Origin of the sequence: Extensimonas perlucida, from assembly GCF_007655255.1 — a bacterium.
Lineage (GTDB): Bacteria > Pseudomonadota > Gammaproteobacteria > Burkholderiales > Burkholderiaceae_C > Extensimonas > Extensimonas perlucida.
This window is the reverse complement of sequence record NZ_VMYE01000004.1, coordinates 1-55,329: the sequence shown is the minus strand read 5'-3', so window position 1 is coordinate 55,329 and position 55,329 is coordinate 1. Positions and strand designations below refer to the sequence as shown.

The 55,329-nt window shown below is 66.8% G+C and carries 50 protein-coding genes and 1 tRNA gene (1 of these 51 only partly in view); 23 read left to right on the top strand and 28 right to left on the bottom strand.

The features are described from left to right. Both FK527_RS05390 and FK527_RS05385 read left to right on the top strand, forming a co-directional pair. Positions 1-140 carry the end of an acyl-CoA dehydrogenase family protein gene (locus FK527_RS05390; RefSeq protein WP_144730830.1) on the top strand. The gene continues 1,093 nt to the left of window position 1, outside the view, so the window shows 140 of its 1,233 coding nt (coding positions 1,094-1,233); its start codon lies off the left edge, out of view; the stop codon is at positions 138-140. 38 nt (positions 141-178) lie between these two features. Beyond that, positions 179-958: an alpha/beta fold hydrolase gene (locus tag FK527_RS05385; protein WP_186298390.1), complete on the top strand. Its 780-nt coding sequence runs from the start codon at positions 179-181 to the stop codon at positions 956-958. Between the two features lie 70 nt (positions 959-1,028). Here the strand turns inward: FK527_RS05385 and FK527_RS05380 are convergent, their stop codons facing one another. After that, positions 1,029-2,447, bottom strand: a complete 1,419-nt coding sequence (locus FK527_RS05380) for an MmgE/PrpD family protein (protein WP_144730828.1) — start codon at positions 2,445-2,447, stop codon at positions 1,029-1,031. A 1-nt stretch (position 2,448) separates the two neighbouring features. Continuing rightward, the gene (locus FK527_RS05375) at positions 2,449-3,213 is read right to left on the bottom strand and encodes an enoyl-CoA hydratase-related protein (protein ID WP_144730827.1); all 765 of its coding nucleotides are present in this window, start codon (positions 3,211-3,213) and stop codon (positions 2,449-2,451) included. A gap of 154 nt (positions 3,214-3,367) precedes the next feature. On the opposite strand from FK527_RS05375, the gene FK527_RS05370 reads away from it, so the two are divergent. The 4 genes from FK527_RS05370 (at position 3,368) to FK527_RS05355 (ending at position 7,178) form a co-directional block, all read left to right on the top strand. Further along, on the top strand, positions 3,368-4,633 hold the full coding sequence (locus FK527_RS05370; RefSeq protein ID WP_144730826.1) for a CaiB/BaiF CoA transferase family protein: 1,266 nt from the start codon (positions 3,368-3,370) through the stop codon (positions 4,631-4,633). Positions 4,634-4,652: 19 nt separating this feature from the next. Further along, entirely contained in the window at positions 4,653-5,495 is an 843-nt protein-coding gene (locus FK527_RS05365; protein WP_144730825.1) for a TauD/TfdA dioxygenase family protein, read from the top strand. A 166-nt stretch (positions 5,496-5,661) separates the two neighbouring features. Then, the gene (locus FK527_RS05360) at positions 5,662-6,528 is read left to right on the top strand and encodes a 3',5'-nucleoside bisphosphate phosphatase (protein ID WP_144730824.1); all 867 of its coding nucleotides are present in this window, start codon (positions 5,662-5,664) and stop codon (positions 6,526-6,528) included. A gap of 14 nt (positions 6,529-6,542) precedes the next feature. Continuing rightward, positions 6,543-7,178, top strand: coding sequence for an L-threonylcarbamoyladenylate synthase (locus tag FK527_RS05355; RefSeq protein ID WP_144730823.1), 636 nt, complete (start codon positions 6,543-6,545; stop codon positions 7,176-7,178). Between the two features lie 73 nt (positions 7,179-7,251). Here the strand turns inward: FK527_RS05355 and tal are convergent, their stop codons facing one another. Beyond that, positions 7,252-8,202, bottom strand: coding sequence for a transaldolase (gene tal / locus FK527_RS05350; protein WP_144730822.1), 951 nt, complete (start codon positions 8,200-8,202; stop codon positions 7,252-7,254). A 216-nt stretch (positions 8,203-8,418) separates the two neighbouring features. Here tal and FK527_RS05345 point away from each other — a divergent pair, with 216 nt between their 5' ends. Genes FK527_RS05345 through FK527_RS05330 form a run of 4 tightly spaced genes read left to right on the top strand, consistent with a single transcriptional unit; the run spans position 8,419 to position 11,633 of the window. Continuing rightward, positions 8,419-8,943, top strand: coding sequence for a gamma carbonic anhydrase family protein (locus FK527_RS05345; protein WP_144731100.1), 525 nt, complete (start codon positions 8,419-8,421; stop codon positions 8,941-8,943). Between the two features lie 56 nt (positions 8,944-8,999). Further along, entirely contained in the window at positions 9,000-10,007 is a 1,008-nt protein-coding gene (gene hslO / locus FK527_RS05340; RefSeq protein ID WP_144730821.1) for an Hsp33 family molecular chaperone HslO, read from the top strand. A 34-nt stretch (positions 10,008-10,041) separates the two neighbouring features. After that, on the top strand, positions 10,042-11,220 hold the full coding sequence (locus tag FK527_RS05335; protein ID WP_144730819.1) for a thiolase C-terminal domain-containing protein: 1,179 nt from the start codon (positions 10,042-10,044) through the stop codon (positions 11,218-11,220). Further along, positions 11,217-11,633, top strand: coding sequence for a Zn-ribbon domain-containing OB-fold protein (locus FK527_RS05330; protein WP_144730817.1), 417 nt, complete (start codon positions 11,217-11,219; stop codon positions 11,631-11,633). Before FK527_RS05335 ends, FK527_RS05330 begins: the two co-directional genes overlap by 4 nt. Positions 11,634-11,707: 74 nt before the next feature. Here the strand turns inward: FK527_RS05330 and FK527_RS05325 are convergent, their stop codons facing one another. After that, a complete protein-coding gene (locus tag FK527_RS05325) occupies positions 11,708-12,622 on the bottom strand; it encodes an SDR family oxidoreductase (protein WP_144730815.1) in 915 nt (304 codons plus the stop codon). Between the two features lie 371 nt (positions 12,623-12,993). On the opposite strand from FK527_RS05325, the gene FK527_RS05320 reads away from it, so the two are divergent. Together FK527_RS05320 and FK527_RS05315 are read left to right on the top strand one after the other, a co-directional pair. Further along, the gene (locus FK527_RS05320; protein ID WP_144730813.1) at positions 12,994-14,160 is read left to right on the top strand and encodes a thiolase domain-containing protein; all 1,167 of its coding nucleotides are present in this window, start codon (positions 12,994-12,996) and stop codon (positions 14,158-14,160) included. Between the two features lie 4 nt (positions 14,161-14,164). After that, the gene (locus tag FK527_RS05315; protein WP_144730811.1) at positions 14,165-14,563 is read left to right on the top strand and encodes a Zn-ribbon domain-containing OB-fold protein; all 399 of its coding nucleotides are present in this window, start codon (positions 14,165-14,167) and stop codon (positions 14,561-14,563) included. A 70-nt stretch (positions 14,564-14,633) separates the two neighbouring features. Here the strand turns inward: FK527_RS05315 and FK527_RS05310 are convergent, their stop codons facing one another. From FK527_RS05310 to FK527_RS05290, 5 genes are all read right to left on the bottom strand, one after another. Next, a complete protein-coding gene (locus FK527_RS05310; protein ID WP_144730809.1) occupies positions 14,634-14,912 on the bottom strand; it encodes a septum formation initiator family protein in 279 nt (92 codons plus the stop codon). A gap of 46 nt (positions 14,913-14,958) precedes the next feature. Next, positions 14,959-16,245 (bottom strand): phosphopyruvate hydratase, encoded by a 1,287-nt coding sequence (gene eno / locus FK527_RS05305; protein ID WP_144730807.1) that lies wholly within the window; start codon positions 16,243-16,245, stop codon positions 14,959-14,961. Positions 16,246-16,345: 100 nt separating this feature from the next. After that, complete coding sequence (locus FK527_RS05300) at positions 16,346-16,636, bottom strand: DUF1330 domain-containing protein (RefSeq protein WP_144730805.1); 291 nt, start codon at positions 16,634-16,636, stop codon at positions 16,346-16,348. A 47-nt stretch (positions 16,637-16,683) separates the two neighbouring features. Further along, the gene (gene kdsA, locus FK527_RS05295) at positions 16,684-17,541 is read right to left on the bottom strand and encodes a 3-deoxy-8-phosphooctulonate synthase (protein WP_144730803.1); all 858 of its coding nucleotides are present in this window, start codon (positions 17,539-17,541) and stop codon (positions 16,684-16,686) included. 17 nt (positions 17,542-17,558) lie between these two features. After that, positions 17,559-19,286 carry a CTP synthase gene (locus FK527_RS05290; RefSeq protein WP_144730801.1) on the bottom strand — a complete coding sequence of 576 codons (1,728 nt, stop codon included), beginning with the start codon at positions 19,284-19,286 and terminating at the stop codon, positions 17,559-17,561. Positions 19,287-19,307: 21 nt separating this feature from the next. On the opposite strand from FK527_RS05290, the gene FK527_RS05285 reads away from it, so the two are divergent. Both FK527_RS05285 and FK527_RS05280 read left to right on the top strand, forming a co-directional pair. After that, positions 19,308-19,553, top strand: a complete 246-nt coding sequence (locus tag FK527_RS05285) for a hypothetical protein (protein ID WP_144730799.1) — start codon at positions 19,308-19,310, stop codon at positions 19,551-19,553. A gap of 84 nt (positions 19,554-19,637) precedes the next feature. Beyond that, positions 19,638-19,714, top strand: a tRNA-Met gene (locus tag FK527_RS05280). Between the two features lie 563 nt (positions 19,715-20,277). Here the strand turns inward: FK527_RS05280 and FK527_RS05270 are convergent. Together FK527_RS05270 and FK527_RS05265 are read right to left on the bottom strand one after the other, a co-directional pair. After that, positions 20,278-20,652: a hypothetical protein gene (locus tag FK527_RS05270; protein ID WP_144730797.1), complete on the bottom strand. Its 375-nt coding sequence runs from the start codon at positions 20,650-20,652 to the stop codon at positions 20,278-20,280. 64 nt (positions 20,653-20,716) lie between these two features. Then, complete coding sequence (locus tag FK527_RS05265; RefSeq protein WP_246072680.1) at positions 20,717-21,043, bottom strand: TraR/DksA family transcriptional regulator; 327 nt, start codon at positions 21,041-21,043, stop codon at positions 20,717-20,719. Between the two features lie 273 nt (positions 21,044-21,316). Between FK527_RS05265 and FK527_RS05260 the strand changes: the two genes are divergently transcribed. Together FK527_RS05260 and FK527_RS05255 are read left to right on the top strand one after the other, a co-directional pair. Further along, positions 21,317-21,811: a copper chaperone PCu(A)C gene (locus tag FK527_RS05260; protein WP_144730793.1), complete on the top strand. Its 495-nt coding sequence runs from the start codon at positions 21,317-21,319 to the stop codon at positions 21,809-21,811. A gap of 70 nt (positions 21,812-21,881) precedes the next feature. Continuing rightward, positions 21,882-22,733 (top strand): PhaM family polyhydroxyalkanoate granule multifunctional regulatory protein, encoded by an 852-nt coding sequence (locus tag FK527_RS05255; protein WP_144730790.1) that lies wholly within the window; start codon positions 21,882-21,884, stop codon positions 22,731-22,733. Positions 22,734-22,785: 52 nt separating this feature from the next. On the opposite strand, the gene FK527_RS05250 is transcribed toward FK527_RS05255, so the two are convergent. From FK527_RS05250 to FK527_RS05215, 8 genes are all read right to left on the bottom strand, one after another. Further along, on the bottom strand, positions 22,786-23,784 hold the full coding sequence (locus FK527_RS05250) for a tripartite tricarboxylate transporter substrate-binding protein (RefSeq protein WP_144730788.1): 999 nt from the start codon (positions 23,782-23,784) through the stop codon (positions 22,786-22,788). Between the two features lie 80 nt (positions 23,785-23,864). Next, positions 23,865-25,112, bottom strand: coding sequence for a phenylacetate--CoA ligase family protein (locus FK527_RS05245; protein WP_144730786.1), 1,248 nt, complete (start codon positions 25,110-25,112; stop codon positions 23,865-23,867). 82 nt (positions 25,113-25,194) lie between these two features. Then, positions 25,195-26,004 carry an ABC transporter ATP-binding protein gene (locus tag FK527_RS05240; RefSeq protein WP_144730784.1) on the bottom strand — a complete coding sequence of 270 codons (810 nt, stop codon included), beginning with the start codon at positions 26,002-26,004 and terminating at the stop codon, positions 25,195-25,197. Positions 26,005-26,062: 58 nt separating this feature from the next. Next, entirely contained in the window at positions 26,063-27,403 is a 1,341-nt protein-coding gene (locus FK527_RS05235) for an ABC transporter substrate-binding protein (RefSeq protein WP_144730782.1), read from the bottom strand. A gap of 52 nt (positions 27,404-27,455) precedes the next feature. Further along, complete coding sequence (locus FK527_RS05230; protein WP_144730779.1) at positions 27,456-28,532, bottom strand: branched-chain amino acid ABC transporter permease; 1,077 nt, start codon at positions 28,530-28,532, stop codon at positions 27,456-27,458. A gap of 165 nt (positions 28,533-28,697) precedes the next feature. Beyond that, a complete protein-coding gene (locus FK527_RS05225) occupies positions 28,698-29,627 on the bottom strand; it encodes a branched-chain amino acid ABC transporter permease (protein WP_144730777.1) in 930 nt (309 codons plus the stop codon). Between the two features lie 15 nt (positions 29,628-29,642). Further along, complete coding sequence (locus FK527_RS05220) at positions 29,643-30,428, bottom strand: ABC transporter ATP-binding protein (protein WP_144730775.1); 786 nt, start codon at positions 30,426-30,428, stop codon at positions 29,643-29,645. Between the two features lie 35 nt (positions 30,429-30,463). Continuing rightward, the gene (locus FK527_RS05215) at positions 30,464-32,410 is read right to left on the bottom strand and encodes an AMP-dependent synthetase/ligase (protein WP_144730773.1); all 1,947 of its coding nucleotides are present in this window, start codon (positions 32,408-32,410) and stop codon (positions 30,464-30,466) included. 177 nt (positions 32,411-32,587) lie between these two features. Between FK527_RS05215 and FK527_RS05210 the strand changes: the two genes are divergently transcribed. After that, the gene (locus FK527_RS05210; RefSeq protein ID WP_144730770.1) at positions 32,588-33,304 is read left to right on the top strand and encodes a Crp/Fnr family transcriptional regulator; all 717 of its coding nucleotides are present in this window, start codon (positions 32,588-32,590) and stop codon (positions 33,302-33,304) included. A 47-nt stretch (positions 33,305-33,351) separates the two neighbouring features. Next, complete coding sequence (locus FK527_RS05205) at positions 33,352-34,353, top strand: pseudouridine synthase (protein ID WP_144730768.1); 1,002 nt, start codon at positions 33,352-33,354, stop codon at positions 34,351-34,353. 146 nt (positions 34,354-34,499) lie between these two features. Here the strand turns inward: FK527_RS05205 and FK527_RS05200 are convergent, their stop codons facing one another. Beyond that, the gene (locus FK527_RS05200; RefSeq protein WP_144730766.1) at positions 34,500-36,902 is read right to left on the bottom strand and encodes a glycoside hydrolase family 15 protein; all 2,403 of its coding nucleotides are present in this window, start codon (positions 36,900-36,902) and stop codon (positions 34,500-34,502) included. Positions 36,903-37,000: 98 nt separating this feature from the next. Next, complete coding sequence (locus FK527_RS05195) at positions 37,001-37,759, bottom strand: sulfite exporter TauE/SafE family protein (RefSeq protein ID WP_144731097.1); 759 nt, start codon at positions 37,757-37,759, stop codon at positions 37,001-37,003. A 121-nt stretch (positions 37,760-37,880) separates the two neighbouring features. Here FK527_RS05195 and FK527_RS05190 point away from each other — a divergent pair, with 121 nt between their 5' ends. Beyond that, positions 37,881-38,825 (top strand): ATP-binding cassette domain-containing protein, encoded by a 945-nt coding sequence (locus FK527_RS05190; protein WP_144730764.1) that lies wholly within the window; start codon positions 37,881-37,883, stop codon positions 38,823-38,825. A 121-nt stretch (positions 38,826-38,946) separates the two neighbouring features. Here FK527_RS05190 and priA read toward each other — a convergent pair whose 3' ends face one another. The 5 genes from priA to FK527_RS05165 all read right to left on the bottom strand — a co-directional run bounded on the left by priA (position 38,947) and on the right by FK527_RS05165 (position 46,388). Further along, positions 38,947-41,058: a replication restart helicase PriA gene (priA, locus tag FK527_RS05185; protein ID WP_144730762.1), complete on the bottom strand. Its 2,112-nt coding sequence runs from the start codon at positions 41,056-41,058 to the stop codon at positions 38,947-38,949. 579 nt (positions 41,059-41,637) lie between these two features. After that, positions 41,638-42,807, bottom strand: a complete 1,170-nt coding sequence (gene hemE / locus FK527_RS05180) for a uroporphyrinogen decarboxylase (protein WP_144730760.1) — start codon at positions 42,805-42,807, stop codon at positions 41,638-41,640. Then, positions 42,804-43,997, bottom strand: a complete 1,194-nt coding sequence (queA, locus tag FK527_RS05175) for a tRNA preQ1(34) S-adenosylmethionine ribosyltransferase-isomerase QueA (protein ID WP_144730758.1) — start codon at positions 43,995-43,997, stop codon at positions 42,804-42,806. The genes hemE and queA overlap by 4 nt, the downstream gene beginning before the upstream one ends. Before the next feature lie 116 nt (positions 43,998-44,113). Beyond that, positions 44,114-45,073, bottom strand: coding sequence for a 1-phosphofructokinase family hexose kinase (locus FK527_RS05170; protein ID WP_144730756.1), 960 nt, complete (start codon positions 45,071-45,073; stop codon positions 44,114-44,116). Positions 45,074-45,113: 40 nt separating this feature from the next. Further along, on the bottom strand, positions 45,114-46,388 hold the full coding sequence (locus FK527_RS05165) for a cyclic di-GMP phosphodiesterase (RefSeq protein ID WP_144730754.1): 1,275 nt from the start codon (positions 46,386-46,388) through the stop codon (positions 45,114-45,116). Positions 46,389-46,535: 147 nt separating this feature from the next. Between FK527_RS05165 and recG the strand changes: the two genes are divergently transcribed. The 3 genes from recG (at position 46,536) to FK527_RS05150 (ending at position 51,799) form a co-directional block, all read left to right on the top strand. Next, entirely contained in the window at positions 46,536-48,785 is a 2,250-nt protein-coding gene (gene recG, locus FK527_RS05160) for an ATP-dependent DNA helicase RecG (RefSeq protein ID WP_144731095.1), read from the top strand. Positions 48,786-48,916: 131 nt separating this feature from the next. After that, positions 48,917-50,791 carry a DEAD/DEAH box helicase gene (locus FK527_RS05155; protein ID WP_144730752.1) on the top strand — a complete coding sequence of 625 codons (1,875 nt, stop codon included), beginning with the start codon at positions 48,917-48,919 and terminating at the stop codon, positions 50,789-50,791. Positions 50,792-50,833: 42 nt separating this feature from the next. Beyond that, entirely contained in the window at positions 50,834-51,799 is a 966-nt protein-coding gene (locus tag FK527_RS05150) for a LysR substrate-binding domain-containing protein (RefSeq protein ID WP_144730750.1), read from the top strand. 59 nt (positions 51,800-51,858) lie between these two features. On the opposite strand, the gene FK527_RS05145 is transcribed toward FK527_RS05150, so the two are convergent. Beyond that, positions 51,859-52,173 (bottom strand): YdhR family protein, encoded by a 315-nt coding sequence (locus tag FK527_RS05145; protein ID WP_144730748.1) that lies wholly within the window; start codon positions 52,171-52,173, stop codon positions 51,859-51,861. Between the two features lie 248 nt (positions 52,174-52,421). After that, entirely contained in the window at positions 52,422-53,453 is a 1,032-nt protein-coding gene (locus FK527_RS05140) for an NAD(P)-dependent oxidoreductase (RefSeq protein ID WP_186298389.1), read from the bottom strand. 177 nt (positions 53,454-53,630) lie between these two features. On the opposite strand from FK527_RS05140, the gene FK527_RS05135 reads away from it, so the two are divergent. Continuing rightward, positions 53,631-54,920 carry a THUMP domain-containing class I SAM-dependent RNA methyltransferase gene (locus FK527_RS05135; protein WP_144730744.1) on the top strand — a complete coding sequence of 430 codons (1,290 nt, stop codon included), beginning with the start codon at positions 53,631-53,633 and terminating at the stop codon, positions 54,918-54,920. Positions 54,921-55,329: the final 409 nt, after the last annotated feature.

The following is a 55,329-nucleotide window of genomic DNA, read 5'->3' as shown; positions in this document are numbered from 1 at the left end:
GCGGCATGGGCCTGACGAACGAGCTGCGCCTCGAAGAGGGCTACCGCTATGCACGTGTGATGCGCATCCCCGACGGCACGGCAGAAATCCAGCGCCGCACCATCGCGCGCCAATTGCTCGGCGGCCATGTCGACTTGTAAATACAGGCATGCGGCCCGCAGGCCGCAAGGAGACGAAAATGAAAGACCATGAATTCATGGCGGGCGGCCACCGCCTCGCGGCAAGCACCTGGGGCGAGGTCGGTGGTGAGCGGCCCACCATCGTGATGATGCATGGCGGGCTCGACTGCATCGCCACCTGGAAAGACCTGCCGCAAGTGATCGCCGAGGCCACGGGTTGGCCGGTGCTCGCTTACGACCGCTACGGCTATGGCCGCTCCGAGCCGCTGGTGGGCGGGCGCGAGCCCAGCTACCGGCGCGAGGAGGCCGGGCCGGTGCTCGGTGAGGTGCTGCGCCACTTCGGTATCCGCAAGGCGTTGATGTTCGGCCACAGCGACGGCGGCGCGATGTCGGTGCTGGCCGCGGCGGCGCATCCAGACGTGGTCTGCGGCGCCATGGGCTGCTCGCCCACCATCGCCATAGATCAGTTCATGGTCGATGCCATGGCAAACGCGCGGCGCGCCTACGAGCAAGAGGGCCTGCGCGAAAAGCTCGAGCGCTACCACGGCGCGGGCACGGACGCGATGTTTTGGGGCTGGTTCAACGCCTGGGCGAGCCAAAAGGCCCTTGAATGGAACATGAGCGCCGAAATCGCCGCGGTGCGCTGCCCGGTATCCGCGCTGTTCGGCAACCAGGACGAATACGGTTGGCGCCCGAGCGCCCTGGCCTTGTTCACGCATGGAAACATGGGGCTCGAAGTGCTCGCGCTGGCCGGGCAGGGGCACCACCCGCAGCAGCGCGCGCGCGGCGAGACCATTGCGCAGTTGCAGCGTCTGATCGCAAGCATCGAACAGACGTGAACGCTATTGCTTGGCGCGCTGCGGTGCGCCAAGCGGCGGTACTGCATGCAGGGGATTGGCGAGGTTCAGTTCAGTCCGCGCAGCACGAGGCGGGCGTGGCCAGCATGCCTGCGAGCGGCGAGAGGTCGGTCAGATCCTCGAGCTGCGCCACCAGCGCAATCAGGCGCGTGCTTTGCGCCGCGCCGAGCACCGGATCGACGAGGCGGTGAAATTTTTCCTCGAGGCGCTGCTGCTGCGCCTGCAGGTCGCTTGCGGGTCGGCCGCTGTCGTGCTGCTGGCGCAGCGTGGCGCCGCTCGCCGTGTACACGATCACTTCGCTGAGCGTGAGGCCCGGACATTCGGGGACGAGCTCCACCGTGATGCGCTGGCGCAGCGCGGCGAGCTCGGGCTGGCCCACGGATTCGTCGGCGTAGGCGTCGAGGCCGGCCGTGTCCACGCCGGCCAGCGCCATGGCGACGGTGTGGCGCAGGCTGAACTTGGCTTCCAGGCCCGTGCGCGGCTCGGGGATGTTGCACACGCCCTCGCTGCTCGCACCCACGCGCACCTGCACGCGCGCGACGTCCGCAGGGGTGAGCTGGTGCTGGGCGCGCAGCTGGCGCGCGGCCTCGATCGCGGCGTGCGTGCCGTAGCAGGCCGCATGGAACTTGAACAGGTTGTTGTGCAGGTGCCAGCCGCCCGAGGGCTCGGCCAGTGCAATCTCCAGGCTGGGCGTGCCGCCGTGCGTGGCGATCAGGCCCTGCGGGCATTCGAGCGCGTCGGGGCGGCTCGTGAAGCCGCGCGCGGCGAGCAAGGCCGCATGCAAGCCCTCGGCGCTCGCGCGGCCTGCGTGCAAGGGCTTGCACATGGTGCCGAACATGGACTTGAGGCCCGCGGCCATGGTGCTTGCGATGCCCAGGGCCGTGGCCGTGTCTTCGGCGTCCAGGCGCAGCAGGTGTGCGCAGGCTGCGGCGGAGCCCAGCGTGCCCAGCGTGGCCGTGGTGTGGAAGCCGCGCGCGTATTGCGCGTCGCCGCTCGTGCGCCCTATGCGGCACATGGTTTCGTAACCGGCGACAAAGGAGGTCAGAAAGTCACGCCCGCTCGCGCCGCGCGTCTCGGCCAATGCGAGCAGTGCCGGGATCAACGCGACCGAAGGGTGGCCCGTGCAGGCCATGTTGACGTCGTCGTAGTCGAGTGCGTGCGAGGCCGCGCCGTTGATCAGCGCGGCCTGCCGGCTCGCAGTGGCGAGCGCGTGGCCTATCACCGTGGCCTGGGCGTGGCCGCCTTGCTCGCGCGCTTCTTCGGCGAGCATGTGCACGAGCGGCTCGCAGGCGCCCGCGAGCGCCACGCCTATCCAGTCGAGCAGGCATTGCCGTGCGAGCAGGCGCACGGCGGGTGGCAGATCGGTGTAGCGCAGCGCCGCGCTGCGCGCGGCGAGTGCGCGTGTGAGCCCGGGCGCCGTGGCCGCAGGCGCTGTAGCAACGTCAGGGGCAATGGCGGCGGGCGTGCTCATGTCAGCGTCCTTTCCAGACGGGTTTGCGTTTTTCGCGGAAGGAGCGCGGGCCTTCGAGCGCGTCTTCGCTCAGGTACACCGTGGCAAAGGCGTGGTTCGAGGCGCGCAGCGCCGCGGTGCGGCCCATTTCGGTCGAAAGGCGCACCATCTCCTTGGCCGCGCGCACCGTGAGCGGCGCGTTCGCCATGAGCTTTTGCGCGAGCTCGACCGCGCCCTGCACGGCCTGGCCCTTGGGCATCAGGCGGTTGATGTAGCCGAGCTCGTAGGCGCGCTGCGCGCTCAAAGGGTCGCCCGTCATCGCGACTTCCATGAGGATGCGCTGCGGCAGCATGTGGATCACGGGAGACGCCCAGGGCATGCCGCGGCCGACCTTGGCTTCGGTGATGGCGAACTTGGCGGTCTCGTCGGCCACGCACAGGTCGCACATCTGCGCGAGCAGCCAGCCGCCCGCGTAGGCGTAGCCGTGCACGGCGGCGATCACGGGTTTGGTGACTTCGATGTTGTCGCCGAGCACCGGCATGAAGCCCGGTGGCGGGATGCGCAGCTGCGTGTCGGCGGCCTCGACCAGGTCCATGCCGGCGCAGAAGTTTTCGCCAGCGCCTGAAAGAATGGCGATCTGCGCCGTTTCGTCGGCCTCGAAGCGGCGCCAGATGTCGAAAAAGCCTTGGCGTACCGCGTTGCTCAGGGCGTTGCGGCGCTCGGGCCGGTTGATGGTGATGAAGGCGATGCCGTCTTTGACTTCGTACAGAAGCTCGTTGCTGCTCATGGGAAACGTCTCCGTGGGGCGGTGGTTGGGAAGAAAAAAGCAGACTATCAAACGATTGTTTGGTATTCTGACCCACTTTGGAAGTATAGAGGCAGGGCAAAAACCTTGGCTCTGCCAGTACGCAAGCAAGTGTGCAACCAGGAGACTGAAAACAATGGCGGAAACGGCGCAAACGCGGTCTGAAAGCGCGTCAGAAGCTCACACAAAAGAAGCATCCACAGCCGCTGCGGCAAAAGCCCGAGGCGACTCTGGCCCGCTCGCGGGCGTGCGCGTGATCGACCTGAGCGCGGTGCTCATGGGGCCTTATGCGACGCAGATTTTGGGCGACCACGGCGCCGACGTGGTGAAGATCGAATCGCCCGAGGGCGACTCCACGCGCGCGATCGGGCCGGCGCGCCATGCGGGCATGGGGCCCATGTTTTTGCACCTGAACCGCAACAAGCGCAGTGTGGTGCTGGACTTGAAGACGCCCGCCGGCAAGGCCGCGATGCGCCGGCTGCTCGAGAGCGCCGACGTGTTCGTGCACAACCTGCGCCCGGCCTCGGTGGCGCGGCTGGGGTTCGACTACGACAGCGTGGCCGCGATCAACCCGCGCATCATCTGGTGCGGCGTCTATGGCTATGGCGAAGAGGGCCCTTACGCGGGGCGGCCGGCCTACGATGACCTGATCCAGGGCGCCGTGGGCGTGGCGGCATTGCAAAAGCGCGCGGGCGCCGAGGTGCCGCGCTATGCGCCGCTCAACATCGCCGACCGCATGACCGGCCTGCACGCCGCGCACAGCGTGGCCATGGCGCTCTTTGCGCGCGAGCGCACAGGGCGCGGCTGCCGCATCGACATCCCCATGTTCGAAACCATGGTGGGCGTGGTGCTGTCCGACCACATCTACGGCCGCACCTTTGTGCCACCCACGGGCGAGGCCGGCTACAGCCGTTTGCTCTCGCCGAGCCGCCGGCCCTACGAAACCAGCGACGGGTATCTGTGTGCGATGGTCTATAACGACGGCCAGTGGCAGCGCTTTCTGCGGGGTATCGGCCGAGAGGATTTGCTGACCGACGCGCGCTTTGCGAGCCTGGCGAACCGCACGCGCCATATCGACGAGGTCTATGGCTTTCTCGCGCAGACGCTGCGCACGCAAAGCACCGAGCATTGGCTCGAGTTTTTTGCGCGCATCGATCTGCCTGCGGGGCCGGTCAACACCATAGAAGATCTGTTCGACGACCCGCAGCTTGCGGCGGTGGGCTTTTTCCAGCAGGTCGAGCACCCGAGCGAAGGGCCCATGCGCACCTTCGGGACGGCGGCGCGTTGGGTCGGTTACGAGGTCGGCGCGCTCGCGCCGGCGCCGCGCCTGGGCCAGCACACCGAAGAGGTGCTGCGCGAATGCGGCTTTGATCCGCGCCAGCTCGACAATGAATTTAAATAGGAAAGAAGGAGAGCAAACCATGAGCACTGCCGATTGGAAGGTGGAGCGCCTCGCCGGCGCCATCGGCGCCGAGATTTTGGGCGTCGATCTGTCGCGCCCGCTCGATGCCGCCGAGCGCGCCGCGCTGCGCGCGCTGTGGCTCGAGCATGGCGTGCTCTTTTTCCGCGACCAGCCGCTGTCGAGCGCGCAGTTCCTCGCTTTTGCCGAGGGCTGGGGCACGCCGGTCGAATACCCTTTCGTCAAAGGGCTTGCGGACTACCCCGTGATCATCGAGATCAAGAAGCTCGAGCACGAAAAGGTCAACTTCGGCGGCGTGTGGCACAGCGACACGGCCTACCTCGAGCGCCCGCCCATGGCCACGCTGCTGCTCGCGCGCGAGGTGCCGCCCTATGGCGGCGACACCCTGTTTGCAAACCAGTACCTGGCTTACGAAACCTTGTCCGAGGGCATGAAAAAGCTGCTCGACGGGCTGGACGCCGTGAACACCTCGGCCAAGGCCGACGTCACGCGCACGCGCGAAGACCGCCTGGCTGAAGTCGGGCGCAGCGACGCCGCGAGCCAGTACGAGGCCACACACCCCGTGGTGCGCACGCACCCCGAAACCGGGCGCAAGGCTTTGTATGTGAACTACGCGCACACGGCGCGCTTTGCCGGCATGACCGAAGAAGAAAGCGCGCCGCTGCTGCAATGGCTGTTTGCGCACCAGAAGAAGGAGGAATTCACCTGCCGTTTCCGCTGGCGCGTGGGCTCGCTCGCGCTGTGGGACAACCGCTGCACGCACCACTTCCCGGTCAACGACTACCACGGCTTTCGCCGCGTGCTGCACCGCATCACCCTGGCGGGCGACAAGCCGCAGCGCTGAGAGGCTGGGCGTCGCCGCCTGGGAGGCGGGCGGCGCCATGTGTTTTGGAGTGATTTTGGCCTTTTGACAAGGTACAGCAAGCGCAAGCAGCTATCTTTATCAAAGCGCTGCCTCACCGGTTAACCCCACTGCCGCCCTGCTGCGTGCGCTCGCGTAAGATGCCTGTGTGACATTGCCTTACCAAAACCCCGATCTGCATTCGCACTCCGTCGTCTCCGACGGCACCCTGACGCCCGAAGAACTGGCGGCGCGCGCGCGCGCCAACGGCGTCGATCTGTGGGCCTTGACCGACCACGACGAGGTCGGCGGCCAGCACCGCGCCGCCGCCGCAGCGCGCGCGCAGGGCATGGCCTATCTTTGCGGCACCGAAATTTCCGTGAGCTTTGCGGGCGAGACCGTGCACATCGTCGGCCTGGGGTTCGACCCCGACGACGCGGCGCTGGTGCAGGGCCTGGCCACCACGCGCGGCGGGCGCGAGCAGCGCGCACGCGAAATGGCCGAGCAGCTTGCCGCGCACGGCATCGCAGGCGCATTCGAAGGCGCGCTGCGCTACGTGGGCAACCCGGACTTGATCTCGCGCACGCACTTTGCGCGCTTTCTCGTCGAAGCCGGCGTGTGCCGCGACACGCCCGAGGTGTTTCGCAAATACCTGACCGAAGGCAAGCCCGGCTACGTGCCGCACCGCTGGGCCGCGCTTGGCGATGCGGTGCGCTGGATCGTCGGCGCGGGCGGCGTGGCCGTGATCGCGCACCCCGCGCGCTACCGCCTCACCGCAAACGAGGAATATGCGCTGTTTTCCGAATTCCGCGCGCACGGCGGGCAGGCCGTGGAAGTGGTCACCGGCAGCCACACGTCGGCCGAATACGCAAGGTATGCGCGCATGGCGCAAGAGTTCGACCTGGCGGCGTCGCGCGGCAGCGACTTTCACAGCCCCGAGGAATCCTCGTACGACCTCGGCTGCCTGCCGCACTTGCCAGCGGGGCTCGCTTCGGTGTGGGAACTGCTCGAAGCGCGCATCCAGCATCCTGCCTGAAGCGAGGAACGAGCATGGCCCAGTTCTTTGAAGTCCACCCCGACAACCCGCAGCCGCGTCTGCTGCGCCAGGCTGCGGCACTGTTGCAGCAAGGTGGCGTGCTGGCCGTGCCCACCGATTCGAGCTACGCGCTGGTGTGCCAGCTCGACGACAAGCAGGCCGTGGAGCGCCTGCGCCGCGTGCGCCAGGTCGATGACAAGCACCTGCTCACGTTGCTGTGCTCCGACTTGTCGCAGCTTGCAAACTACGCGCGCGTCGACAACCGGCAATACCGCCTGCTCAAGCTCGGCACGCCCGGGCCCTACACCTTCATCCTCGAAGCGTCCAAGGAAGTGCCGCGCCGCGTGAGCCACCCGCAGCGCAAGACCATAGGCCTGCGTGTGCCTGCGCGCAAAGGGTTGCAGATGCTGCTCGAGCTGCACGGCGCGCCGCTGCTTGCCACCACCCTGATCCCGCCGGGCGAGAGCGCACCGCTCAACGACGCGCAGGAAATCCGCGCGCGCTACGAGCATGCGATCGATGCCGTGGTCGATGCCGGCCCTTGCCCCGCTGAGCCCACCACGGTGCTAGACCTCGTGCCCATGGCCACGGGCGGCGAGCCCGTGGTGCTGCGCGAGGGCCGCGGCAGCCTCGCGGCGCTGGGGCTTTGAGTGCCTTGTTTTTATAGTCTTTTGGGCCTCTAGCGCTTATATATCAAGCGCTAGCAGCTATTTTTTGAGTAGCTTATTGCGCCGCCAGCACCAGCTGTTCGAGCTTGCGCGTGTCGGCGCAGAAGTTGCGGATGCCCTCGGCGAGTTTTTCCGTGGCCATCGCGTCTTCGTTGAGCGCAAAGCGAAAGCCCGGCTCGTCGTACTGCACGGGCGCGATGTCCATGGCGCGTGCGGCTTCTGGGTCTAGCGCGCGCTGCAGCGGCGCCTCGCTCGCGGCGAGCTGCGCGAGCAGCTCAGGCGCAATCGTGAGCAAATCGCAGCCCGCGAGCGCAATGATCTGCCCCACGTTGCGAAAGCTCGCACCCATCACCTCGGTGGCGATGCCGAAGTGCTTGTAGTAGTGGTAAATCTGGCGCACCGAGCGCACGCCGGGATCGTTCGCGCCGGCCATCGCGGCTTCGTCCCACTGCGCGCCGGCCTGCTTTTTGTACCAGTCGTAGATGCGCCCGACGAAGGGCGAGATCAGCTGCACTTTGGCCTGCGCGCAGGCCACGGCCTGGCAGAACGAGAACAGCAGCGTGAGGTTGGTGTGGATGCCGCGGCGCTCGAGTTGCTCGGCCGCGCGTATGCCCTCCCAGGTCGAGGCGATCTTGATGAGCACGCGGTCGATGTGTATGCCCTCGGCCTGGTAGAGATCGACGAGGCGCTCGGCGCGCGCCACCGTGGCGCTGGTGTCGAAGCTCAGGCGCGCATCGACCTCGGTGGAAACGCGCCCCGGGATGATGGCCAGAATCTCGCAGCCAAAACGCACGAGCAGGCGGTCGATCAGCGCGTCCATGGGCTGCCCGCGCCAGCGCGCCACCGTGGCCTGCAAGAGCGGCGCGTATTCGGGTTTTTGCACCGCCTTGAGGATCAGCGAGGGGTTGGTCGTGGCGTCCTGCGGCTGGTATTGCGCCAGCTGCTGGAAGTCGCCGGTGTCGGCAACCACGGTGGTGAACTGTTTGAGGGCTTCGAGCTGGTTCATGGCAAAACAAAGGAAAAAAGCCGGCAGCACTGGTCGAATGGGCACTGTCAGCTATTCATTTTAGGGTGCGCTGGTGTCGTGGCCGAATGTATGGCTGAAAGTGCGAGCCCACAGTGGTAATGCCCATCTCGCGCAGGCCCACCCTGGCTCCCTACAATTAGCCGCACCTTGGAGCCGTACTACGGCGGGGATCGTTGATGATTGGGAGACATGAACATGGCAGTGTATGAACTCGACGGCATGGTGCCGCAGCTCGCCGATTCGGCCTGGGTGGCCGACAGCGCGCAGGTGATCGGCCGCGTGACGCTGGGCGCGCAGGCGAGCGTGTGGTGCGGCGCGGTGCTGCGCGGCGACGCCGACAGCATCACCGTAGGTGCGGGCAGCAACATCCAGGACGCGAGCGTGCTGCATGCCGACACCGGCCAGCCGTTGGTCGTGGGCGAGCGCGTGACCGTGGGCCACATGGTCATGCTGCACGGCTGCACCATAGGCGACGAGTCGCTCATAGGCATAGGCGCCGTGGTGCTCAACGGGGCAAAAATCGGCAAGAACTGCCTCGTGGGCGCGGGCGCGCTCGTGACCGAGGGCAAGGAATTCCCCGATGGCTCGATGATCCTCGGCAGCCCCGCCAAGGTGGTGCGCCAGCTCACGCCCGAGCAAATCGAAGGGCTGCGCCAGAGTGCGCGGCACTACATCGAGAACGCGCGCCGCTTCCAGCGCAGCCTGCACAGGCTGGCGTAAGTGGCTTGCGGTCGCTTCTTTTTGATCCACTGAACCTTCGAAAGCGAAAGCTGCGCGTGTCCGAATTACACAAATTTCTGTTCGAAGGCCTGCCCGTGCGCGGCATGCTCGTGCGTCTGACCGATGCCTGGCGCGACATTCTGCAGCGCCGTGCGGCCAATTCCGCCACGGGCCCCTACCCGGCGCCGGTACGTGCCTTGCTCGGTGAAATGGCCGCGGCGGCGGTGTTGATGGAGTCGAACATCAAATTCAACGGTGCGCTGGTGCTGCAGGTGTTTGGCGACGGCCCGGTCAAGCTTGCCGTGGTCGAGGTGCAGCCTGACTTGAGCCTGCGCGCCACGGCCACGGTGCGCGGCCCCGTGGCCGAGGACGCCACGCTGGGCCAGATGCTCAACGTCGAAGGCGGCGGGCGCTGCGCGATTACGCTGGACCCCAAGGACAAGTCGGTAGGGCAGCAGCCTTACCAGGGCGTGGTGCCGCTCGAAGATGCGCGCTACCGCAGCTTTGCGAGCATGTCGGACGTGCTGCAGCACTATATGCTGCAGTCCGAGCAGCTCGACACCGTGCTGGTGCTGGCCGCCAATGATGAACTGGCAGCCGGGCTGTTGATTCAGCGCATGCCGGCTGCGGGCGAGGGCAATCTGGCGCAACGCCGGGGTTCCGCGGAGCACGAAGACCAGATCGGTGCGCATGAGGACTACAACCGCATCGCGCATCTGGCCGCGAGCCTCACGCGCGAGGAACTGCTCTCGCTCGATGCCGATACCATCTTGCACCGCCTGTTCTGGGAAGAAAACCTGCTGCGCTTCGAGCCCTTGCAAGGCGCGCGCGGGCCGCGCTTTGCCTGCAGCTGCAGCCGCGCGCGCGTGAGCGCCATGCTGCGCAGCCTGGGCGAGCCGGAGGCCGAAAGCATTCTGGCCGAGCGCGGCGAGGTCGAGGTGGGCTGCGAGTTTTGCGGCCAGCAGTACCGTTTCGACGCCGTCGATGTGGCGCAGATTTTTGCAGCCCCGCCCGACGCGCCGGATGCACCTTTTGCACCACCAGGGCCGCAGGGGCTGCAGTGAAAATGGATGGGTGATTACTTAACATGGAGACAGGATGAAACCCCAAACAGCCATCGTGGCGGTGTCCGAGATGAAGCCCGGGCGATACCCGCACTACAACGGTATGGAGATGTACCGCCAGGTACTGGCGCAGTTTCTGCGCGAATGGCCGCAGCTGCGCCCGTCCGACATTCAGGGCCTGATGTCGGCGCCTGCGGGCATGGCCTCGGCCGAAGGTGTCGATGTGTTCGCGCACGAAAAGATCGCCGAAGAGCTGGGCATAGAGCCCAGCTTCAGCGAAACCATCAACGCGGGCGGCGCCACCTACGCGCTCATGCTGATCCGCGCGAGCTTGGCCATAGAGCGCGGCCTGTGTGATTCGGTGCTGTGCCTGGGTGCGGGGCGCTTTCCCAACGTAGGCAGCGGCATGGCCGAGACCCTGAGCAAGCTCATCAGCCACCCCGAATTCGAATATCCGTACGGCACCTATATTCCGCCGATTTTTGCGCTCAATGCCACGCGCCACATGCACGAGTTCGGCACCACGCGCGAGCAGCTCGCGCAGGTGGCCGTGTCACAGCGCGCCTGGTCGCTCTTGCACCCCGACGCGCTGATGGCGCCGCAAGGCCCGCTGACCATAGACAAGGTGCGGTCCTCGCGCCCGATCGCCTACCCTTTCAACCTGCTCGACTGCTCGGTACCCTGCGAGGGCGGCTCTGCCGTGTTGCTCGTGTCTGCGCGGCTTGCCACGCGCTACGCGAAGCAGCCCTGCTACCTGCTCGGTTACGGCGAAAAGCACACGCATTCGAGCATCAGCCAGGCGCACGACTTGACCACGCTGGGTTCCAAGGAAACCGGCGCCAAGGCCTACCGCATGGCCGGCGTAGGCCCTGCCGACATGGACTTCGCGCAGCTCTACGACTCGTTCAGCATCAACCCCATCATTTACGCCGAAGACCTGGGCCTGTGCCCCAAAGGCCGGGGCGGGGCCTTTTTTGCCGGCGGGCGCACGGCACCGGGCGGAGAATTCCCGGTCAACACCTATGGTGGACTGATGTCCTTCGGCCATGTGGGCGACGCCTCGGGCCAGACCATGATCGTCGAGGCCGCGCGCCAAGTCATGGGCATCGCGGGGCCGCAGCGCCAGCTGGCCAAGGCCGATCTGGGCGTCGTGCACTGCTACGGCGGCATGATGGCCGAGCACGCGACCCTCGTACTCGGGAGGCAGTCATGAGCACGCACCACACAAATCCCAAACCCGTCCCCGAAGTCAGCCCGCACAGCAAGCCCTACTGGGATGCAGCGCAGCGCGGCGAGCTCGTGTTCCAGCGCTGCCGCGGCACGGGCAAGCCTTTTTTGTATCCGCGGCCCTGGAGCCCGTTCGATTTTTCGCCCGACCCGGTGTGGGAAAAGGCCAGCGGCCGCGGCACTGTGTTCAGCTACACCGTGGTTTATCAGCCGCCGTATGAGGCGTTTCGCGACGACTGCCCGTTCGTGATGGCCATCATCCAGCTCGAAGAGGGGCCGCGCCTCATGACCAACATCCTGCACTGCGACCCGCAGTCGGTCTATATCGGCATGCCCGTGAAGCTGTGCTTCGAGACGCGCGCGGGCGGCTTCAAGATTCCGCAGTTCGAGCCGGCCTGAGGCCGGAGCAGACCTCGCGGCGTCTTTGCCGCGAGGTCTGGGAATGGCAGGGGCGGCGCCGTGCCGCCCCTGTGTTATTTGCTCGGGCGCTGGATTTCGCCGAATACGCGGCCCATGACCTCGTTGGCCGATTCGAAGGGCTTGGCGCCGCGCATGTCGCAGATGCGTGCATAGTTGTCGCGCACTTCTTCGGGGGCGGGCACCTGGCCGTCGCCCAGCAGCACGCCTTCGCCTTCCATGATTTGCACACGCGCGTAGTAGCCGGCGCCGACCTCGACAATGTCCCCCGTGGCCTGGTTTTCGGCAGCGCAGAACCAGGCCACCATGGACGAAACGTATTCGGGTTTGAGCCGTGGCTTGACGTCCGCGGCGATCAGGTCTTCTGTCATGCGCGTGAGCGCGATCGGCGCGACGGTGTTGACGCGGATGTCGTACTTGGCACCTTCGTGCTTGAGCGCGTTCATGAGGCCCACGATGCCCAGCTTGGCCGCCGCGTAGTTGGCCTGGCCGAAGTTGCCGAACAAGCCGGCCGCCGAAGTGGTCATCACGATGCGCCCGAAGTTGGCCTCTTTCATGTGCGGCCAGGCGGCCATGGTGCAGTAGGCCGAACCAGCCAGGTGCACGGCCACGACGGCGTCGAAGTCCTGCGGCGTCATTTTCAGAATGGTGCGGTCGCGCAGGATGCCTGCGTTGTTCACCAAAATGTCCACGCGTCCCCACTGGTCGAGTGCGGCTTGCACCATGCGTTGGGCGCCTTCGGGGCTCGCGACCGAGTCGGCATTGGCAATGGCGGTGCCGCCCGCAGCCTGGATTTCGGCCACTACTTGCTGTGCCGGCGTGAGCGAGCTGCCGCTGCCATCGACGGCGCCACCGAGGTCGTTGACCACGACCTTGGCACCGCGCGAGGCGAGGAACAGCGCGTGGCTGCGGCCCAGGCCAGAGCCGGCGCCGGTGACGATGGCGACGCGGTTGTCGTAACGAATGTTCATGGGTGTCTCCTTGGTGTCGTTGCAGGTTAAACCCATATTGTCCATTAGGCGGCCCTTCGGGCCTACGCGGGCGCTGGCGGTTGTCTGGCGGTCATTTGGGCCGCGGCTTCGTCGTTCGTGGTGGTTCCACGAACTCCTCAGCCGCGACCAAACTGCCGCGCCAGCCGCCTCGCCCTCATCCCGCGCCCTAACGAACAATCTGGGTTAAAGAAATCCGTATCGGGTGTTTTGCCGAGTTTTGCGCCGCTTTGGCGCCGGCTTTGCGAATGTGCGAAGGGTGCAATACTCAAGCCATCCGAACGTTTGTTAGGATAGCAGGTTCATCGCTTAGATGTCGTTTCTTTCCTTTTCATCATTTTGATCGGTTCCCCATGAGCATCAAAAGACAAGCCTGTATCGTGGGTGCCTACGAGCACCCCACACGCAAAGCGCCGGACAAGACCGTCGCCCAGCTGCACGCCGAATCCGCGCGCGGCGCCCTCGAAGACGCGGGGCTTTCGCTGAGTGACGTCGATGGCTACTTCTGCGCCGGTGACGCGCCGGGCCTGGGCATGCTCAGCATGGTCGACTACATGGGCCTGCGCCCGCGCCACGTCGATTCGACCGAAACCGGCGGCTCCTCGTACATCGCGCACGTGGCCCATGCCACGCAGGCCATCATGGCGGGCAAGTGCAACGTCGCGCTGATCACGCTGGCCGGGCGCCCGCGCTCCGAGGCCTCGAGCGGCACGCAGCCGCGCAACTGGGGGCCCAACGTGCCGGACACGCCGTTCGAGACGCCCTACGGCCCGGTCACCGTGAACATGTACGCCATGGTGGCCCAGCGCCACATGCATGAGTTTGGCACCACCGCGGAGCAGCTCGCCTGGATCAAGGTCGCGGCCTCGCACCATGCGCAGCACAACCCCAACGCCATGCTGCGCGACGTGGTCACCGTGGAAGACGTGGTGAACTCGCCCATGATTTCCGACCCGCTGCACAAGCTCGACTGCTGCGTGGTCAGCGATGGCGGCGGCGCGCTGATCGTCGCGCGGCCCGAGATTGCGCGTTCGCTCAAGCGCCCCATCGTCAACGTGCTCGGAGCGGGCGAGGCGCCCAAGGGGCTCAATGGCGGCAAGGTCGATCTTTCGTACTCGGGCGCGGCCTGGTCGGGCCCGCGCGCATTCGCCGAGGCGGGCGTGACGCCGGCGGACATTCAATACGCATCGATCTACGACAGCTTCACGATCACCGTGCTGATGCAGCTCGAAGACCTGGGTTTTTGCAAGAAGGGCGAGGGTGGCAAGTTCGTCGCCGACGGCAACCTGATCTCCGGCGTGGGCAAACTGCCCTTCAATACCGACGGCGGCGGTCTGTGCAACAACCACCCGGCCAACCGCGGCGGCATCACCAAGGTGATAGAGGCCGTGCGCCAGCTGCGTGGCGAGGCGCACCCCGCGGTGCAAGTGAAAAACTGCACGCTGGCGCTTGCGCAGGGCACCGGCGGCTCCCTCGGCGCGCGCCACGGCAGTGCCACCTTGATTCTCGAAAGGGCCTGACGCCATGACCACCGCAAGCACACGCACCATCCCTTCGCCAGATATCTGGCCCGACAACAAGGAGTTCTGGGCCGCCACGCAGTCCGGCAAGCTGCTCATCAAACACTGCCGTTCCTGTAACCAGCCGCACTGGTATCCGCGCCCGCTGTGCCCGTTTTGCCTGAGCGAGCAGACCGAGTGGCAGGAGGCCGCCGGCACCGGCACGATCTACACCCTCAGCGTCGGCCGCCGCGTCGGCCCCGTGCCCTACGTGATCGCCTACGTCACGCTCGACGAGGGTGTGAGCATGCTGACCAACATCGTCGATTGCGACTTCGACGCCCTGCGCATCGGCGACCGCGTCAAGGTGGTGATGAAGCCGAGCGAAAACGGCACCATGGTGCCCATGTTCACGCCGGTGTAATCTGATAAGCGAAAAAACGGGGCGCCGGTTTGTCCGAACCGGCGCCCCGTACCGTTTTGCCGAGGTGTTTTCAGCGCGGAGCGATCTGCACGTAGATTTCGTTGGGCTTGACCATGCCCAGTTCGCTGCGGGCCTTGTCTTCGACCATCTCCAGCCCCTCTTTGAGGTCGTTGACCTCGGCGGCGAGCCGCTCGTTGGCCTGCTGGGCCTGGGCGTTTGCGGCCTTTTGCGCGGCGAGCTGCTGCTGCAGGCTGCGCACATGCGCGACACTGCCGCGCCCGAGCCAGAGCTGGGCGTGCAAGGCCACCAGCAAGGCCAGCAGCACGAAGGGAACGAAGCGCCCGCCCATGGTGGCTCGGTGGAGGCGGATGGCGGCTAGGTGGCGCGGCGCGCGGTCAGCGCAGGTTGTAGAACGCCGCGCGGCCCGGGTAGTGGGCGACGTCGCCCAGGTCTTCCTCGATGCGCAGCAACTGGTTGTATTTGGCCATGCGGTCGCTGCGGCTCAGCGAGCCGGTCTTGATCTGGCCCGCGTTGGTGCCCACGGCGATGTCGGCGATGGTGGCGTCCTCGGTTTCGCCCGAGCGGTGGCTGATGACGGCGGTGTAGCCCGCGCGCTTGGCCATTTCGATGGCCTGGAAGGTTTCGGTCAGCGTGCCGATCTGGTTGATCTTGATGAGGATGGAGTTGGCGATGCCTTTGTCTATGCCTTCCTTGAGGATCTTGGTGTTGGTGACGAACAGGTCATCACCCACGAGCTGCACGTTCTTGCCCAGGCGCTCGGTCAGGTGCTTCCAACCGTCCCAGTCGCCTTCGGCCATGCCGTCCTCGATGCTGATGATGGGGTACTTGTCGCACCAGCTCGCGAGCATGTCGGTCCACTGCGCAGCCACGAGTTGCAGGCCGCCTTCGCCTGCGAGCACGTATTTGCCGTCGCGGTAAAACTCGCTTGCCGCGCAGTCCAGGCCCAGCGCAATCTGCTCGCCGGCGCGATAGCCCGCGGCATCGATCGCCTGCAGGATGAGCTGGATTGCGGCCTCGTGGTTGGCCACGTTCGGGGCAAAGCCGCCTTCGTCGCCCACGGCCGTGCTCATGCCTTTGTCGTTGATGATTTTCTTGAGCGCGTGGAACACCTCGGCGCCCCAGCGCAGCGCTTCGCGAAAGCTCGGTGCGCCCACGGGGATGAGCATGAACTCCTGCAGGTCGAGGCTGTTGTTCGCGTGCGCGCCGCCGTTGATCACGTTCATCATGGGCACGGGCAGCTGCATGCTGCCCATGCCGCCGAAGTAACGGTACAGCGGCAGGCCCGATTCCTCGGCGGCGGCGCGCGCCACGGCCATGCTCACGGCGAGCAGCGCGTTCGCGCCCAGGCGGGCCTTGTTGTCGGTGCCGTCGAGGTCGATCAGCGTGCGGTCCAGGAAGGCCTGCTCGCTCGCGTCCAGGCCCAGCACGGCTTCGGAGATTTCGGTGTTGACGTGCTCGACGGCCTTGAGCACGCCCTTGCCCAGATAGCGGCTCTTGTCGCCGTCGCGCAGTTCGATGGCCTCGCGGCTGCCCGTGGAGGCGCCCGAGGGTACGGCGGCGCGACCCATCACGCCCGACTCGAGCAGGACGTCGCACTCGACGGTGGGGTTGCCGCGGCTGTCGAGGATTTCACGGCCGACGATGTCAACGATGGCGCTCATGGAGCTTCTTCCTTTGCAAAAGTTTATGAATGAAATAAGGCTTTAGCGCTTGTGCATCCTGCGCAAGCAGCTATCAAAAAAGATTTTTTCGTGGCGGGGCTCACACGCCCTCGACGGCCAGCAGGCGCATCACGGCAGCGCCCTCGCGTGCGGCGCGCGCCTTGCGGTATTCGGGCGAGTCGTAGAACGCGCGCGCGGCTTCCACGCTGGGGAACTTCAAGACCACGATGCGCCCCGGATCGCAGCCACCTTCGAGCACTTCGACCTTGCCGCCGCGCACGCACACTTCGGCGCCATGCACGCGCATGGCTTCGGTGCTGAGTTTGCGGTATTCGTCGTATTGCGCCGGGTTGGTGACGGTGACCGAGGCGATGACGTAGGCACTGCTCATTTTTTGTCTCCTCGATGAGGGGTGAACCTTAACGCCCGCTGCCTGGCTCAGGCGCGAAAAACGTCTTCGAGAAAGCCCTGGCGCTTGGTGACCTGGTCGAGCGCGAGCAGGGTTTCGAGCAGGGCGCGCATGTGCGCGAGCGGCACGGCGTTGGGCCCGTCCGAGAGCGCTTGCGCGGGGTTGGGGTGCGTTTCCATGAACAAACCCGCCACGCCCACGGCCACGGCCGCGCGCGCGAGCACGGGCACGAACTCGCGCTGGCCGCCGCTGCTCGTGCCCTGGCCGCCGGGCAGCTGTACGCTGTGCGTGGCGTCGAACACCACGGGCGCACCCGTCTCACGCATGATGGCGAGCGCGCGCATGTCGCTCACGAGGTTGTTGTAGCCAAAGCTCACGCCGCGCTCGCAGGCCAGGAATCGATCTTCCGACAGGCCCGCCTCGCGTGCGGCAGCGCGCGCCTTGTCGATCACGTTTTTCATGTCGTGCGGCGCGAGGAACTGGCCTTTTTTGATGTTGACCGGCTTGCCCGACTGCGCCACGGCGCGGATGAAGTCGGTCTGGCGGCACAAAAAGGCCGGTGTCTGCAGCACATCGACGACCGCGGCCACAGTGGGCACCTCGGCCTCGGTGTGCACATCGGTGAGGACGGGGACGCCGATCTCGCGGCGCACCTTGGCCAGAATTTCCAGCCCGCGCTCCAACCCTGGGCCGCGAAAGCTCGCGCCGCTCGAGCGGTTGGCCTTGTCGTAGCTGCTCTTGAAGATGAAGGGGATGCCCAGCGCCGCGGTGATTTCCTTGAGCTGCCCGGCCACGTCCATTTGCAGCTGCTCAGACTCGACTACGCAAGGGCCGGCGATGAGGAAAAACGGCTGCTCGAGCCCGACGTCGAAACCGCACAGTTGCATGGCTTTTCCTTTGGCGCTCAGGTGGCGGTGGCAGGTGCCGCTGTCGCGGCGACTGCGGCGGGCATGCAGGCGCCGGCTGGCGTCGAAGCCGCGTTGCCAAGCCGCCGCGCGCGCTGCTGCACCGCGGCCGCGATGAAGGCGTTGAACAGCGGATGCCCGGCCCAGGGCGTGCTCTTGAACTCAGGGTGGAACTGCACGCCGATGAACCACGGGTGCACGCTCTGCGGCAGCTCGATGATCTCGGTCAGGTGCTCGCGCTGGGTGTAGGCCGAGATCACGAGCCCGGCTTCGCGCAGGCGCTCGAGGTAGTGGACGTTGGCTTCATAGCGGTGGCGGTGGCGCTCGGTCACCACGTCGCCGTAGATCTGGTGCGCCAGCGTGCCGGGTTGCACGTCGGCACTTTGCGCGCCCAGGCGCATGGTGCCGCCGAGGTCAGAATGCTCGTCGCGCTTTTGGATGCTGCCGTCGGCGTTTTTCCACTCGGTGATGAGCGCGATCACGGGGTGCGGCGTGTGCGGGTCGAACTCGGTGCTGTTTGCACCTTCGAGCCCGGCCACGTGGCGCGCGTATTCGATCGTCGCCACCTGCATGCCCAGGCAGATGCCCAGGTAGGGAATGCGCTGCTCACGCGCGAACTGGGCCGTGCGGATCTTGCCTTCCACGCCGCGCTGGCCAAAGCCGCCCGGCACCAGGATGGCGTCGTAGTCGGCGAGCTGGCGCACCGTGTCGGCGTCCATGGTTTCGGAGTCGATGTGCACGATGTGCACGCGCACGTGGTTGCGCATGCCCGCGTGGCGCAGCGCCTCGTTGACCGACTTGTAGCTGTCGGAAAGCTCCACGTACTTGCCCACCATGGCGATGGTGACCTCGCCCTGCGGGTGCTCGGTTTCGTAGACGAGCGCGTCCCAGCGCTGGAGCTTGGCGGGCGGCGTGTTGAGGCGCAGCTTGTCGCAGATCAGGCCGTCCAGCCCCTGCTCGTGCAGCATGCGCGGCACCTTGTAGATGGTGTCCACGTCCCACATGCTGATCACGCCCCACTCGGGCACGTTGGTAAAGAGCGAGATCTTGGCGCGCTCTTCGTCGGGGATGCGCCGGTCGGCGCGGCACAGCAGCGCGTCGGGCTGGATACCGATCTCGCGCAGTTTTTGCACCGTGTGCTGCGTGGGCTTGGTCTTGAGCTCGCCCGCCGCGGCGATCCAGGGCACGTAGGTGAGGTGCACGAAGGCAGCGTTGTTCGGCCCCAGGCGCAGGCTCATCTGGCGCACGGCTTCGAGGAAAGGCAGCGACTCGATGTCACCCACGGTACCGCCGATCTCGACGATGGCGACGTCGAAGATTTCATCGCCGCCCACCCCTGCGCCGCGCTGGATGAACTCCTGGATTTCGTTCGTGACGTGCGGGATCACCTGCACCGTTTTGCCCAGGTAGTCGCCGCGGCGCTCTTTTTCGAGCACGGACTGGTAGATGCGGCCCGTAGTGAAATTGTTGGCGCGCCGCATGCGCGTTTCGATGAAGCGTTCGTAGTGGCCCAGGTCGAGATCGGTCTCGGCGCCGTCCTCGGTAACGAAGACCTCGCCATGCTGAAACGGGCTCATGGTGCCCGGATCGACGTTGATGTAGGGGTCGAGCTTGATGAGGGTGACTTTGAGACCCCGCGATTCGAGGATCGCGGCAAGGGAGGCAGAGGCGATTCCCTTGCCCAGGGAAGACACCACACCGCCGGTGACGAAGACGAATTTGGTCATGTCGTTTATGGGTGGTGGGAAATGGAAATTATAGGGGGGCGGCTTTCGGTGGGGCTTGTCGGGGCTTGGCCAGACAGGCTAGGAGCCTGTCTGGCTTTGGGCGTCGAAAGCGAGAATGCGCCCCGGCGAGACCCGTTTTTGCCGGATTCGCCGCCCCATAGTGGTGCTATGGGGCAAGAAGACGGTAAAAAATCGGCCGCTGCGGCGCATTCGCAGCCGACGATTCCAAAGTCCGACAGGCTCCTAGGTGGTCAACCAGCTGCGTAGCACTGTGCATGCGATGCCCCTGATTGTTGGGTGCACATTAGGCTTCACAAGCTTCCGAATAATGGTGTACAATTCGCAGCTTGCCGCGCGATGGAGCAGTCTGGTAGCTCGTTGGGCTCATAACCCAAAGGTCGGAGGTTCAAATCCTTCTCGCGCAACCAAAATTGAAAAAAGCCCGGTTCAAGCCGGGCTTTTTGCGTTCAGGTGCTGCAAAGGCCACTGCATCTGGTGCATGAGTCGTTGCAGCCCCGGATGAGCATTTCTACCGCGATCGCGACCAGAATCAAGCCCATCAGCCGCTCAAAGGCGGTCGCCAAGCCTCAGCTCTGTATGCGTTCGGCGAGCACGAGCGCCAGAGCGCAGACCACCAGGGTGATGGTCAGGGCAAGCTCCCACTTTGAATCGGCGCTGCGGTGCCTAGGAGCCTGTCGGACTTTGGGCGTCGAAAGCGAGAATGCGCCCCAGCGAGGCCAGTTTTTGCCGGATTCGCCGCCCCATAGTGGTGCTATGGGGCAAGAAGCCGGTGAAAAATGGGCCGCTGCGACGCATTCGCAGCCGACGATTCCAAAGTCCGACAGGCTCCTAGCAGCCTGCAGGGTTTTCGAATCGCCGGCTACCATGGCATCGCAAATGCACACACAGGTTATGCGCTACCCCAGGCGCTGTATGTTCCTGGAGGCTTACGGTGTGCTCAGCGGCTTTGGGCCCTGCGGCGCTCGGCCATTCATGCCTGAGAGGGGTCTGCTGCCAGTCGGTCGTACTTTTTGAAATATTGTTTTGCCAAAGCCACCAGTTGCGCATCGGAAGGATGGTCGGCGGGAATGGAGTCCACGATGAGGGTTGCGGTCTGCGGGCGATGCGCCTGACACCATTCGCGAAACTGGTTGCGCGCCAAGCCTGGCCCGGTAAGCAGCACCTCGTGGGTGCCTTCGAGTGCCTTGGTGATGTCGTCGAAAAATTGGACAGTATCGACGGCCTTGTCCTGCGGTTTATGGTGGCTGCGCGATTTGATGCGCTGTGCTTCGAGATGTTCGCGGTCGAACATCAGCACATGGGCTTCAGAGTGGTCCAGCCAGACGATGGCGTGAAATGTAGCCATGGAATTCCTTTTTCGGTTTGAGAATGCATGTGCCTTCGGTAAGGCCGTGGCGCTGCGACGGCTGTTAGGCGCGGGGATGGTGTTTTTCGAAGGTCTCCTGGCACGCGATGCAGCGCAGGGCCTCGGGAGCCGCCTGCAGGCGTGCAAGCGGAATGTTTATGCCGCAATCCATGCAAAGGCCGTAAGTGCCGGAGGCTATGCGCTCAAGTGCAGCGGCAATGTCGGCAAGGCGCGCGACCTCATGTTCGTCCAAGGAGAGTTCGTCTTCTTTCTTGGAAGCCACCTCGGACTGAGGGTCTTCGAGTTGCGCGAAGTGTTCTGCGGTGGCTTCGGCGCGGCTGACGACACCGCCGCGCTGAAGCGAAATGCTGTCCAATAGCTCGGACTGCATGTGCAGCAATTTGTCTTTGAAAGGTGCGGCTTGAGTGCTGTCCATGGGTGAGTGCTCCTGAAAAAGAAATCGCAAAATTACTCTTGTAATCATCTTGCGCCTTCTGCCTTCGTCTGCCGTTGACCGAAATCAAGGGTTGGGTTCTTGGGGAGTCCTTGCGCTTCGGCTAATCGCTAGCGCGGTTCATAGTAGCGTTTGGAGGTTAGGGCCGCTGGCTAAAATGGTTCGGTCACCAAGTGCAAAGTTGACCCATATCGCAAAGGAGAGTCCTTCATGAAATTTCAAAGTATTGCCGCATCCTTCGCCCTGGCCGGCGCTTTGTTTGCTGCGCAAGCCGTGGCGCAAACTGCCGCGGCGCCGGTGAGCGTGGAAAACGCCTGGGTGCGTGCTCCGGTGGCGGGGCAAAAAGCGACCGGTGCGTTCATGCGCATCACGGCCAAGACCGATCAGCGGCTGGTGCGCGCTGATTCGCCCGTGGCGGGCGTGACCGAAGTGCACGAGATGGCCATGGATGGCAATGTGATGCGCATGCGTGCCATCCCGGCGCTGGATGTTCCTGCAGGCAAGCCTGTGGAGCTCAAGCCTGGCAGTTACCATGTGATGTTGATGGACTTGAAAGCGCCGCTGGAAAAGGGCACGAATGTTCCCTTGACCCTGGTGTTCCAGGACGCCAAGGGCGTACAGAGCCAACTGCAGTTGCAAGTGCCCGTGACGGATCAGCCGCCGGCTGCCAAGATGCAACACAAGAACGCAGAGCATTCGCACTGAGTTTTTTAGACGCTAAATGGTGAGGGCTTGTGGGCCCGGCAATGCACAGTCTTTGGATGGAGGAGCGAACATGAACAATGCACCTCAGTGGAGCTTCAGCGCCATGGTGCCGGGTTTCGATTTTTTGCAGAACCTGGTGAAGGGCGCGTCGGGTGGTATGGGGCAAATGCCGCACCTGGCGAGTTGGGTGGCGCCGACCATCGATGTGCAGGAGTTGCAAAAGCGCATAGACGATCTCAAGGCGGTGCAGTTCTGGCTCGAGCAGAACGGGCGCGCGCTGGCGGCCACAGTCCAGGCGCTCGAGGTGCAAAAAATGACCCTGAGCGCGCTGCAGGGCATGAACGTGGGTTTTGCGGACATGGTGCAAAACTTTCAGCCGACAAAGTCTGCCCCTGCCAGCGCGCCCGCCACGCCGGCCAAAGAGCCTGAGCCTGCGAAGGCGACCAAAGCGGTGTCGGGAGCGGACAAGCAAGATGCGCCGAGGGCTGAGGCACAGACGGCGCAGGCGGCCAGCATGCTCGACCCCATGCAGTGGTGGGGGGCGCTGACGCAGCAGTTTCAGCACATCGCGACGCAGGCGCTGCAAGAGATGGCCGCGCCCGCAGCCCAAGGAGCGCCGGCCGCAGTTCAGGAGGCGCTCCAATCTGCCGCGGGTGCTGCGAGCCAGGTGGGTCAAATGGCGGCGCAAAGTTGGCAGGGCATGCAGGAAGCCGCGCAAAAAATGGCGCAGGCCGCGACGGGGCAAAAGCCGCCTCCTGCTGCGGGCGAAAATGCGGCCGCAAGCCGCAAGTCCGCGACAGCGAAGGGTGCGGCGCGCAAGGCTGCCGCATCGGCTCCGGCTGCAGCACCGGCGCGCCGCACTGCCAGCAAAAAGGCGTCGGCGCCAGCGCGCAAGTCTGCCGCGGGCAAGAGCGCGCGCTGAGACCGACGCGCTCTGCGGCCGGCGTTCACGCGCCTTCTACCTTCTCATCCTCTCAGTCTGCGTAGCTGCCTGCGGCCTTGATGATGGCGCCCCACTTGTCGATTTCGGCGAGCACGAACTTCTTGTGCCCGGCTGGATCGACGCGGCCGTCGGTCACGATGACGGCGCCCAGGCCTTCCTGTTTTTTCACGAATTCCGGGTCTTTGAGCGCCTGTTTGAGCGCGTCGTTGAGCTTTTTCTGCACGCCTGCGGGCGTGCCCTTGGGCGCGTACAGGCCGTGCCAGATCGTGACCTGGAAGTTTTTCAGGCCCGATTCGTCGAGCGTCGGCAGGTCTTTGAGCGCCGGGGTCTGCAGGCGCTTGAGGGTGGTGACGGCATAGGCCTTGACCTTTTTCGCCTCGATCTGGCCCGTGGTGTTGGTGGTCTGGTCGCACAGCAGGTCGATCTGGCCGCCGATCAGGTCGGTCATGGCCGGGGCCGTGCCTTTGTAGGGCACGGGGGTCATTTCGACCTTGATCGTGGACTGGTACAACAGGCCGCACAGGTGCGAGGCCGAGCCCAGGCCGGCGTGGCCGAGCGTGATGTTGCCCTTGTTCTGCGCGATCCAGGCGCTGAGCTCTTTGTAGTTGTTCGGCGGCAGCGTGGGGCGGCCGATCAGGGTCATGGGCACGTCGTTGACCATGCCGAGGAACTCGAAATCGTTGGGCACGCTGAACGGCAGCTTGCGGTACATGCTCGGCATGGTGGCCATGCTGATGTGGTTGAGCAGCAGGGTGTAGCCGTCGGGCGTGGCGCGTGCCACGCGCGCCGTGCCTATGGTGCTGCCGGCGCCCGCGGTGTTGTCCACCACCACGCTCACGTCGCCCAGGGGTTTGCGCAGCGCTTCAGCGAGGTCGCGTGCGACGCGGTCGGTGGGGCCGCCGGCGGCGTAGGGTACGACGATGGTGATGGTCTTGTTTTTGGCCGGAAAGTCTTCGGCGTGTGCGCCAGCGGGGACGAGGGCAGCCGCGAGGGCGAGGGCCGGCAGGGTGTGTTGCAGCAGTTTGCGCATGATTCCTCCATCAAAATGGGCTTTTGCGCCCATGGGTAGAGCGTAGGCAGCTATGAAAAGTAGCGTTTTCTGCGACGCATTCAGCGGTAACTGCGTGCATCTTCGATGACGATGCCGTCGTTGGGCAGCGAGCCCGGCGGCAGCATTTCGACTTCGCAGCGCAGCTTGGTCACTTCGCGCATGGTTTCGCTGAGCAGCTCGGCGAGGCCGGCGGCGGTTTCGCGGGTTTCCACCTTCAGCACCATCTGGTCGTTGCCCATTTCGCCGCTGACGACGAGGCGCGCGCGCAGCACTTGTGGGAAGCGGCGCACGACGTCGGCCACCTGGCCGGGGTGCACGAACATGCCGCGCACCTTGGTGGTCTGGTCGGCGCGTCCGAGCCAGCCGCGGATGCGCGTGTTGGTGCGGCCTGTGGGGCAGGTGCCGGGCAGGATGGCGGAAAGGTCGCCGGTGCCGAAGCGGATCAGCGGGTACGCGGGGTTGAAGGTGGTGACCACGAGCTCGCCGACTTCGCCCTCGGGCAGCGGCTCGCCCGTGCCGGGGCGCACGATTTCGACGAGCACGCCTTCGTCGAGCACCAGCCCCTCGCGGGCGCTGGTTTCGTAGGCGATCAGGCCCAGGTCGGCCGTGGCGTAACACTGGTAGGCCGCGATACCGCGCGCCGTGAGCCAGTCGCGCAGCGAGGGCGGGAAGGCCTCGCCCGAGACCAGCGCCTTGCGCATGCTGGGCAGCGGCTGCTGCATTTCGGCGGCTTTTTCGAGGATGATTTTGAGAAAGCTCGGCGTGCCTACGTAGCCTGCGGGGCGCAGTTCGGCCATGGCCTGCACCTGCTGTTCGGTCTGGCCCGTGCCGCCCGCGAACACGGTGCAGCCGAGCGCGTGCGCGCCGCTTTCCATCATGGCGCCGGCGGGTACGAAGTGGTAGCTGAAGCAGTTGTGGATCAGCTCGCCGTGGCGAAAGCCCGCGGCGTACAGCGCACGCGCGGTGCGCCACTGGTCGCGCGCCGTGCCTTCGGGCTCGTAAATGGGGCCGGGGCTTGCGAACACGCGCGGCATGTCCGGGCCGAAGCGCAGCGCGCTGAAGCCGCCGAACGGATCCAGCGCGCGCTGCGCCTGCTGGCGTTCGAGCAGTTCGTGCTTGCGTGTGACGGGCAGCTTGGCGAGTGCGGCGCGGCTGGTGACCTGGGCCGGATCGACGTGCGCGAGGATGTCGGCAAAGGCCGGCGCGGCGGCGCGTGCGTGTGCGATCTGCGCGGGCAGCGCGGCGAGCAGGGCTGCCTCGCGTGCGGCGGGGTCGCGGGTTTCGAGGGCGTCGAAGAATTCGGTCATGGCGTTTGCTATTTAAAAGAAAGCTGCTTGCGCCGATCCAGCAAGCGCTAGAAGCCAAAAATGCTCTAAATTGGAATGGGCTTCAGGCCAGCCAGCGCTTGCGCCGTCGGTAGCTCTTGACGTCCTTGAAGCTCTTGCGCTCGCTGCTGCCCATGCCAAGGTAGAACTCCTTGACGTCCTCATTATTCGCCAAGTCGCTGGCGGGGCCGTCCATGACCACGCGCCCGCTTTCCATGATGTAGCCGTAATCGGCGTACTGCAGCGCCATGTGGGTGTTTTGCTCGGCCAGCAGGAAGGTGACTTTTTCTTTCTCGTTGAGGTCTTTGACGATGTGGAACACCTCTTCGACGATTTGCGGCGCGAGGCCCATCGAGGGCTCGTCGAGCAGCACCACGCTGGGCTGGGTCATGAGGGCACGGCCGATCGCGCACATCTGCTGCTCGCCGCCCGAGGTGTAGGCGGCCTGCGAGTGGCGGCGCGTCCTGAGGCGCGGGAAGTAGGTATAGACCTTTTCGAGGTTGGCCGCGATCTCGCCCTTGTCTTTGCGCGTGTAGGCGCCGGTGAGCAGGTTCTCCTCGATCGTGAGGTGCGCGAAGCAGTGCCGGCCCTCCATGACCTGCACCACGCCGCGCTGCACGAGCTCGGCGGGCGAGAGGTTTTCGATGCGTTCGCCGCGCAGCGTGATCGCGCCTTTGGTGACCTCGCCGCGCTCGCCCTGCAGCAGGTTGGAGATCGCGCGCAGCGTGGTCGTTTTGCCGGCGCCGTTGCCACCCAGCAGCGCGACGATGCCGCCTTCGGGAACGCTGAGCGACACGCCCTTGAGCACGAGGATCACGTGGTTGTAGATGACCTCTATGCCGTTCACGTTGAGGACGATGTTTTTAGGATCCATGGGGTGCTCTCGGGGTTGCCCGGCGCAAGGGCTGCAAAACAGCTCTTGCGCGGGGTTTTCAGGACTGGCAATCGGCAGCGGTGCGGCGCGTGATCTTTTTCTCGGCCGCGTACTTGTCGGCCACGCTCTTGACCAGCGGCTTGAGGATTTGCTCGTCGGCCTGCAGCCAGTCGCTCGAGAACTGCCACTTGCTGCCGTCCCAGGTGTGGATGCGCGCCCAGTTGCCGCCCATGTGATCCTGGCAGCTCGTGGAGACGGGCTTGAGCACGCCCTTGAAGCCCAGCGCGTCGAGCTTGGCCTGCGTGAGGTTGAGGTTTTCGAGGCCCCAGCGTGCCTGCTCGGAGCTGATGACCTTGCCCTTGCCGAAGCGCTCCTGCGCGGCGCGCACGGCCTCGACGGCGTACATGGCGCTGACCACGCCGCGCATGTACATCACTTGCCCGACTTCTTCCTTGGGGCCCGTGCCCTGGCCTTTGGCGTGGAGCTTGTCGAGGATTTCTTTGACCACGGCGGAGCCGGGCTCGGCGCCGTGCTGCATCGCGGCGGCGTTGTAGCCCTTGGCGCCCATGCCTACGTCCTTCACGTCGGGCTCGGCGCCCGACCACCAGGCGCCGTACATTTTTTCGCGCGGGTAGCCCGTGGCCTGCGCCTCTTTGAGCGAGGTGGAATTCATGATGCCGTAGCCCCACAGCAGCACGTAGTCGGGGCGCTGCTGGCGGATCTGCAGCCAGGTGGATTTTTGCTCCACGCCGGGCGCCGTGACGGGCAGCGCATTGAACTGAAAGCCCAGCATCGCGGCGCGCTCGGTCAGCAGCGGGATGGGCTCCTTGCCGTAGGGGCTGTCGAGATAGACGAGCGTGATCTTTTTGCCTTTGAGCTTGTCGAGGCCGCCTTCCTTCTTGCCGATCTGCTGCAGCAGCACGTCGGCCGCGACCCAGTAGGTGCCGCCGATGGGGAAGTTCCACTTGAACACGCCGCCGTCCTGCGACTCACTGCGGCCGTAGCCCACGGTGAGCAGCGGGATTTTGTCGATGGGGGCCTTTTCGGTGAGCGCGAAGGTGATGCCCGTGGCCAGCGGCTGGAACAGCGTGGCGCCGCCGTTTTTGCCCTTGAGGCGTTCGTAGCACTCCACGCCGCGGTCGGTGGCGTAGGCGGTTTCACACTCTTCGACCAGCACCTTCACGCCGTTGATGCCGCCGCGTGCGTTGGTCAGCTTCATGTAGTCGGCATAGCCGTTGGCCCAGGGGATGCCGTTGGGCGCGTAGGGGCCGGTGCGATAGACCAGCGCGGGCAGGTATTGCTCCTTGGCCTGCTGGGCCAGGGCGGCCGGTGCCACGAGGGCCGCGGAAAGGGTCGCGCCGAGGGCGGACGCGGAAAGGACGAGGTTGCGCAGCTTCATCACGAGGTCTCCTTGGAAAAAATCGCTCAGCACGAACGAGGGTTTGTAAAACTCAGTGCGGGAAGGGCCACAAGCGCATTTTTTGCCGACCAATGCTCCAGAGCTTGGCCAGGCCGTGCGGCTCCACGATCAGGAACCACACGATGAGCACGCCGAACACCATGGATTCGGTGTGGGCCAGCAGCGCCGTCGATACCTCGGCGCCAAACAGCGCGCCGAGCACGGGCAGAAAGCGGCTCAGAAAAATCGGCAGCACGACGATGAAGGCCGCGCCGAAAAAACTCCCCATGATAGAGCCCAGGCCGCCGATGATGACCATGAACAGCAGCTGGAACGAGCGCTCGACGGAAAAGGCTGCGGGCTCCCACGAGCCCAGGTGTACGAAGGCCCAGAGCGCGCCCGCCACACCGATGATGAAGCTGCTCACGGCAAAGGCGCTGAGCTTGGCGTACATGGGGCGGATGCCGATCACCGCGGCGGCCACATCCATGTCGCGGATGGCCATCCACTCGCGCCCGATCGCACCGCGCACCAGGTTTTTCGCGAGCAGCGCGAACAGCGCGAGCAGGGCCAGGCAGAACAGGTACTTTTGCAGCGGCGTGGCGATGGGCCAGCCGAAGATTTGCAGGTTGGCCACCGACACCGAGCCCGAGGGGCTGTTGCCGGTGAACCATGGGATGCGCAAAAAGGCCCAGTCGCAGAAAAACTGCGCCGCGAGCGTCGCCACGGCCAGGTACAGGCCCTTGACGCGCAGGCTGGGGATGCCAAACACCATGCCCACGAGCGTGGCAAAAAAACCGCCCGCGAGCAGCGCCACGAGCAGCGGCATGCCGTCTATGCGCACGAAGCAGTTGTAGGCCATGTACGCGCCCACGGCCATGAACGCGCCCGAGCCCATGGAAATCTGCCCGCAGTAGCCCACGAGGATGTTCACCCCGAGCGCGGCGAGCGCGAGGATCAGGAACGGGATCAGGATCGCGCGCAGCAGGTACTCGTCGGCCAGCAGCGGCACGCCCACGAAGGCAAATGCCAGCAACGCCACGATGGCCCAGCGGTCTTGCGCCACGGGGAGGATCTGCTGGTCGGCCTGGTAGCTGGTCTTGAACTGGCCGTTCTCGCGGTAAAACATGGGTCAGCCTCTGGGAATAGTAGTCAAAATGGCCATTTGTGCAGGTTTATCAAGCGCTGGCAGCTATTGAATTCATATCTCGTCACACACGATCGATGATCTTCTGGCTGCGCCGAAAAATCATCGTTTGCTTGCGCAAAGTGCCCTTCGGGCAAATCGCGTGTTTCACACACGATCGATGATTTTTTCTCCAAACAGCCCCTGCGGGCGGAACAGCAGAAACACGAGCGCGAGCACGTAGGCAAACCAGATTTCGATGCCGCCGCCGACGAAGGGGCCGAGATAGACCTCGGAGAGCTTTTCGCCCACGCCGATGATGAGCCCGCCGATGATCGCGCCGGGCACCGAGGTCAGGCCGCCGAGGATGATCACCGGCAGCGCGCGCAGTGCCACGGTGGCGAGCGAAAACTGCACGCCCAGCTTGCTGCCCCAGATCACCCCGGCCACGAGCGCCGTGATGCCCGCGACGCACCACACGATGACCCAGATGCGCGAAAGCGGAATGCCGATCGACTGCGCGGCCTGGTGGTCGTCGGCCACGGCGCGCAGCGCGCGGCCGGTGCTGGTCTTCTGGAAAAACAGCGACAGCAGCGACACCAGCAGCGCCGCGACCACGGTGGCGATCAGGTCTTCCTGGTTCACCATGATGCCGCCCGGGAAGGTGTTTTCGAACAGCAGCAGCGGGTCTTTGGGCATGCCCACGTCGATCTGGTAGATGTCGCTGCCGAACAGCGTCTGCCCCAGGCCGTCGAGAAAGTAGGTGATGCCCAGCGTGGCCATGAGCAGCGTCACGCCTTCCTGGTTCACGAGGTGGCGCAGCACCAGGCGCTCCACCGCCCAGGCGAGCACGAACATGCAGGCCGCGGCGAGCACGAAGGCGATGGCGTTGGCCAGCAGCTTGCCCTCCAGCCCGAGCCAGTGCGGCACCCACTCGGAAAAGCGCGCCATCGCGAGCGCCGCGAACAGCACCATCGCGCCCTGCGCGAAGTTGAACACGCCGCTGGCCTTGAAGATCAGCACGAAGCCCAGGGCCACGAGCGAATACAGCATGCCCGCCATCAGGCCGCCGAACAGGGTTTCGAGGAAAAATCCCATCTCACTTGTCTCCCATCAGTGCCCGGTGCCGAGGTAGGCGCGAATGACCTCCTCGTTGTTGCGCACCTCATCGGGCGTGCCGTCGCCGATCTTTTTGCCGTAGTCGAGCACCACGACGCGGTCGGAAATGTCCATCACCACGCCCATGTCGTGCTCGATGAGCACGATGGTGGTGCCGAATTCGTCGTTCACGTCGAGAATGAAGCGGCACATGTCCTGCTTTTCCTCGACGTTCATGCCGGCCATCGGCTCGTCGAGCAGCAGCACCTGCGGCTCCATGGCGAGCGCTCTTCCTAAGTCCACGCGCTTTTGCAGGCCGTAGGGCAGCTGGCCCACGGGCGTCTTGCGGTACGCCTGGATTTCGAGAAAGTCGATGATGTGCTCGACCGCCTCGCGCTGGCGCGCCTCCTCGCGCGCCGCCGGGCCTATGCGCAGCGCCTGCAAAAACAGGTTGCTCTTGATCTTGAGGTTGCGCCCGGCCATGAGGTTGTCGATCACGCTCATGCCCTTGAACAGCGCCAGGTTCTGGAAGGTGCGCGCCACGCCCATCTCGGCCACCTGGCGGCTGTTCATGTGGCTGAAGGTCTGGCCACGGAAGGTGATGGAGCCTTCGCTGGGCGTATAGACGCCGTTGATGCAGTTGAGCATCGAGGACTTGCCCGCGCCGTTGGGGCCGATGATGGCGCGGATTTCGTGCTCGCGCACGTTGAAGCTGATGTCGGTGAGCGCGTTCACGCCGCCAAAACGCAGGCTGATGTTGCGCACGTCGAGGATGACATCGCCGATCTTCTTTTTGCTCATGGGGCTTCCTGGACTTTGCAGGGGCATGGGGCTGCTCAGGCCGCGGCCTGCACGGGGGCGAAGGTCTTGGCGTCCACGATCCTGAGCGTGGCGCTGACGCTGCCCGTGCGGCCGTCCTCGAACTTGACCTGCGTCTCGATGAATTGCTCGGTCCGGCCGCCGTACAGCGCATCGACGAGCACGCGGTACTTGTCGGCGATGAAGCCGCGGCGCACCTTGTTCGTGCGCGTGAGCTCGCCGTCGTCGGCGTCGAGCTCCTTGTGCAGCACGAGAAAGCGGCTGATCTGGCTGCCCGCGAGCAGCTTGTCCGCGGCGAGGTCGGTGTTGACCTTTTCCACGCAGTCCTGGATCAGCGCATAGACCTCGGGCTTTTGCGCGAGGTCGGTGTAGCCCGCGTAGGGGAGGTTGCGGCGCTCGGCCCAGTTGCCCACGGCGTCGAAGTCGATGTTGATCATGGCGCAGACCTTCTCGCGCCCGTCGCCCAGCGCCACGGCCTCTTTGATGTAGGGGAAGAACTTGAGCTTGTTCTCCACGTACTTGGGCGCAAACATCGCGCCGTCGAACGGCCCGCCGCGCAGGCGCCCCACGTCCTTCACGCGGTCGATGATCTTGAGGTGGCCGTGCGCGTCGATGAAGCCCGCGTCGCTCGTGTGGTACCAGCCGTCGGGTGTGAGCACCTCGGCCGTGGCCTGCGGGTTTTTGTAGTATTCCTTGAGCAGGCCGGGCGACTTGACGAGGACTTCGCCGTCGTCGGCCACGCGGATCTGTACGCCCTGCACCGGCACGCCCACGGTGTCGGCGCGCGCTTCGTGGTCGGGCTGCAGGCACACGAACACCGCGGTTTCGGTCGAGCCGTAGAGCTGCTTGAGGTTGATGCCTATGGCGCGGTAGAAGTTGAACAGGTCGGGCCCGATCGCCTCGCCTGCCGTGTAGGCCACGCGCACGCGCGAAAAGCCCAGATTGTTGCGCAGCGGCCCATAGACCAGCAGGTTGCCGAGCGCGTACTGCAGTCGCGCGAGCAGGCCCACGGGCTGGCCGTCCATGAGCGCGGGGCCCACGCGCCGCGCCACGTTCATGCAGGCCTCGAACATCTTGCGCTTGAGGGCGCTGGCGTCCTCCATGCGGATCATCACGCTGGTGAGCATGCCCTCGAACACGCGCGGCGGCGCGAAGTAGTACGTGGGCCCGACTTCCTTGAGGTCTATGGACACGGTGCTGGCCGACTCGGGGCAGTTCACCACGTAGCCGCAGGCGAGCCACTGCGCGTAGCTGAAGATGTTTTGCCCGATCCAGGCCGGCGGCAGGTAGGCCAGCACCTCTTCGGTCTGGCCCAGGCGGTCGAACTCGGCGCCCGCCAGCGCGCGGTCGAGCAGCGCGGCGTAGGTGTGCACCACGCCCTTGGGGTTGCCCGTGGTGCCCGAGGTGAAGAACATCGCCGCCACGTCCTCGGGCCGGCCCTGCGCCACCACGGTGCGAAACCACTCGGGCTGCTGCGCCGCGAACGCCTTGCCTGCGGCCAGCAGGGCGGCGAGCGGCTGCAGGCCTGGCTCCTCGTAGTTGCGCAGGCCGCGCGGGTCGTCGTAGTAGAGCTGCGCGAGCGTGGGGCACTGCGCGCGGATTTCGAGCAGCTTGTCCACCTGCTCCTGGTTTTCGAGCACGCAAAAGCGCACTTCGGCGTTGTTGAGCGGAAACACGCACTCGGCCGCGACCGCGTCCTGGTAGAGCGGCACTGGAATCGCGCCCAGCGCCTGCGCGGCCAGCATCGCGGCATAGAGGCGCGGGCGGTTGTCGCCGATCACGACCAGGTGCTCGTGGCGCTGCAGCCCGGCCTGGTGCAGCCCCGCGGCGAGGTGTTCGACCAGCTGCGCGAAGTCGGCCCAGGTGGTGGTCTGCCAGATGCCGTATTCCTTCTCGCGCATGGCCGCGGCCTGGGGGCGCTCGGCCGCATGGCGCAGCAGCAGTTGGGGAAAGGTGGTGAGCATGCAGCTTCCTGAAAATTCCAAAAGTCGGCCCGGGGCATGGCGGGCCCGCCCTGTAACAGTGCGCGCATGCTAGGGCAAGCTTTGACGCCATATTGTCTTTGCGAAGACAATTTAAGGGAAATCACTGAGAGGGATGCCGCTTTTGGCGTCCTTGCGCTCGTGGAAGTCTCGTTTCTCATGCCTCCCGATCCTTCCCTGCACCAGCGCCGCCGCCCGCTCACCGAGGCGGAGCTGCACACCATTCCCTGGCTCGCGCGGATCGAGCCCGACGAGCGCGCGCGGGCCGCAGCTGCACTGCGGGTGGTCGAGGCACGTGCGGGCGACCTCGTGTGCCGCGTCGGCCGGCCCGCGACCTACTGGTTTGGCGTGCTCTCGGGCCTGCTCAAGATGAGCAGCGACACACCGCAGGGCCAGACCATGACCTTCACGGGTCTGCCGCCGGGCGGCTGGTTCGGCGAGGGCACGGCGATGAAGCGCGAGCCCTACCGCTACAACGTGCAGGCGCTGCGCACCAGCCTGGTCGCGGGCCTGCCGGTCGATACCTTCCACTGGCTGCTCGACCATTCCATAGGCTTCAACCGCTTCGTCATGAACCAGCTCAACGAGCGCCTCGGGCAGTTCATCGCCGCGCGTGAGATTGACCGCATCAGCAACCCTGAACTGCGCGTGGCGCGCAGCCTCGCGATCCTGTTCAACCCCGTGCTCTACCCGGGCGTGGGCGCGGTGCTGCGCACCACGCAGCAGGAGCTTGCCTACCTCGTCGGCCTGTCGCGCCAGCGCGTCAACGAGGCGCTCGCCGCACTGCAGGCGCAGGGCGTGATCCGCGTGGAATACGGCGGCGTGCGCGTGCTCGACCTGGAGGCGCTGCGCGGCGGGGCGCTGGCTGGCCAGTGAGTAGGCAGCGTGCGCGCCAAGCGAGCCGGCGCAGGACAATACGCTGCATGCCGTTCTCCTCACGCCCCACCTCATCGTCACCTTCGGCCTCGGCCCCGCGCGCCGGTGCAGCGCCCGCGGCACAGCCTCCTGCGGCCACCGCGAACTCTGCGCCTCCAGCGTCCTTCGTGCGCCCGGTGCTGCGCCGGCCTGCATCTGCCAAGGCCACCCAGGCCGCTCAGCCTGCGGCGCGCCCGCCCCGGGCGGCTGCCGCGTCTGAGTCCGCCCCAAGCCCCGGGCCTTCTGTGGGCAACAATGCCACCGTGCGCCTGAACAAGCGCATGGCCGAGCTCGGTTTGAGCTCGCGCCGCGAGGCCGACGACTGGATCGCGCAGGGCTGGGTGCGTGTCAATGGGCGCGTTGCCGCCATGGGGCAGCAGGTGGCGGCGCAGGACCGCATCGAGCTGGATGCGCGCGCGCAGGGCCAGCAGCAGCGGCTGGTGACGATCTTGCTGCACAAGCCCATGGGCTACGTGAGCGGGCAGGCCGAGGATGGGCACACGCCCGCGGTGGCGCTGATCCAGCCGCGCAACCACTGGCGCGAAGACGCGAGCCGCATACGCTTCGATGCGCAGCAGCTGCGCGGCCTGGCGCCCGCGGGGCGGCTCGACAGCGACTCGGTCGGCCTGCTCGTGCTCACGCAGGACGGGCGCGTGGCGCGGCAGATCATCGGAGAGGATTCGGTCATGGAAAAGGAATACCTCGTGCGCGTGCAGTACGGCGCGGTGAGCAGCAACGTGCAGGCTGCCTTTCCCGCCGCGCAGCTCGCGCGCCTGCGCCACGGCCTGGCGCTCGACGGCCAGCCGCTGCGGCCCGCGCGCGTCGAATGGCAAAACCCCGAGCAGCTGCGCTTCGTGCTCACCGAGGGCAAAAAGCGCCAGATCCGCCGCATGTGCGAGCTCGTGGGCCTGCGCGTCGTCGGGCTCAAGCGCATCCGCATCGGGCGCGTGACCCTGGGCGCGCTGCCGCCCGGGCAGTGGCGCTATCTGCTGCCGCACGAGCAGTTTTGAGTGGATTGCGAATTTTGAGCCAAATCGGCCAAAAGCCAAGGTGTATCAAGCGCTGGCAGCTATCAAAACAATACTTTTCAAGAAAGCCGTGCGCCAGCTCCCAACCGCTTTGACGGCCATTTTTGGGCATGAGCATGGGCCGCCGCTCAGGCCAGCGCCATCGCATAGTCCACGCCGCGCCAGCTGCCCTCGTCCTGCCAGCGCCAGGTGAAGTCGAGGCGCGTGGCGTGGGTGAGCGCAGCGGGCTCGATTTCCACCACGTGCAGACCGATGGGCAGCGCACGGCTGTCCTGCTCGCACACGTCCTGCCAGCCGTCGTGCCCCCAATGCAGGCGTGCGGGGCGCGGCAGCAGCACGAGCAGGCCCTGGCCGCGCGCGATCTGCGTGATCGGCGCGGCCTCGCTCCAGCACGCGAGCGCGGCTTCGGGGCGGCGGCCCTGGTAGCGCGCGGCCACGGCGGGCGGCTGGTCGAGCACGCGGCCGAACTGGCGCGAGAGCACGAGCTTGATGAACTCGGCATGCGCCCAGGCCAGCGGCATCGCACCGCCCGTGGGCCGGCCGGGGAACAAAAAGCGTTCGGGGATGGGCTGCGGCTCGTCCCACACCTGCTCGGGCAGCAGGCCCAGCGGGCTGGCCATGCGCGTCATGGCTTCGAGCTGGGGCAGCGGGTCGCGCCCGGCGGCGAGCTCGTAGTGGCCGCGCTCGCCCGTGAGCAGCGGCCAGCCGCGCCCTATGCCGCTGCCGTCGAAGGGACGCCCGTCGGCGTGTTCGCCGTAGCCGTCGCCAAGGTAGCGGCGCCATACGGGGCCGCTGGGCGTGTCGCGGCGCAGCAGCGCGTCGGCCAGTGCCAGCGTGTCGCGCACCAGCGGGTCGTCGGGCGCACGCAGGCCAAAGCGCACGAGCTGCAAAAAATCCACGCCCACCGTCTCGTCCGCGCGCTGGCCGAGGTCTTGCCGGTGGTTCTTGATCGGCAGCACCTGCTGCAACGCCGCTGGCCCTTGCCAGAGCACCTGCGGCGGCGCGATGCGCGTGTAGTACGCGGCCACGCCATGGCGCTGCGCGAGCGGCGTGCCGCGGGCCACGGTCCAGTCCTCGATGCGGCTGTTCCAGTAGTCGGCCAGCGCCAGCAGCACGCGCGCCGATGCGGCATCGACGAAGCGGCTGCCGGCGACGAGCGCGGCGATCAGCGTGGCGAGCGTGAAGGCGTTGAGGCCGGCGTTTTCTTCCCAGCGGTCTTGCGGGCTGCTCGGGCCGTTGAGCGCGAGGTGGCGCAGCGCCGCGGCCGCCATGGGCGCGGCGTGCAGGCCGTGCAGCGCGTCGCGCTCGGCCAGGCTCGCGGCAAGCAGCACGGGCAAGGCCGTCTCATCGAGCTGGATGCCGGCCCAGTACGCGCGCCCGCCGAGCCACTGGTTTTGGTACCAGCGGCCGTCGGCTTGCTGCGTGGCGATCAGGTAGGCCAGGGTGTTGCGGCAGGCGTGGTGGTCGCCGAGCGCGAGCAGCGCGCCCGCGCATTCGACCAGGTCGCGTGGCCACACCAGGTGGTAGCCGCCCGGCGAGTCCGAGCTGCTGCCCCAGGGGATGCTCAGGCTCGCCACGGCGGCGCCGGGGTAGGTGCGGTCGAGGTGGCTGCGCAGCACCAGCGCCGAGACGGCGAATTCGCGCTTCACCGCGGGCGTGAGGCCGGCCGCGCTGGGCGCCTTGCGGTGCGGCGAGAGCCCGCGCCGGCGCCAGTCGCGCCAGCCGCGCACGTAGGCGTCGAGGCGCTTGGCAAACGGCGCCGCGAGCGCGCTCGCGGCAAGCGTGGCCGCCGCCACCGGGCTGCTGGCAAGGCCCAGCGCAAGCACCGCGTGGCGGCTGCGCAGCGCGCCCGTGAGCGCCACGTTGCCCGGGCCGGCCTCGGCATAGGCCCAGGTCATGGCGCCGTGGCGCGCAAAGTCCTGCCAGCCGTCGGAGTGGCCCACGTAGCCGGCGCTGGTCTGCGCAAAGGCGTCGCTGCCGTTTTCGTCGCAAGCGAGCAGCGCAAGGCCGAACGGCCCCTGTTCGGCCCAGAGCACGCGCCGCGCGCCGTGGCGCGCGACCGCGGCGCGGTTGTGCAAGCCGGTGCTGCCCAGGTGCGGCGCGAGCAGCACGTAGGGGCGCAAGCTCTCATCGCCGCTCAGGACGACTTCGATCAGCAGCACCTCCCGCTCCACGTCGCTGCAGATGCGCAATTGCAGCGTGAAGCGCGGGTGCCGGTGCACGATCACAGGCGCGGGCACGCCGGGGTGCGCCAGGCGCAGCTGGCGGTCTTCGAGGCGCTTGACCTCGACCCAGAAGCCCGCGCCGTCGGCGACGATGAAGCCCAGGTCGCGCGTCTGCGGGATGTCTATGCGCGGCCCATAGACCTCGTTGACGATGCCGTGCCCGCAGGTGAACCACAGCCGCGAGCCTTCGGCGGCCGTGCCGACCAGGTCTTTGTCGCTGCTGCTCCAGGTGGGCGCGATGCCGGGTGCGCCGGGCGCCGTGCCCTGTGGCTCGGCGGCGATGGTGAGGCGGTCGGGTGGGGTCATCCACGTTTTATACCGCCGCAGCGCCGGGTGTGCTTTGTGCGGCGCAATGGGTACGAGAGGGCGCTTGGGCGCTTGGGCGCTTGGGCGCTCAGTCTCCGTCAGCCGCGCCAGAAGAAAAGCCCCGCCATCACGAGCCCCGTGGCCACGATGCCGGCGCGCAGCCAGGGCGCGGGAATGCGCCGCGCGAGGCGCGCGCCGCCGTAGCCGCCCGCCGTAGCCGCAAGCATCATGGCCAGCGCCTGCGGCCAGGCGACGAGGCCGCCGGCTGCGTAGATCAGCACGGCAATCGCCGTGAGCAGGGCCGAGACCATGTTCTTGAGCCCGTTGGCCGCATGCAGCCGCGTCTGCCCGAGCAGGCCGAACAGCGCGAGCAGCAAAATCCCCAGCCCGCCATTGAAGTAGCCGCCATACGCCGCCACGGCGAGCACGCCGGCCTGCGCGCGCAGGCGGGCGCCGGGTGTCATCGGCGCCGGGGCATCGGGCCGCGCAGCCGGGCGCAGGCGCGGGCCGAGCGCGAACAGCGCCGTCGCGGCGAGCAGCAGCCAGGGCACGATGCGGCGGAAGGTGGCGTCGGGCGTGGCCAGCAGCAAGAGCGCGCCGAGCGCCCCGCCCACGAGCGACAGCCCCATGACGGCGCGCAGCGTGAGCCCCGGCGGCGGCGCCAGGTCTTCACGGAAACCCCAGGCGCTTGCGATGTAGCCGGGAAACAGCGCCACGGTGCCGGTGGCGTTGGCCATCACGGGTGGCACGCCGCTGAAGACCAGCGCCGGCAGCGTCAAAAAGCTGCCGCCGCCGGCCACGGCGTTGAGGGCGCCGGCGGTGCCGGCGGCGGCGAGCAAAAGCAAAGTTTCAAGCATGGGTTCAGGCATGGGGAGAGGATTTGCTTGGAAAGCGTAAAGGTGGCACCGGGCATGGTGGGGCGGGCAAGGGAGCGGGCAAGGGGCCGCGTGAGTGCCGCGCTTCGCAGACAATCGGGCCATGGATTTTCCCCTGTTCCAAGCCCAGCACCTGCGCAAAAGCTACGGCGGCCAAGCTGTCGTCGATGGCTTGTCGTTTCACATCGATGCGGGCGAATGCCTGGGCATCATCGGCCCCAACGGCGCGGGCAAGACCACCACGCTGCGCATGTGCCTCGGTCAGGCCACGCCCGACGCGGGCAGCGTGCGCTTTGTTGCGCAGCCGGGCGCGGCGCCGCTTTACATGCCGCGCGACGCGCTCGCGATCAAGGCGCAGATCGGCGTGGTGGCGCAGTTCGACACGCTGGACCCCGACTTCAGCTGCGCCGAGAACCTGCGCGTCTATGGGCGTTACTTCGGTCTGGGGCGCGCCGTGATGGACGCGCGCGTGCCGCAGCTGCTCGAATTCGCCGCGCTCGCCAGCAAGGCCGCAGCCCGGCCCGCGGAGCTCTCGGGCGGCATGCGGCGGCGCCTGTCGCTCGCGCGGGCGCTGGTCAACGATCCGCGCCTGCTCTTGCTCGACGAGCCCACGACGGGGCTGGACCCGCAGGCGCGCCACCTGATGTGGGAGCGCCTGCAGCTGCTGCTGCAGCAGGGCAAGTCGATCCTGCTGACCACGCACTTCATGGACGAAGCCGAGCGCCTGTGCGCGCGCCTGCTGGTGCTGGACCATGGCCGCAAGATCGCCGAAGGCGCGCCGCGCGCGCTGATCGCCGAACACCTGGAGCGCGAGGTGGTCGAGGTCTATGGCCAGGGTGCGACCGCACTCGCGCAGGACGCCGCGCTGCGCGCGCTCGCAGCGCGCGTGGAGACGAGCGGCGAGACGGTGTTTTTCTACACACCCGACGCGCGCCCCTTGCTGCACGCGCTCGAAGCGCATCCGCAACTGCGCACGCTGCACCGCCCGGCCAATCTGGAGGACTTGTTCCTCAAGCTCACGGGGCGGCAGATTCGGGACGAGGGCTGAGAAGGTGTGAACGAGGTAGGCTGGGTTGCAACCCAGCCTTCACATTTTTGATAGCTACTCGCGCTTGATAGACCTTGGGTTTAATGCGTTTTGGCTTGCATCACCTTGCGACATCAGCCTCTCAGATCGCGAGCGGATCGACGTCGATCAGCCAGCGTATCAATCCCTTGTGCGCGGGGTCGGCGCGCGTGGCGTGCAAGAGCGGCTGCCACGCGGCGAGAAAGCGCTGCAGCGCGGTGCGGTGCGGGCTCTCGAGCAGCATTTGCGCGCGCTCCACGTTGGCCACGCGCTGGATCGCGAGCGGCACGGGCGGGTAGAGCGTGACCTGGGCGAGCTCGGGCAGGGTCTGCGCGGCTTCGCTCGCGGCGCGCAGAAAGCCTTGTGCGACTTCCTGCGTGCGCGCGTCGGCGCGCACCAGCGCCTGGAAGCTGAACGGCGGCAGGCCCGCGGCGGCGCGCTCTTGCAGCTGCTGCGCGGCAAAGGCCGGGTAGTCGTGGCGCTTGAGCGCCTCGAACACGGGGTGGTGCGGGTGGCTGGTCTGCACCCACATTTCGCACGGCGTGCCCTGCGCGGCCATGTAGGCGGCATCGCGCCCGGCGCGGCCCGCGGCCTGCATGAGTAGCGCAAACAGGCGCTCGGGCGCGCGAAAGTCGCTCGAAAACAGCGCGCCGTCGGGCTGTACCGCGGCCACGAGCGTGATGCGGCGAAAGTCGTGCCCCTTGGCGATCATCTGCGTGCCCACGAGCACATCGACCTCACCCGCGTGCACCTGTGCTAGCTGGCTTTGCAGCGCCCCTTTGGCGCGCGTGCTGTCGGCGTCTATGCGCACGACGCGCGCGGGCGTGCCGTCGGGGCGCAGCACGGGCGCGAGCAGCTGGGTCAGCTGCTCTTCGAGCTGTTCGGTGCCGCGGCCTATGGGCACGATGTCCAGGCTGCCGCAGGCCGGGCAGGCGCGCGGCACGCGCTGCGTGGTGCCGCAGTGGTGGCAGCGCAGCGTGCGGTCGAGCTTGTGGAACACCTGGTGCGCACTGCAGTGCGGGCAGTCGCTTTTCCAGTCGCAGTCGGCGCAGTGCAGCACCGGGGCGTAGCCGCGCCGGTTGAGCAGGAGCATGCTCTGCTCGCCGCGCGCCACGCGCTCGGCGATGGCCGCGAGCAGCGGCGGCGAGAGCACGCTGCGCCGCGGCTGCTGGTTCATGTCCACGCGGCGCACGCGCGGCAATGCGCCCGCGCCGATGCGGCTGGGCATGTGCAGGCGCAGGTAGCGCCCGCCTGCCGGGTCTTCGGGTGTCGCCGGGCGGCTCGCGTGCCAGCTCTCGAGCGAGGGCGTGGCCGAGCCCAGGATCACCTTCGCGCCCTGCGCGCGCCCGCGCCACAGGGCCAGGTCGCGCGCCGAATAGCGTGCGCCCTCCTGCTGCTTGTAGCTCGGATCGTGTTCCTCATCGACGACGATCAGGCGCAGGCCCGGCAGGCTCGCGAACACGGCCATGCGCGTGCCGAGTACGATGCGCGCGCGGCCCGCGTGCGCGGCGAGCCAGCTCGAAAGGCGCTGCGCGTGCGTCATGCCGCTGTGCAGCGCCACCACCGCGGCGGCGCCAAAGTGCGGCGCAAAGCGCGCGCGAAAACGCTCCTCGAGCTGCGGCGTGAGGTTGATCTCGGGCACCATCACCAGCGCCTGCGCGTCGGGCGCTGCCGCGAGCGCCTCCTGTACGCAGCGCAGATAGACCTCGGTCTTGCCGCTGCCCGTGCTGCCAAACAGCAAAAAAGGCCCTGGTTCAGAGGAAATTTTGGCTCTGGAGCTCTCCTGCTCTGCGCTAAGCACTACGTTTTCGATAGTTTCCGCAGCCGCCTCGGGCGCGGGCGAGCTGCGCCGCAGGCGGCGCGCAATCTGCTCGGTGCTGAGCGAGCGCAGCTGCGGCGGCAGCGCCGCGAGCGCCACTTCGCCCAGGCTGCGCTGGTAGTAGCGCGCCGTGAAGGCCACGAGCCGGCGCCAGTGCGCATCGAGCGGCGCCAGCCCTTCGAGCACGCCCGCGACCGCGCGCAGTTCCACCCCTGGCGCGGGCGGCGCGTCGGCGGCGTCCCACACCACGCCCAGCACCTCGCGCGCGCCCAGCGGCACACGCACCAGCGTGCCCGGCGGCAGCGGCGCCGCGCTGGCGTAGCTCAACAAATCGCCCAGGCCGCTGTGCACCGGCGCGTGCACGGCGACTTGGACGAGGTGGGGCAGGTCAGACATGGTTTGGGAAGAAAGCGCGCCATGGGCTTGATTTTGCAGGGCTTTTGCGTGTGTCCGCAGTTTCTGTGGATAACTTTGTTGAAATCCTGCGTGCACCGCGTGCCAAGCCGCATGGCTGCGTGCGCCGGCTGGGTTGCACGAAAATTCAGCAAAAAGAAAAGGCCTTATGAATCAAGTATCTTTTTCATTGGCCAGGGCTTCCAGAGAGGCGCAGGCGGGCAATTGTCGCGTTGCGCCGCATCAAAAAAATTGTGCACAAGTCCAACTTTTTGCATCTGTCAAGGCCCGGTTTTGGGGCGTTTTTGTGCTAGCTGCGTTCGCGCATTTGGCCTTTTTTCTCTGTTTTGGCATGCAAGTGCTTGATTCGCGTGGGATTTTTGCCGTACTCCACACTTTCTGTGGATAACTTTGTGGACAGGCTTTGTAAATGCTCTGCAAAGCCTTGTCACGCCGTGCTTTGCTCACTTTGTCCAGGAAACGCGCAGGGATTTTAATGCTCGAAAAATCAATGGGTTAGAAAAAACACCGGGACTCTCGCCAGCAGCCATGGCCCGCACCGTATGGGGGCCAAGGGCGCGCTCAGCGCGCCGCGGACTGTGCACAAGTCGTGGCCTGGCGCAGCGCGCGCGACTGGCTGTGCACGGCTTCGACGAGCGCCGTCACATGCTCGGGCGGCGTGAACTGGCTGATGCCGTGGCCGAGGTTGAAGATGTGCGTGGGGCCGCATGTGCTGCGGTCGCCGTGTGGCGCGCCGAAGCTCGCGAGCGCCTGCGCCACCTGCTGCTCGATCTGCGCGGGCGGGGCGAAGAGCACGTTCGGGTCCAGGTTGCCCTGCAGCGCCTTGCCGGGCCCGCCCACCGCGCCGCCGACGAGTGCGCGCGCCTTGCCCAGGTGCGCCGTCCAGTCGAGCCCCAGCACCTCGCAGTCGAGCGCGCGCATGTCTTCGAGCCACTGCGTGCCGCCTTTGGTGAAGACGATGCGCGGCACGTCCTGCCCGTCGGCGCCCGTGCGCTGCAGCTGGGCGAGCACGCGCGCCGTGTAGGCCAGGCTGAACTGCTGGAAGGCGCCGTCGGCGAGCACGCCGCCCCAGCTGTCGAACACCATCACGGCCTGCGCGCCCGCGTCGATCTGCGCGTTCAGGTACGCGGCGACGGAGTCTGCGTTCACCGCGAGGATGCGGTGCATGAGGTCGGGGCGGCTGTAGAGCAGGGTTTTGACGAGCCGGTAGTCGTTGCTGCCCTTGCCTTCGACCATGTAGCAAGCGAGCGTCCAGGGGCTGCCCGAAAAGCCGATCAGCGGCACGCGCCCTTGCAGCGCGCGGCGGATGCTGGTGACGGCGTCGAACACGTAGCGCAGTTTGTCGAGGTCGGGCACGGCGAGCCGGGCCACGTCGGCCTCGTCGCGCACCGCTTTGGCAAAGCGCGGGCCCTCGCCCTCGGCAAACGACAGGCCCAGGCCCATGGCGTCGGGCACGGTGAGGATGTCGCTGAACAAAATCGCGGCGTCGAGCGCAAAGCGCTCGAGCGGCTGCAGCGTGACCTCGGTGGCGAAATCCACGTTCGTGGCGAGCCCCATGAAGCTGCCCGCCTTGGCGCGCGTGGCCTTGTATTCGGGCAGGTAGCGGCCCGCCTGGCGCATCAGCCACACGGGGGTGTAGTCGGTGGCCTGGCGGCGGCAGGCGCGCAAAAAGCAGTCGTTGCGCAGCGGCGCGAACGCGGTGGAAGGGGGATGAGAAACCGTGGCAGTCATGCGGGCGATTGTCGCAGGCCGGCTGGCGCCACTTCCGCTGCTGGCGCCGCTCCCGATGCTTGCGCCGCACTGCGCGCGAGCAGCATCGCGTCGCCGTAGCTGAAAAAGCGGTAGCGCTGCGCGATCGCGTGGCGGTACAAGGCCATGGTGTGCGCGTAGCCTGCAAAGGCGCTCACGAGCATCATCAGCGTGCTCTTGGGCAGGTGGAAGTTGGTCACGAGCAAGTCCACCACCTGGAACGCAAAGCCCGGCGTGATGAAGATGTCGGTCTCGCCGCGCGTGCGCCCAGAGCGCGCCCAGGATTCGAGCGTGCGCACCGTGGTCGTGCCCACGGCGACCACGCGGCCGCCGCGCGCACGGCAGCGCGCGAGCGCCTCGAGCGTGGCGGCGGGGATGTCGTACCACTCGCTGTGCATGTGGTGCGCGGCCAGGTCCTCGGTCTTGACGGGCTGGAAGGTGCCCGCGCCCACGTGCAGCGTGACGCTCGCGCGCTCCACGCCGCGCGCGGCCAGTGCGGCCAGCACGGCGGCGTCGAAATGCAGCGCCGCCGTGGGCGCGGCCACGGCGCCGGGCTGGCGCGCGAACACGGTCTGGTAGCGCTCGGCGTCCTGCGCTTCCTGGGCGGCCTGCGCGGCATCGGCCGACTGCTGCGCGCGCTCTATGTAGGGCGGCAGCGGCATGTGGCCGTAGCGCTCCAGGAGCGCGTAGGGCGTTGCATCGGGCGCGTCTTTCGGCCCGTGCAGCGCGAGGCGAAACAGCGGCCCGTCGGCGTCGGGCCAGCGCCCGAGCAGCGTGGCCGTGAAGCCGCCGCGCTGCGGCCCGCCCGCGATCAGCAGCTTGCTGCCCACGCGCGGCTTTTTGCTGACCTTCATGTGCGCGACGACCTCGTTGCCCGCGAGCACGCGCTCTATCAGCAGCTCCAGCTTGCCGCCGCTGGCTTTTGCGCCGAACAGGCGCGCCTTGAGCACGCGCGTGTCGTTGAACACCAGCAGGTCGCCCGGCTGCAGCAGCGCGGGCAGCTCACGAAAGACGCGATCCACGGGCAGCGCGCCGCGCCCGTCGAGCAGGCGCGCGGCGCTGCGCTCGGGCGCGGGGTGCTGCGCGATCAGCTCGGGCGGTAGATCGAAGTCGAAGTCTTGCAGCGTGAAGTGGCGCGCAGCGCCGGGTTCGGCAGAGGCGGAAGAAGGCATGGCGAGAGGGGCTGGACAGGCCCGCAAGAAGAAAAGGGGGCGAGTATGGCAAAGCTGGAAAGCGCGGCGCCCATGCACTGGTGCGGTTTCGCGCCGCGACGTCGCCGTGGCCGGGTTTATGGGGCCTGCACCGCCTGCACCACGACCTGCGGCCACAGGCGCTGCACGTCGGCCACCTGGGCGAGCGCCGTGCCTGGCGCGAGCAGCGTGGCGGCGCCGGCGGCCATGCCCCAGCGCAGCGCTTCGGGCGGCGCTGCACCTTGTTCCAGCGCCCACAAAATCGCGGCGAGAAAACAGTCGCCCGCGCCCGTGGTGCCGGTAGTCGTGGGCACGGCCAGGGCCGGGGCCTGCCAGACGCCGTCGCGGCCTGCGATCAGCCCGCCTTGCGCGCCCAGCGACAGCGCCACGAGCTCGGCCTGGCCGCTGCGCACCAGCTCTTGCGCGGCGGCTTGCCAGGCGGGCGCGTCGGGCAGCGCCTGGCCGGTGAGTTCACGCAGCTCACGCAGGCTGGGCTTGACCAGCGCCACGCCAACTTGCAGCGCCGCCGCGAGCGCCGGGCCCGAACTGTCGAGCGCAAAGCGCCAGCCCTTGCGCTGCGCGATGCGCGCCGCCTGCGCGTAAAAATCGTCGGGCATACCGAGCGCCAGACTGCCGCTCGCGACGAGCCAGCGCGGCGCGCTTGGCAAGCTCGGCAAGGATTCGAGCCGCTGCAGCACCGCTTGCCATTCGGCCGCGGCCAGCGTGGGGCCGGGCAGCACGAAGCGAAATTCCTGCCCCGTGGCGGTTTCGACCACGGAAAGGTTTTCGCGCGTGTCGTCGGCGATGGGCAGGCACAGCGCGGGCACGCCTTCTCGCTCCAGCAACTGCTGCACCTTGGCACCGGCCGGCCCGCCGGTGAGCGTCCAGGCAGCCACGTCTGCTCCCAGGCGGTGCAGCAGCCGCGCCACGTTGACGCCGCCGCCGCCCGCATAGCGCGTGACGGGGCCGCAGCGCAGCTTGTGCGTGGGCAGCACGCGCTCGGCGGTGGTGGACAAGTCCAGGGCGGGGTTCGGGGTCAGCGTGAGGATAGCGGGCATGGGCGTGGCAGCAAGAGGGCCGGGCCGACACGCCAGCGCATCACCATGGCTGACCAGACTGGCCCGACCAGAGCTCGTTCAGGTCGGGGAAGTTCCATTGTGCCGGGTCTTCGCGGGCCACGATTTTCTCGGAGCAGCCGGGGGCGGACAGGTCGATCACCTCGGGCGGAATGCGCAAGTCCGACTTGGTCGAGAAAAACACTTTCACGCAGGGCATGAGCAGCGACTTGCCGCTTTGCTGCGTGACCACGCCGATGCGCCCCGACGCCAGGCGCACGAGCGAGCCCACGGGGTAGATGCCTATGCTTTTGACGAAAGCCTGAAAGAGCTTGGCGTCGAAGTGGTCGCGCGTCCACTCGGCCATGCGGCGCAGCGACTCGGACGGGTCCCAGCCGTTTTTGTACGGGCGGTTCGAGGTGATGGCGTCATACACGTCGCAGATCGCCGCCATCTTGGCGATCAGCGAGATCTGCGCGCCCGCGAGCTTGTCGGGGTAGCCCGAACCGTCGATTTTTTCGTGGTGGTGCAGCACGGCGTCGAGCACGGCTTCGTGCATGTCGGCGTTGCGCCGCAGCAGCGCCCAGCCGCGCGCGGGGTGCTTGCGCATGAGGGCAAACTCCTCGTCGCTGAGCTTGCCGGGTTTGTTGAGTATCGCCAGCGGGATGAAGGCCTTGCCCATGTCGTGCAGCAGCCCGGCCATGCCGGCGATCTGCGTTTGCTCTGCGTCGAGCCCGATCTGGCGCGCGAGCGCCACCATGAGCCCGCTCACGGCTACAGAGTGCATGTAGGTGTAGTCGTCCGCGGTCTTGAGCCGCGCGAGGCTGATGAGCGCGCTGGGGTTGCGCGTCATCGAGTCGGAAATCTGCTCGACGATGGCGCGTGCGGTGGCCGCGTCGGCCGCCTTGCCCATGCGCGCCTCGCGGAACATATCGACCATGGCTTGCTTGGACGCTTGGCAAATCGAGGCCGCGGCCTGCAATTCGGCGTCCATTGAAGTCGGGGCGAGTGTGCGTGCCGGCGCCAATGGCGCGGTGGACACGGTGAACACCGGCAGTTCGTCGAGCTGGCCGAAGTCGGTGTCGATTTGCGCGTCGGCCTGCTCGCGCGTCGTCGTGGGGGTGCCGGCCGGCACGTCCACGCCTTTGTCGGTGTCTATCCAGACCTCGTGGATGGAAGTCTCCCGGATGCGTTCGAGGTCCTTGGGGTCTTTGAGCAGGAATTGCGCGCGCCAGAACGGATGCTCCATCCAGGAGCCGCAAAACTCGTGCAGGTACATGCCCAGGGTCAGGCTTTGGACGGGGATGCGTTTGAGCATGAGGAAAGAATTTTGTGCGAAGGCTGCGCTCTGACGATGGTGCAGGGATATGCACCAATGCGGCGCGCAATTGTAAAAGGTGGTAACTCGAAGGGGGCGTGGCGAGCATGATAGGCTTTCCGGTGCATTTTCATGTTCCCCACCCGCATGCCCGCTTCCTCGAACGCCGCCGCTGATGTGCGCACCGCCGCAATACAGGAAGCGCCGGACACCGTGCCAGAAAAGCCGGTCAGGGACGCGCGCAAAGCGCCCTTGAGCGGCCCGCAAAAAGCCCTGCGCAAACTCGGCCTGGTGCGCGACATCGACCTAGCGCTGCACCTGCCGCTGCGCTACGAGGACGAAACGCGCATCACGCCGCTCGCGCAGGCGCGCGACGGGCAGGTGGTGCAGATCGAGGCCACGGTCACGGCCAGCGAAGTGCAGCTGCGCCCGCGCCGCCAGCTGCTCGTCACGGTGGAGGACGGCACGGGCAGCTGCGTGCTGCGTTTTTTCAGCTTCTACCCATCGCAGCAAAAGGCGCTCGCCGTGGGCGCGCGCCTGCGCATACGCGGCGAGGTGCGCGGCGGCTTTTGGGGGCGGCAGATGCTGCACCCGGCGTTTCGCCCCGCAGAGGGCGAGCTGCCCGCCGCGCTCACGCCCGTCTATCCGAGCACCGCGGGCCTGCCCCAGCCCTATCTGCGCCGCGCCGTGCTGACGGCGCTCGCGCGCGCCGACCTGTCCGAGACCTTGCCCGCGGGCGTCGCGCCGCCGGGCGCCGAGTTTTTAGATAAAAATGGCCAAAAGTCATTGTTCAACCTGCGTGAGGCGCTCTTTTTTTTGCATAAACCCGCGCCCGACGTGGCGCTCTCCACGCTCGAAGACCGCAGCCATCCGGCATGGCAGCGCCTCAAGGCCGAGGAGTTGCTCGCGCAGCAGCTGTCGCAGTGGCAGGCGCGGCGCGAGCGCGCGCAGCGGCGCGCCCCCCAGCTGCGCGCGCCAGCGGGCGAGCTGCCCGAGCAATTGCTGGCGGCGCTGCCGTTCGAGCTCACCCCAGCGCAGCGCCGCGTGAGCGCGGAGATCGCGCACGACCTCGCGCGCGTGCAGCCCATGCACCGGCTGCTGCAGGGTGACGTGGGCTCGGGCAAGACGGTGGTCGCGGCGCTCGCCGCGGCCACGGCCATCGCCGCGGGCTGGCAGTGCGCGCTCATGGCGCCGACCGAAATCCTCGCCGAGCAGCACTTTGCCAAGCTGGTCGATTGGCTCGCACCCTTGCTCGCGCCGCGCGGCCAGTGCGTGGCCTGGCTCACGGGCAGCCAAAAGAAAAAGGCGCGCGCCGAAATGCTCGCGCTGATCGCCTCGGGCCAAGCCGCGCTGGTCGTGGGCACGCACGCGGTGATTCAAGAGCAGGTGCGCTTTGCGCGCCTGGGCCTGTCCATCATCGACGAGCAACACCGCTTCGGCGTCGCGCAGCGGCTCGCGCTGCGCCAGAAGCTGTCCGCATCGGCGCTAGGAGCCCGTCGGACTTTGGGTGTCGAAAGCGAGCATGCGCCGCAGCCGACGATCCCAAAGTCCGACAGGCTACTAGAACCTCACCTGCTGATGATGAGCGCCACGCCCATCCCGCGCACGCTGGCCATGAGCTACTACGCCGACCTGGACGTCTCGACGATCGACGAGCTGCCGCCGGGCCGCACGCCCGTGGTCACCAAACTGGTGGCCGAGCAGCGCCGCCATGAAGTGATAGAGCGCATCCGCGCCCAGCTCGCGCAGGGGCGGCAGGTGTATTGGGTGTGCCCGCTGATCGAGGAAAGCGAGGCGCTCGACCTGAGCAACGCGACCGCGACGCACGCCGAACTCAGCGCGGCCCTGCCCGGCGTGCGCGTGGGCCTGCTGCACGCGCGCATGCCCAGCGCCGAGAAAAAAGCCGTCATGGCGCAGTTCAGCGGCGGGCACATGGGCGTGCTCGTCAGCACCACGGTGATCGAGGTGGGCGTGGACGTGCCCAACGCGAGCCTGATGGTGATCGAGCACGCCGAGCGCTTCGGCCTGAGCCAGCTGCACCAGCTGCGCGGGCGCGTGGGGCGCGGCAGTGCGGCCTCGGCCTGCGTGTTGCTCTACGCCACGGGCGAGAGCGGCCGCCTGGGCGAGACGGCGCGCGCGCGCCTCAAGGCCATGCTGGAGACCAGCGACGGCTTCGAGATCGCGCGGCGCGACCTGGCCATCCGCGGCCCCGGCGAATTTCTGGGCGCGCGCCAGTCGGGAGAGGCCATGCTGCGCTTTGCCGACCTCGCCACCGACCAAGCCCTGCTCGAATGGGCGCGCGCGCTCGCGCCGCAGATGCTCGATCAACACCCCGACCTCGCCGCGCGCCACGTGGAACGCTGGCTCGGGGGCAAAGAGGAGTATTTGAAGGCCTGACGATGAAGGCGCGGCGCGCTCGCGGGTTGAGCGGGTTTGGGGCAAGCCAGCTTGCGCGGGCAGCATCTATCATCGGGCAGAGACAGCCACCCCCAGCCCCAGCGACCGCGCACGCACCTTGATACGAGCCCATGGCCCTCTTTCCCCAAGGTTTGACCCAGATCGACAAGCGCTGCGCCAATGCGGGCGAGCGCGCCGTGCTGCACCAGCTCAAGCGCTGCCTGTCCGACGATTACATGGTCTGGCACGACGTGCCCATAGGGCCGAAGGCGCGCCAGCCGGACTTCGTGGTCTTCAGCCCGCGGCGCGGCTTGCTGATTCTGGAGGTCAAGCACTGGGCCTGGGGCTCGCTGCGCGCGTACAACCGGCACAGCGTGGAGCTGACCACGGCGCGCGGCCTCGTCACCGTGGCGCACCCTTTGCTGCAGGCGCGCGGCTATGCGCTGGAGCTCAACGAAGTTCTGGAGCGCGACCCCGCGCTGATCCAGGACGCGCCGCCGTTTCGTGGCAAGTCGCGCGTGCCCTATGGCTGGGGCTGCGTGCTCTCGAACGTGCGACGCAAGCAGGTCGAGGGCACGGACTTTGCCGAGGTGTTCCCGGACTTCAAAACCCTGCTGCGCGACGACCTCTGCGAAGAGCTCGATCCTTACGAATTCGAAAAACGCCTGTGGGGCATGTACGCGGGCTGGACGCCGCAGGCGCTGACCCTGCCGCAGCGTGACCGCGTGCGCTGGCATCTGTTCCCGGAAGTGCGTGTGCAGCAGGCGTCTTTGTTCGAGGCGCAGGAGCAGGGCGCACCTGCCCTCGCGCTGCCCGACCTGATGCAGGTCATGGACTTGCAGCAGGAACAGGTCGCGCGCACGCTGGGCGAAGGGCACCGTGTGATCCACGGCCCCGCAGGCTCGGGCAAGACCATGATCCTGATCTTCCGCGCGCAGCAACTGGCGGCCGCGGCGGCGCTGGAGCGGCCGATCCTGGTGCTGTGCTTCAACAGAACCCTGGCCCAGCGCATCGAAGCCAGCCTGCGCCAGCGCGGCGTCGATGAACGTGTGCAGGTGCGCACTTTCCATGGCTGGTGCCAGGACATGGTGCGCAGCTACCAGCTCGATGTGCCGCAGCACTTGTCGGGCGATGCCTACTTTGCCGCGTTGGCCGAGACGGTGGAGCGCGCCGTGGCGCGTGGCCTGGTGCCGGGCGGGCAATATCTGGCGCTGCTGATTGACGAGGCGCACGACTTCGAAGACGCCTGGCTGCGCGTGGCCGCGCGCATGGTCGATCCGGCAACGAACGCGCTGCTCGTGCTCTACGACGACGCGCAATCCATCTACCAAAAAAAGCGCCGCAAGTTCAACTTCGCCAGCGTAGGCATTCAGGCCCAGGGCCGCACCAGCATCCTCAAACTCAACTACCGCAACACCGCCGAGGTGCTGGCCCTGGCCATGCACTGCGCGCAAGGCCTGCTGGCCGAGCGGCCAGCCACCGACGACCAGATGCAGGCCGTGCAGCCCGCCAGCGCAGGCCGGCGCGGCCCGCTGCCGGTATTGCTGCAGGCTCCCAATGTGCGTGAAGAAGCCGAGCTGGTGGCCGAGCGCATCGCCCAGGCCCTGGCCGACGGGCGCGCCGCCGACGACATCGCCGTGCTGTTTCGCACCCGCCAGCGCATGGTGTTGGTCGCAGCGGCATTGCAGCGCCGCGGCATCGCCGTGCAATCCATGGCGACGCCGGGCTTTCGCGCCTTTGTCTGGAAGCGCCCCAGCGTCAAGCTGATGACGCTGCACAGCTCCAAAGGGCTGGAGTTTGCGCTCGTGCTGATCGCGGGGCTCGATGCCATGCCCTGGAAGGGCGAGCCCATGGACGAGGAGCTGCGCCTGCTCTATGTCGGCATGACGCGCGCCACGCACGAGCTGGTGCTGTCTGCCGCCGGCACCTCGCCCATGGTGCAGCGGGTGCACAACTCGCTCGAAGCTGTGGCGCTGCAGTTTGCAGAGCAAGAAGCGCATGTTTGACGGGCACAAGAGGCCAATTTTTCGTATCTGTACCATTCGCCCATGACCCTCACCGAGCTCAAATACATCGTCGCGCTCGCACGCGCCAAACACTTCGGCCACGCTGCAGAGGCTTGCCATGTCTCGCAGCCCACCCTGTCGGTGGCGATCAAAAAGCTCGAGGAAGAGCTCGACGTCAAGCTCTTCGAGCGCAATGCCGGCGATGTGGCCGTCACGCCGCTGGGCGAAGAAATCGTGCGCCAGGCGCAAGTCGTGCTGGAGCAGGCCGCCGCGATCAAAGAGATCGCGCGGCGCGGCAAGGACCCGCTCGCGGGCGTGCTGCACCTGGGCGTGATCTACACCATAGGCCCCTACCTGCTGCCCGAACTGGTGCGCCGCAGCATGGAGCGCACGCCGCAAATGCCGCTGCTGCTGCAGGAAAACTTCACGCTGAAACTGCTCGACATGCTGCGCACGGGCGAGATCGATTGCGCGATCCTCGCCGAGCCCTTTCCCGACACCAACCTCGCGATCGCACCGCTGTACGACGAGCCCTTCATGGCCGCCATCCCGGCCAAGCACCCGCTGGCCCAGCGCAAGAGCGTGTCGGCTACCGAACTGCGCGACGAGACCATGCTGCTGCTGGGCTCAGGCCATTGCTTTCGCGACCAAGTGCTCGAGGTCTGCCCCGAATTCGCGCGCTTTTCCACCAACGCCGAGGGCATGCGGCGCACCTTCGAGGGCTCGTCGCTCGAAACCATCAAGCACATGGTGGCCGAGGGCATGGGCGTGACGCTGGTGCCGCAACTCGCCGTGCCACGTACCGCACTGCCCGGCAACGCGCGCCGGCGCAAGAGCGATGATGCCCTGGTGCGCTACCTGCCGCTGCACGCCGATGAGAACGGCCCGCCGCCCTCGCGCCGCGTGGTGCTGGCCTGGCGGCGCAGCTTCACGCGCTATGAAGCCATCGCCGCGCTGCGCAACGCCGTCTATGCGTGCGAGCTGCCCGGCGTAAAGCGGCTGACTTGACGCGGCTGACCTGACGCGGCTGACCTGACGCGCTCGAACCAGCCCGACGCCCGCCGCGTTCACGCGCCCGAGAGGATCTCGTGCGTGAGGTTGTCCACGACCACGGGCGTGTGCAAGTAGGTGAGCTGCGGCGCGCTGCCGTACTTTTCGCGCACGAAGGCGCGCCAGGCATCGTCGTACACGGCCTGCGCCGCTTCGCGGCTTTGCCACAGGTACACGCCGCCGGCCGTGCGGCCATCATCCGAGAGCACGTAATACTTGCGCAGCAGCCCCGGCAGGTTCTGGTAGCGCGGTGCGGTGCTGAGAAAAATCTTCTGTGCCTCCTCCTGCGTGATGGGCTGGGGCAGGGCGAAGGTGACGATGGCGGTGATCATGAGGGTCTCCTTTATTGCTTCGGTATGAATAGCTGCTAGGAGCCTGTCGGGCTTTGGAATCGTCGGCTGCGAATGCGCCGCAGCGGCCCACTTTTCACCGGCCTCTTGCCCCATAGTCCTGCTATGGGGCGGCGAATCCGGCAAAAACTGGTCTCGCTGGGGCACATTCTCGCTTTCGACGCCCAAAGCCCGACAGGCTCCTGGCGCTTATTGGTATTGCCTGAAATGCCAATTTTGGCATTGAGAAATTAGGCCAGCCGCGCGATGCGCTCCTGCCAGCGCGCGAGCACTTCGGGGTTCTTGGTGTAGAGCGCCGGCGCGCCGCGCAAGAGGCGGCGCACATTCTCGGCGATGGCCTGGCGCAGCGACGCCATGACTTCGTGGCCCTGGCCGATGATGTGCGGCGTCAGGATCACGTTGTCGCTGCCGACGAAGGCGTGCAGCGGGCTGTCGGCGGGCAGCGGCTCGTGCATGAAGGTGTCGAGCGCAGCGCCCGCGATGCGGCGCTCCTGCAGCGCGCGCACCAGCGCCGCCTCGTCGATGGCTGCGCCGCGCGAGGTGTTGACGAGGTACGCCGTCGGCTTCATGAGGCCGAGTTCGCGCGCACCGATCAGTCCTTGCGTCTCGGCCGTCAAGGTGACATGCAGGCTCACGAAGTCGGCGCGCCGCAGCAACGCGTCGAGCGTGACCCGCGTGGCGCCTGGCGGGGCTTGTTCTTGCGGCACGTAGGGGTCGAAATACAGCAGTTGCGCCTCCCAGCCGCGCAGGCGCTCGACCACGCCGTGCGCGATGCGGCCCATGCCCACGAGCCCGATGGTGCTACCGCGCACGCTGCGCGAGAGAAGCTCGCGCGGGCGCGGCGCGTTCTCGGCCAGCAGGCGCTGCTTGTGGGGTAACTGCATGGCTAGCGCCGCGATCAGCATCACGGTGGCCTCAGCCATGCCCAGGTAGTTTTCGGGCGTGGCGCCGTGCGCCACCAGAATGCCGAGCTCCGTGGCGGCCGCGACGTCGATGTTCTCGACCCCGATCGCCGGCGCCACCACCGCGCGCAGCCGCGGCAGCGCCTGCAGCAAAGCCCGATCGACACGCAAGCCCGGCGTGGCGACGATGATGTTCGCGCGCTGCAACAGCGGCAGCTGCCCCGTCGCATCGACGCGCGGCGGCACCTCGTGCGCCGCCGGCCCGCGCACGATTTCATAACCCTGGCCGGCCAGCGCCTCGGCCATCGTGTCGCCTATCCAATCACCGGGAATGAAAATCACGGGAGGATTCAGATGCATGCTGCACTCCTTGTTCGGTAGCATTGCTGCGCGCCAAAATGGCCGCCCCGCGCGCCAGGTGCCGTGGCTGGGCTGGCGCCGCCACCCAGCCTGAGGTCGGTGCGATGCATCTGCGGGAAGCGTTTTCGACTCTATCAGCGCGGCACACGCATGGCCTTGCCCTATGCTCCATGCCCCATGAATGCACTCCAACTCTTTTTGCCCTGCGCCGGTGGCGTGGAAAGCTATCTGGCCGACGAGGTACACGCGCTCACTGGCCGCACCGGGCAGGACTTGCTCGTCGGGCGCGGCGGCGTGCTGCTGCGCGCGGCCTGGCGCGATGCGCTGCGCCTGAACCTGCACAGCCGCCTCGCGCAGCGCGTGCTCGTGCTGCTGAACGAGCGCCCCTACCGCAGCGAAAACGATCTCTACGAGCTGGCAAGCGATGTCGCCTGGGAGGCCTGGTTCACGCCGCGCCAGACCTTCAAAGTCGAGGTCAGCACGCAGCACAGTCCCTTGCAGAGCCTGCACTTCGCCGGTCTGCGCGTGAAGGACGCCGTGGCCGATCGCTTCCGAGCCAAAACCGGCGTGCGCCCCGACGTGGACACCCGGCGGCCGCAGGTGCGCCTGCACCTGCACCTGGACCCCGAGCAGGCCGCGCTCTACATCGACACCTCGGGCGAGCCACTCTTCAAGCGCGGCTGGCGCCTCGACAAGGGCGACGCCCCGCTCAAGGAAACCCTGGCCGCGGCCATGATCGCGGCCAGCGGCTGGGACCCGCACTCAGACGCCCCCGTGCCGCTGTATGACCCTTGCTGCGGCAGCGGCACCATCGTCATCGAGGCCGCGCAAATCGCCTGCTGCATCCCGCCCGGTTTGCACCGCGGCTTCGCGTTCGAGCGCCTGCTGCCCTTTCAGGCACATGTCTGGCAAGCTATCAAAGAAGAAGCTGCTAAGGCAATCCAGTCAAGCGCTGTGCCCATTTTTGGCAGTGATATTTCGCACCGCATGGTGGACTTTGCGCAGCGCAACGCCGAGCGCGCGGGGGTGGCGCAAGCCGTGCAGCTGCGCGGCGGCGACGCGCTGCAACGCCTGCCGCCTTGCGCGCCGCCCGGCGTGCTGCTGCTCAACCCGCCCTATGGCGAGCGGATCGCCGCGGCAGGCCATGCAGGCCAGAACGCCGCCGCACGCGCCGCGCTGCGCGCGCAAGGCGCCGCCGTAGGTCGCGAGGTTGCGCAAGCCCATCCAGCCGGCGATGCAGAGGAAGGCGGCGACTTTTTCCGCCAGCTCGCCGCGCACTGGAAAAAGCACTACGCAGGCTGGACGGCTTGGCTGCTCTCGCCCGACCCCAAGCTGCCCAGCAAGATGCGCCTCAAAGAATCGCGCCGCATCCCGATGTGGAACGGCCCCATCGAGTGTCGCCTGCTGCGCTTCGACCTAGTGCAAGGCAGCGCGCGTCCAGCACGACCTGCTATCGATGGAGCATAAAATTTTGCGACAGGTGGCCTGCGGCGCTCATCAGCGCCTTTCGCCCCAGGCCGCAGAAAATTCTTCCGTCAAAGTTCGCGCATCCCCTAATTTTCGCTATAGAATAGCGGGCTCAGCTGCTGAGCGCCCCAAGTCTGAAGATGTGGGGGGTGTGGCAGCAAGAGTGCCAGCGAAGCTGGGGGAGCTGGTGAAAGCCTGCGGGGAGTTGCGAAGCGACTGCTGAGCGGGGTGAAGAAAGCCGATAGACCCCATGGTTTGCTCGGAGATAAAAAAGATTGCTAGAATACGCGGCTCAGCTGATTGCAGCTGAGGTGCAAAGCGGCAAAAGTTTAGAAAAGCTTTTGTAGCGCGGATCCTTAAAAACACACAGCCGATAAGCGTGGGCGTTTGAGCTAAGTGCGCAAAGTCC

What these genes read in the sequence shown, in the direction of transcription:
- FK527_RS05385 (WP_186298390.1), top strand. Translation starts at nt 179, where the DNA reads ATGAAAGACCATGAATTCATGGCGGGCGGCCACCGCCTCGCGGCAAGC.
- FK527_RS05380 (WP_144730828.1), bottom strand. Translation starts at nt 2,447, where the DNA reads ATGAGCACGCCCGCCGCCATTGCCCCTGACGTTGCTACAGCGCCTGCG.
- FK527_RS05375 (WP_144730827.1), bottom strand. Translation starts at nt 3,213, where the DNA reads ATGAGCAGCAACGAGCTTCTGTACGAAGTCAAAGACGGCATCGCCTTC.
- FK527_RS05370 (WP_144730826.1), top strand. Translation starts at nt 3,368, where the DNA reads ATGGCGGAAACGGCGCAAACGCGGTCTGAAAGCGCGTCAGAAGCTCAC.
- FK527_RS05365 (WP_144730825.1), top strand. Translation starts at nt 4,653, where the DNA reads ATGAGCACTGCCGATTGGAAGGTGGAGCGCCTCGCCGGCGCCATCGGC.
- FK527_RS05355 (WP_144730823.1), top strand. Translation starts at nt 6,543, where the DNA reads ATGGCCCAGTTCTTTGAAGTCCACCCCGACAACCCGCAGCCGCGTCTG.
- tal (WP_144730822.1), bottom strand. Translation starts at nt 8,202, where the DNA reads ATGAACCAGCTCGAAGCCCTCAAACAGTTCACCACCGTGGTTGCCGAC.
- FK527_RS05345 (WP_144731100.1), top strand. Translation starts at nt 8,419, where the DNA reads ATGGCAGTGTATGAACTCGACGGCATGGTGCCGCAGCTCGCCGATTCG.
- FK527_RS05335 (WP_144730819.1), top strand. Translation starts at nt 10,042, where the DNA reads ATGAAACCCCAAACAGCCATCGTGGCGGTGTCCGAGATGAAGCCCGGG.
- FK527_RS05330 (WP_144730817.1), top strand. Translation starts at nt 11,217, where the DNA reads ATGAGCACGCACCACACAAATCCCAAACCCGTCCCCGAAGTCAGCCCG.
- FK527_RS05325 (WP_144730815.1), bottom strand. Translation starts at nt 12,622, where the DNA reads ATGAACATTCGTTACGACAACCGCGTCGCCATCGTCACCGGCGCCGGC.
- FK527_RS05320 (WP_144730813.1), top strand. Translation starts at nt 12,994, where the DNA reads ATGAGCATCAAAAGACAAGCCTGTATCGTGGGTGCCTACGAGCACCCC.
- FK527_RS05315 (WP_144730811.1), top strand. Translation starts at nt 14,165, where the DNA reads ATGACCACCGCAAGCACACGCACCATCCCTTCGCCAGATATCTGGCCC.
- FK527_RS05310 (WP_144730809.1), bottom strand. Translation starts at nt 14,912, where the DNA reads ATGGGCGGGCGCTTCGTTCCCTTCGTGCTGCTGGCCTTGCTGGTGGCC.
- eno (WP_144730807.1), bottom strand. Translation starts at nt 16,245, where the DNA reads ATGAGCGCCATCGTTGACATCGTCGGCCGTGAAATCCTCGACAGCCGC.
- FK527_RS05300 (WP_144730805.1), bottom strand. Translation starts at nt 16,636, where the DNA reads ATGAGCAGTGCCTACGTCATCGCCTCGGTCACCGTCACCAACCCGGCG.
- kdsA (WP_144730803.1), bottom strand. Translation starts at nt 17,541, where the DNA reads ATGCAACTGTGCGGTTTCGACGTCGGGCTCGAGCAGCCGTTTTTCCTC.
- FK527_RS05290 (WP_144730801.1), bottom strand. Translation starts at nt 19,286, where the DNA reads ATGACCAAATTCGTCTTCGTCACCGGCGGTGTGGTGTCTTCCCTGGGC.
- FK527_RS05285 (WP_144730799.1), top strand. Translation starts at nt 19,308, where the DNA reads ATGGAAATTATAGGGGGGCGGCTTTCGGTGGGGCTTGTCGGGGCTTGG.
- FK527_RS05270 (WP_144730797.1), bottom strand. Translation starts at nt 20,652, where the DNA reads ATGGCTACATTTCACGCCATCGTCTGGCTGGACCACTCTGAAGCCCAT.
- FK527_RS05265 (WP_246072680.1), bottom strand. Translation starts at nt 21,043, where the DNA reads ATGCAGTCCGAGCTATTGGACAGCATTTCGCTTCAGCGCGGCGGTGTC.
- FK527_RS05260 (WP_144730793.1), top strand. Translation starts at nt 21,317, where the DNA reads ATGAAATTTCAAAGTATTGCCGCATCCTTCGCCCTGGCCGGCGCTTTG.
- FK527_RS05255 (WP_144730790.1), top strand. Translation starts at nt 21,882, where the DNA reads ATGAACAATGCACCTCAGTGGAGCTTCAGCGCCATGGTGCCGGGTTTC.
- FK527_RS05250 (WP_144730788.1), bottom strand. Translation starts at nt 23,784, where the DNA reads ATGCGCAAACTGCTGCAACACACCCTGCCGGCCCTCGCCCTCGCGGCT.
- FK527_RS05245 (WP_144730786.1), bottom strand. Translation starts at nt 25,112, where the DNA reads ATGACCGAATTCTTCGACGCCCTCGAAACCCGCGACCCCGCCGCACGC.
- FK527_RS05240 (WP_144730784.1), bottom strand. Translation starts at nt 26,004, where the DNA reads ATGGATCCTAAAAACATCGTCCTCAACGTGAACGGCATAGAGGTCATC.
- FK527_RS05235 (WP_144730782.1), bottom strand. Translation starts at nt 27,403, where the DNA reads ATGAAGCTGCGCAACCTCGTCCTTTCCGCGTCCGCCCTCGGCGCGACC.
- FK527_RS05230 (WP_144730779.1), bottom strand. Translation starts at nt 28,532, where the DNA reads ATGTTTTACCGCGAGAACGGCCAGTTCAAGACCAGCTACCAGGCCGAC.
- FK527_RS05225 (WP_144730777.1), bottom strand. Translation starts at nt 29,627, where the DNA reads ATGGGATTTTTCCTCGAAACCCTGTTCGGCGGCCTGATGGCGGGCATG.
- FK527_RS05220 (WP_144730775.1), bottom strand. Translation starts at nt 30,428, where the DNA reads ATGAGCAAAAAGAAGATCGGCGATGTCATCCTCGACGTGCGCAACATC.
- FK527_RS05215 (WP_144730773.1), bottom strand. Translation starts at nt 32,410, where the DNA reads ATGCTCACCACCTTTCCCCAACTGCTGCTGCGCCATGCGGCCGAGCGC.
- FK527_RS05210 (WP_144730770.1), top strand. Translation starts at nt 32,588, where the DNA reads ATGCCTCCCGATCCTTCCCTGCACCAGCGCCGCCGCCCGCTCACCGAG.
- FK527_RS05205 (WP_144730768.1), top strand. Translation starts at nt 33,352, where the DNA reads ATGCCGTTCTCCTCACGCCCCACCTCATCGTCACCTTCGGCCTCGGCC.
- FK527_RS05200 (WP_144730766.1), bottom strand. Translation starts at nt 36,902, where the DNA reads ATGACCCCACCCGACCGCCTCACCATCGCCGCCGAGCCACAGGGCACG.
- FK527_RS05195 (WP_144731097.1), bottom strand. Translation starts at nt 37,759, where the DNA reads ATGCTTGAAACTTTGCTTTTGCTCGCCGCCGCCGGCACCGCCGGCGCC.
- FK527_RS05190 (WP_144730764.1), top strand. Translation starts at nt 37,881, where the DNA reads ATGGATTTTCCCCTGTTCCAAGCCCAGCACCTGCGCAAAAGCTACGGC.
- priA (WP_144730762.1), bottom strand. Translation starts at nt 41,058, where the DNA reads ATGTCTGACCTGCCCCACCTCGTCCAAGTCGCCGTGCACGCGCCGGTG.
- hemE (WP_144730760.1), bottom strand. Translation starts at nt 42,807, where the DNA reads ATGACTGCCACGGTTTCTCATCCCCCTTCCACCGCGTTCGCGCCGCTG.
- queA (WP_144730758.1), bottom strand. Translation starts at nt 43,997, where the DNA reads ATGCCTTCTTCCGCCTCTGCCGAACCCGGCGCTGCGCGCCACTTCACG.
- FK527_RS05170 (WP_144730756.1), bottom strand. Translation starts at nt 45,073, where the DNA reads ATGCCCGCTATCCTCACGCTGACCCCGAACCCCGCCCTGGACTTGTCC.
- FK527_RS05165 (WP_144730754.1), bottom strand. Translation starts at nt 46,388, where the DNA reads ATGCTCAAACGCATCCCCGTCCAAAGCCTGACCCTGGGCATGTACCTG.
- recG (WP_144731095.1), top strand. Translation starts at nt 46,536, where the DNA reads ATGCCCGCTTCCTCGAACGCCGCCGCTGATGTGCGCACCGCCGCAATA.
- FK527_RS05155 (WP_144730752.1), top strand. Translation starts at nt 48,917, where the DNA reads ATGGCCCTCTTTCCCCAAGGTTTGACCCAGATCGACAAGCGCTGCGCC.
- FK527_RS05150 (WP_144730750.1), top strand. Translation starts at nt 50,834, where the DNA reads ATGACCCTCACCGAGCTCAAATACATCGTCGCGCTCGCACGCGCCAAA.
- FK527_RS05145 (WP_144730748.1), bottom strand. Translation starts at nt 52,173, where the DNA reads ATGATCACCGCCATCGTCACCTTCGCCCTGCCCCAGCCCATCACGCAG.
- FK527_RS05140 (WP_186298389.1), bottom strand. Translation starts at nt 53,453, where the DNA reads ATGCATCTGAATCCTCCCGTGATTTTCATTCCCGGTGATTGGATAGGC.
- FK527_RS05135 (WP_144730744.1), top strand. Translation starts at nt 53,631, where the DNA reads ATGAATGCACTCCAACTCTTTTTGCCCTGCGCCGGTGGCGTGGAAAGC.